This is a genomic window from Ectothiorhodospira mobilis, from assembly GCF_016584115.1.
GTDB lineage: Bacteria > Pseudomonadota > Gammaproteobacteria > Ectothiorhodospirales > Ectothiorhodospiraceae > Ectothiorhodospira > Ectothiorhodospira mobilis.
This window is the reverse complement of record NZ_NRSK01000006.1, coordinates 55,334-111,004: the sequence shown is the minus strand read 5'-3', so window position 1 is coordinate 111,004 and position 55,671 is coordinate 55,334. Positions and strand designations below refer to the sequence as shown.

Genomic DNA, 55,671 nt, shown 5'->3' with positions numbered 1-55,671 from the left:
CGGGAAGTGAAGCCGCTCTTGGGCAGACGGCGCTGAAGGGGCATCTGCCCGCCTTCGAAGCCCACCTTGGTGTAGCCACCGGAACGGGATTTCTGACCCTTGTGCCCCCGGCCACCGGTCTTGCCCAGACCGGAGCCGATGCCCCGGCCCACGCGGCGCGCGGTGGGACGGCTGCCCTCACCCGGGCTCAGTTCGTTGAGTCTCATCTCAAGCCTCCTCGACCTTCAGGAGATAGGAGACCCGGTTGATCATGCCCCGGTTCTCCGGCGTATCTTTGACCGTCACCGTCTGGTGGATCCGGCGGATGCCGAGACCGCGCAGACAGGCCGCATGCTTCTTCAGCCGGCCGTGCTTGCTGCGCACCAGGGTCACCTTCAGTTCGTTCTCGCCCGCCATGACTTACCCCGTGATCTCGTCCAGTTTCTTGCCGCGCTTGGCGGCGATCTGTTCCGGGTCATGCAGGGAGGTCAACCCGTTGAGGGTCGCCCGCACCACGTTGCCGGCATTACGCGATCCGACACACTTGGCCAGCACGTTACGCACACCGGCCACCTCAAAGACGGCGCGCATGGCACCGCCGGCGATGATGCCCGTACCTTCGGAGGCGGGCTGCATGAAGACCTTCGCGGCGCCGTGGCGTGCGGTGGTGGAATAGTAGAGCGTGCCGTCCTTCAGGGCGATCCTGCGCATGTTCTTGCGCGCCGCCTCCATGGCCTTCTGGATGGCCAGGGGCACCTCGCGGGCCTTGCCGTAGCCAAAGCCCACCTTGCCATTGCCGTCTCCCACCACCGTCAGGGCGGTGAAGCGGAACTGGCGACCGCCCTTGACCACTTTGGCCACACGGTTGACGGAGATCAGCTTTTCCTGCAGGCCGTCGTTATCGTTCGAGTTCACAGTTGCCATTGCATCACCCCCGTCAAAATTCCAGACCGCCTTCGCGAGCGGCCTCGGCCAGCGCCTTCACGCGGCCGTGATACCTGAATCCCGAACGGTCGAAGGCCACCTTCCGGATCCCCTTCTCGGCGGCCCGTTCGGCGATGAGACGGCCCACGGTGGTGGCCGCCTCCACATTCCCCGTGGACTTCAGGCCCTCCCGTACGGAGGCCTCCAGGGTGGAGGCGCAGGCCACCACCTCGGATCCCGAGGGGGCGATGATCTGGGCATACACATGCCGGGGCGTGCGATGCACGCACAGGCGGTGGCTCCCCAGCTCGCGGATCTTGTGGCGGGCACGGCTGGCGCGCCGGAGTCGTGCTGTCTTTTTGTCCATCGCGGTCACCTTGCCTTATTTCTTCTTGGCTTCCTTACGGATGATCTGTTCATCCGCATACCGCACACCCTTACCCTTGTAGGGTTCGGGGGGGCGGAAGCCCCTGATCTCCGCCGCCACCTGGCCGACCTTCTGCTTGTCGATCCCCTTGACGACGATCTCGGTCTGGCTCGGTGTCTCCACGGTGATGCCCTCGGGCACCGGATACTCCACGGGGTGGGACAGCCCCAGGGTGAGGTTGAGCTTGTTGCCCTGGGCCTGGGCACGGTAGCCCACGCCCACCAGCTCCAGCTTGCGCTCGAAGCCGCGGCTCACACCCACCACCATATTGTTCACCAGGGCGCGCAGCGTCCCGGTGATGGCGTAGTGCTTCTCGTTGCCGCCAGCGGGTTGGAAGCGGACAACGCCTTCTTCCTGTGCCACCTCGACAAGGGGGTGCTTGGGAAACTGCATGTTCCCCTTGGGCCCCTTCACGGAGATCATTTCATCGCTGATCGTCACATCGACACCGCTGGGCAGTGTGATGGGGTTTTTCGCTACTCGGGACATGGCTTCAATCCGATTAGGAGACGACGCAGAGCACTTCACCGCCCTGGCCCTGGGCTCGCGCCTGGCGATCGGTCATCACCCCGCGGGAGGTGGACACCACGGCAACCCCCAGGCCGCCGATCACCTGAGGCAGTTCATCCTTGCCCCGGTAGATGCGCAGGCCGGGCCGGCTCACCCGCTGGATCTTCTCGATCACGGGCTGGCCCTGGAAGTACTTCAGCTTCACCGTCATGACGGGTTTTTTGTCCTGCTCCTCGACCCTCACCTCGCTGACATAGCCCTCTTCCTTGAGGACCTGGGCGATGGCCACCTTCAGCTTGGAGGCGGGCAGGCTCACTTCGTTCTTGGCAGCGCGCTGGCCGTTGCGGATGCGGGTCAGCAGGTCTGCCACGGGATCGGTCATGCTCATATCAGGTCTTTCCCTCTTACCAGCTCGACTTGACCAGACCGGGCACATCGCCCCGCATGGCCGCTTCGCGCAACTTGTTGCGAGCCAGGCCGAATTTCCGGTAGTACCCGTGGGGACGACCCGTCAGCCGGCAACGGTTGCGCTGCCGCGCCGGGCTGGAATCCCGCGGCAGCTTCTGTAGCTGGACCACCGCCTCCATCCGCGCCTCGGGGGAAGTCTCCGGGTTACTGATGAGCGCCTTGAGCTCGGCGCGCTTGGCGGCATACCGCTTCACCAGGCGCTCGCGCTTCTTTTCACGCTCCATCATGGAAATCTTGGCCATGCTCTCGAACCTCTCAGTGCTTGAACGGGAATTGGAAGGCCTCCAGGAGCGCCCGCCCTTCCTCATCGGTCTTGGCCGTGGTGGTGATGGTGATGTCCATCCCACGCAGCGCGTCGATCTTGTCGTAGTCCACTTCCGGGAAGATGATCTGCTCGCGGATACCCATGTTGTAGTTACCACGGCCATCGAAGGCCTTGGCATTCAGGCCGCGAAAGTCACGCACCCGCGGCAGGGCCACGTTCACCAGGCGATCCAGGAATTCAAACATGCGCTCCCGGCGCAGGGTCACCTTGCAGCCGATGGGATAGCCGTCCCGGATCTTGAAGCCGGCGATGGACTTACGTGCACGGGTCACCACGGGCTTCTGGCCGGCGATGGTGGCCATGTCGGACACGGCGTGCTCGATCTTCTTCTTGTCAGCGACCGCCTCACCCAGCCCCATATTCAGCGTGATCTTGGTGATGCGGGGCACTTCCATCACGTTCTTGTAGCCGAAGCGCTCCATGAGCTGCTTGACGACGGTGTCTTCGTAGTGTGCTTTCAACCTGGCCATCGCATTTCACCTCAAGACGCGTCGACGACTTCGTTGTTGGACTTGTAGTAGCGCACCTTGCGACCGTCCTCCAACGTGCGGAAACCGACGCGATCCCCCTTGCCACTGGCCGGGTTGTACAGCATCACGTTGGACACGTGCAGGGGCATCTCCTTCTCGATGATGCCGCCCTCCACGCCGGTGTAGGGGTTGCCCTTCTGGTGTTTTTTCACCATGTTGACGTTCTGCACCACCACCCGCTCGGCATCCACCACCTTCAGCACGGTTCCGCGGCGGTCCTTGTCCTTACCGGCGATGACGACCACGTCATCACCCTGTCGTATTCTGCGCATGTCTCTACCTCAGCCTCTCGCGTTACAGCACTTCCGGCGCCAGGGAAATGATCTTCATGAACTTCTCGCCGCGCAGTTCGCGCGTAACGGGTCCGAAGATGCGCGTCCCGATGGGCTGCAGCTGATTGTTGAGCAGAACGGCCGCGTTACGATCGAACCGGATCACCGAGCCGTCGGGGCGCCGGACCCCCTTGGCGGTGCGCACGACCACGGCGTTGTAGACCTCGCCCTTCTTCACCTTGCCCCGGGGGATGGCGTCCTTGACGCTCACCTTGACGATATCCCCGATGGCCGCGTAGCGACGGTGCGATCCGCCAAGCACCTTGATGCACTGGACCTTGCGCGCCCCGCTGTTGTCCGCCGCATCCAAAACCGTCTGCATCTGAATCATGATCTGATCTCACTCGTGTCAGTGGTGGCCTGGCCGGATCTCATTCAGGCGCGCGCTCAAGGACCTTCAGCAGGCGGAAGGTCTTCGTGCGGGACATAGGGCGGCATTCCTTGATCAGGACCTTGTCGCCCTTACGGGACTCGTTGCCCTCGTCATGCACGTGCAGCTTGGTGGAGCGGCGCATGTACTTGCCATAGAGCGGATGGCGCACGCGACGCTCGATCAGCACCGTGCGCGTCTTTTCCATCTTGTCGCTGATGACATGGCCCGTCACCGCCCGCTGTTCTTTCACTTCTTGTTCGCTCATGACTTTACTCGCCCGCCCTTGAACGCTCGTTGAGCACGGTCTTGATACGCGCAATGTCCTTGCGGACCTTGCCGAACCGGTCGGGGCGCGGCATCTGGCCCGTGCCGTTCTGCATGCGCATCTTGAACTGTTCCCGGTAGAGCTCCAGCAGCTCCGCCTTCAGTTCCTCGGAATTCCGGTCGCGCAGTTCGCTCGCCTTCATCACATCACCTGCCGGGTCACAAATGCGGTCTTGATGGGCAGCTTGGCGGCCGCCAGGCGGAAGGCCTCACGGGCCACCTCCTCGCTCACGCCTTCCATCTCATAGAGGACGCGACCGGGCTGGATCTTGCACACCCAGTACTCCACGTTCCCCTTACCCTTACCCATGCGCACTTCCACGGGCTTCTTGGTCACAGGCACATCCGGAAACACCCGGATCCAGATCTTGCCCCCACGCTTGATATGCCGGTTCATGGCACGGCGTGCGGCCTCGATCTGGCGGGCGGTGACCCGTCCGCGATCCACGGACTGCAGGGCGAATTCACCGAAGCTCACCTTATTGCCGGACTGGGCCAGGCCACGGTTCCGCCCCTTGGACTGCTTTCGGAATTTGGTCTTCTTGGGCTGCAGCATCATTCAACTCCTCAATTCACCGCGGCCTTGCCGTCCTGCGGGGCATCGGTCTTGCGCTCGAAGTCGAACACCTCACCCTTGAACACCCACACCTTCACACCGATGATGCCGTAGGTGGTGCGGGCCTCGGCAAACCCGTAGTCGATATCGGCGCGCAGGGTGTGCAGGGGCACGCGGCCCTCGCGGTACCATTCGCTGCGCGCGATCTCGGCGCCGTTCAGGCGACCGGAGACATGCACCTTCACCCCCTGGGCGCCCAGGCGCATGGCATTGCCCACGGCCCGTTTCATGGCACGGCGGAACATGATGCGCCGCTCCAGCTGCTGGGCGATGTTCTCGGCCACCAGCTGGGCATCGGTCTCCGGCTTGCGGATCTCCTCGATGTTGATCTTCACGCTGGGGGCCGGAAGGCCGAGCCGGCCCGCCACCTCACGGCGCAGCGCCTCGATATCCTCACCCTTCTTGCCGATGACGATGCCGGGGCGCGCCGTGTGGATGGTGATGAAGGCCTGGCGTGCCGGACGCGCGATCTCGATGCGGCTCACCGAGGCCTGGGAGAGCTTGCGCTTCAGGAACCGGCGAAGTTCAAGATCACTGTGCAGGTTGTCGGCATAGCTGCCACCATCGGCATACCAGGTGGATGTCCAGTCTGCGGACACCCCCAGACGGAAGCCGACCGGATTGACTTTCTGACCCATCTCAGACCCCTGTGTTACTCGGCGCTGACGGCGACGGTAATGTGGCTTGTACGTTTGTTGATGCGGTTCGCGCGGCCCTTGGCCCGGGCCTCGATGCGCTTGAGCACCGGCCCCTGGTCCACACAGATGCGCGACACCCGCAGCTCGTCCACGTCGGCGCCGTCATTGTGCTCGGCGTTGGCGATGGCCGATTCCAGGACCTTCCGCACCATGTGCGCGGATTTCTTCGGGCTGAACGTCAACACCTGCAGGGCGCGCTCCACCGGGAGACCCCGCACCTGATCCGCCACCAGGCGGCATTTTTGTGGCGACACCCGTGCGAACCGCAGTTTTGCGACGGTTTCCATGATCGACCCCTTACCTTGCCTTCTTGTCGGCCACGTGGCCCTTGAAGGTCCGCGTCACCGCGAACTCGCCGAGCTTGTGGCCCACCATGTTTTCATTCACCAGCACGGGCACGTGCTGCCGCCCGTTGTGCACCGCGATGGTCAGACCCACCATCTGCGGGATCACCATGGACCGGCGCGACCAGGTCTTGATGGGACGCCGATCGTTGTTGGCGGCCGCCTGCTCGACCTTCTTGTACAGGTGATGATCGACAAAAGGACCTTTTTTAAGCGAACGCGGCACTGACCTATCCCCTCAAACAGTTACTTCGCTTTCCGACGGCGCACAATCATGCTGTCCGTCCGCTTGTTCTTGCGGGTCTTGTATCCCTTGGTGGGGATACCCCACGGCGTCACCGGATGCTGGCCGAAGTTGCGGCCCTCACCGCCCCCATGGGGATGATCCACCGGGTTCATGGCCGTGCCGCGTACCGTCGGCCGGACCCCCAGCCAACGCCGGGCCCCCGCCTTGCCGTACTTGCGCAGGCTGTGCTCGGAGTTACTCACCTCGCCCACCGTGGCGCGGCAGTCCGCGTGCACCTTGCGCATCTCACCGGAGCGCAGCCGCAGGGTGGCGTACTGCCCTTCCCGGGCCACCAGTTGCACCGAGGCGCCAGCGCTGCGGGCGATCTGCGCCCCCTTGCCTGCCTTCAGCTCCACGCAGTGGACCACGGTCCCCACCGGGATGTTGCGCAGCGGCAGGGCGTTGCCCGGACGGATCGGGGCATGCTGACCGGAAAGGATCTCGGCGCCCGCCTTCACCCCCTTGGGGGCGATGATGTAGCGGCGCTCACCGTCCCGGTAGAGCACCAGCGCCAGGTGGGCGCTGCGGTTCGGATCATACTCCAGACGCTCCACGCGCCCCGGGATGTCGTCCTTGTTGCGCTTGAAATCGACGATGCGGTAGCGCTGCTTGTGACCACCCCCCACGTGACGGGTGGTGATCCGACCCTGATTATTCCGACCCCCGGTGCGGTTCTTTTTGGCCAGCAGCGGACCGTAGGGCTCGCCCTTGTGCAGATCGGGGTTCACACCCCGGACCACAAAGCGGCGGCCCGCGGAAGTGGGTTTCGATTTGACGATCGCCATTTCGCGTTACCTTTCCGGTTACTCGTTGCCGGCCAGTTCGATGTCGTAACCCGGCTCGAGGGTCACGTAGGCCTTTCTCCAATGATTACGGCGACCCTGGAAACGCCCCATGCGCTTGCTTTTGCCTTTCTGATTCAGGACACGCACGGAGGCCACCTTCACCTCAAAGAGCTTCTCCACGGCGGCGCGCACCTCGTCCCGGGTCGCATCGGTGGCCACCTTGAACACGTGCTGGTTGGCCGCATCCCCGAGCAGGGTCGCCTTTTCGGAGACATGGGGCCCCTTGAGCACCTTCAGCAGTCTTTCCTCGTTCATGACAACCACCCTTCAATATGCTTCAGCGCAGGCACCGTCATCAGCACCCGCTCCGCGCCCACCAGCGCCACCGGATTGATCTCCGTGATCTCCAGGACATCCACACCGGGGAGATTGCGCGCCGAGAGGTAGAGATTGGCATCGGCCTCGGCGGTGACAATGGTCACCCGCTCCAGACCCAGCTCTGACAGCTTGGCCGTCAGCGCCTTGGTGCGCGGCTCGGCCACGCGGAATTCATCCACCAACACCAGGCGCTCCTGACGCACCAGCTCCGAGAGGATGCTGGCCATGGCGGCCCGGTACATCTTCTTGTTCAGCTTCTGCTGGTAGCTGCGCGTCGCGGAGGGGAAGACCTTGCCACCTCCACGCCACAAGGGGCTGCGGATGGTGCCGGCGCGGGCGCGCCCGGTACCCTTCTGCCGCCAGGGCTTGGCACCGCCGCCGCGCACCTCGCTACGCCCCTTCTGGGCGGAGGTGCCGGCGCGGCCTGCGGCCATGTGCGCCACCACCGCCTGGTGCACCAGCGCCTCGTTGAAGTCCCGGGCGAAGGTGCCCTCGGAGACCTCGACCTCCTGCTGCGTGTCTTGAACCTGGAGCTTCATGAGACTCAACCTTTCGCCTTGACTGAGGGGCGCACCACCACGTCACCCCCGGTGGAACCCGGGACCGCACCACGGATCAGGAGCAGGTTGCGCTCGGCGTCCACCCGAACCACCTCCAGGTTCTGGGTGGTGCAGCGCTCGTTGCCCATCTGGCCGGCCATCTTCTTGCCCTTGAGGACGCGCCCCGGGGTCTGGTTCTGACCGATGGAACCGGGGGCACGGTGGGCCAGGGAGTTGCCATGGGTGGCGTCCTGCGTGCTGAAGTTGTGGCGCTTGACCACACCCTGAAAGCCCTTACCCTTGCTGGTGCCGGTGACGTCCACCCGCTGACCGGCGGCAAACAGGCTCACATCCAGCTGCGCACCGGCCTCGATATCCGCGCCTTCCTCACCGTCCAGGCGGAACTCCCACATACCGCGCCCCGGCTCCACACCGGCCTTGGCCAGATGCCCGGCCATAGGCCGGCTGACGCGGCTCGCCTTGCGGGTACCGAAGGTCACCTGCAGACCACGGTAGCCGTCGCGCTCCGGAGTCTTCACCTGGGTGACCCGGTTCGGCTCCACTTCAATCACTGATACCGGCAGGGACACCCCGTCTTCTGTGAAGACACGGGTCATGCCCACCTTGCGACCGACCAGTCCGATTGCCATGACACTACCTCTGCTTCCACCCCGGACCCCGGAGCATCGAAGGATTATTCTCTCGTTCTGAAAATCACGGCCCGGTACAAGTCAACCCTGTACCGGGCCATGGAAAGCCCACAATTATGCCACAGGAAGACGGCTTAGTTAAGCTTTATTTGCACATCCACGCCCGCGGCCAGATCCAGCTTCATCAGGGCGTCCACGGTCTTGTCCGTGGGATCCATGATGTCCATGAGGCGCTTGTGGGTGCGGATCTCGTACTGATCCCGCGCGTCCTTGTTGACGTGGGGCGAGATGAGCACGGTGAACCGCTCCTGCTTCGTGGGCAGGGGGATGGGACCCTTCACCCGGGCCCCCGTGCGTTTGGCGGTCTCGACGATCTCCAGGGCGGAGCGGTCGATGAGCCGGTGATCGAACGCCTTCAGGCGGATACGGATTCTCTGGTTGGCAGGCATGGGCGCTTACTCGATGATCTTGGAGACGACGCCGGCACCGACGGTGCGGCCGCCTTCGCGGATGGCGAAGCGCAGACCGTCTTCCATCGCGATGGGGGCGATCAGGGACACCGTCATCTTCACGTTGTCACCCGGCATCACCATCTCCACCCCTTCCGGAAGATCCACCGATCCGGTCACGTCCGTCGTGCGGAAATAGAACTGCGGACGGTAGCCGTTGAAGAACGGGGTGTGGCGACCCCCTTCGTCCTTCGACAGCACATACACCTCCGCCTCGAACTTGGTGTGGGGCGTGATGGAACCGGGCTTGCACAGCACCTGCCCACGCTCCACCTCGTCCCGCTTCGTACCACGCAGCAGCACGCCCACGTTGTCCCCGGCCTGACCTTCGTCCAGCAGCTTGCGGAACATCTCCACACCGGTCACCGTGGTCTTCTTGGTGTCGGTGATGCCAACGATCTCCACTTCGTCGCCCACCTTGACGATGCCGCGCTCCACACGCCCGGTCACCACCGTGCCGCGACCGGAAATGGAGAACACGTCCTCCACCGGCATCAGGAAGGCCCCATCCACCGCACGCTCCGGCTCGGGGATGTAGCTGTCCAGGGCTTCCATCAGCTTCTCGATGGCCGGCACACCGATCTCGGAGGTGTCCCCCTCCAGGGCCTTCAGCGCGGAACCCGTGACAATGGGGGTGTCATCCCCGGGGAAGTCGTAGCTGGACAGCAGGTCACGAACCTCCATCTCCACCAGCTCCAGCAGCTCCGGATCGTCCACCATGTCCGCCTTGTTCAGGAACACCACAATGCTCGGCACACCCACCTGGCGCGCCAGCAGGATGTGCTCCCGCGTCTGCGGCATCGGGCCGTCCGCAGCGGACACCACCAGGATGGCTCCGTCCATCTGCGCCGCACCCGTGATCATGTTCTTCACATAGTCCGCGTGTCCGGGGCAGTCCACGTGGGCATAGTGACGATTGTCCGATTCGTATTCCACGTGCGCCGTGGCAATGGTGATCCCGCGGGCACGCTCTTCCGGGGCGTTGTCAATCTGGTCGTAACCCCGGGATTCCCCGCCGTACTTCTTCGCCTGGCACACCGTCAGCGCCGCCGTCAGCGTGGTCTTGCCATGGTCCACGTGACCAATCGTGCCTACGTTCACGTGCGGCTTCTTACGCTCGAATTTTTCCTTCGACACCTTGCTCTACCCCTTCAATCTCGTTCAATGCTTCTGGAGCCGGGAAAGCGGCCCCGATCAGGACGCCTTCTTGATGATCGCTTCCGCCACGCTGGACGGTGCCTCCGCGTACTTGCAGAACTCCATGGAGTACACGGCACGTCCCTGGGTGGCCGAGCGCAGGTCGGTGGAGTATCCGAACATCTCCGCCAGCGGCACCTCGGCCCGGACCACCTTGCCGGCGGGGGCATCATCCATGCCCTGCACCAGACCGCGGCGGCGGTTCAGATCGCCCATGACATCCCCCATGTACTCCTCGGGGGTCACCACCTCCACCTTCATGATGGGTTCCAGCAGGACCGCGCCCGCCTTAGGTGCCCCTTCCTTGAAGGCCATGGAGCCGGCGATCTTGAAGGCGGCCTCGGAGGAGTCCACATCGTGGTAGGAGCCGTCGAAGAGGGTGACCTTGAAATCCACCACGGGGAAGCCGGCGATGACCCCGTTCTGGGCCGCCTCCTGGATCCCCTTATCCACGGCCGGGACGTATTCCCGGGGCACCACACCACCGACGATGGCATTGACGAACTCATAGCCGGAACCCGGCTCCAGCGGCTCGATGCGCAGCCAGACGTGGCCGTACTGACCGCGGCCACCGGACTGGCGCACGAACTTGCCTTCCTGTTCCACCGTCTTGCGCACGGTCTCACGATAGGCCACCTGGGGCTGCCCCACATTGGCCTCCACCTTGAACTCGCGCTTGAGGCGGTCGACGATGATATCCAGGTGCAGCTCCCCCATGCCGGAGATGATGGTCTGCCCGGATTCTTCGTCAGTGCGCACCTGGAAGGAGGGGTCCTCCTGGGCCAGCTTGCCCAGGGCCACGCCCATCTTCTCCTGGTCGGTCTTGGTCTTGGGCTCCACCGCCACGGAGATCACCGGATCCGGGAACTCCATGCGCTCCAGGGTGATCACGTTGTTGGGATCACACAGGGTATCCCCGGTGGTCACGTCCTTCAGACCCACGGCGGCGGCGATGTCACCGGCGCGCACCTCCTTGATCTCCTCGCGGGAGTTGGAGTGCATCTGCACGATGCGGCCAACCCGCTCACGCTTACCCTTGACCGGATTGAACATCGTGTCACCGGACTTCACCACACCGGAATAGACCCGGAAGAAGGTGAGGGTACCCACGAACGGGTCCGTGGCGATCTTGAAGGCCAGGGCGGCGAAGGGCTCATCATCGGAGGAGTGCCGCAGGGCCTCCGTCTCGTTGGCGTCGTCCAGGTTGCCCTTGATGGCCAGCACATCCGTCGGCGACGGCATGTACTCCACCACGGCATCCAGCATGGCCTGCACACCCTTGTTCTTGAAGGCGGAACCACACAGGGCCGGGACGATCTCGTTGCTCAGGGTGCGCGCACGCAGCCCCTGCTTGATCTCCTCAGTGGTCAGCTCACCGCTGTCCAGGTACTTCTCCATGAGCTCTTCCGAGGACTCGGCGGCAGCCTCCACCAGATGCTCGCGCCACTGCTCGCAGTCGGCCTGCATCTCGGCGGGGATATCCTTCTCCTGGAAGCTCATGCCGAAGTTGTCCGCATCCCAGTAGATGGCCTTCATCTTGATAAGGTCCACCACCCCCTCGAACTGATCCTCGGCACCGATGGGCAGCTGCAACGGCACCGGATTGGCCGCCAGCCGGGTCTTGATCTGCTCCACCACGCGCAGGAAGTTGGCACCGGCCCGGTCCATCTTGTTGACGAAGGCCATGCGCGGCACCTGGTACTTGTTGGCCTGACGCCACACGGTCTCGGACTGGGGCTCCACGCCGCCCACGGCACAGAAGACGGCGCAGGCGCCGTCCAGGACCCTCAGGCTGCGCTCCACCTCGATGGTGAAGTCCACGTGCCCGGGGGTGTCGATGATATTGATGCGATGCTCGGGGAACTGTTTTTCCATCCCCGGCCAGAAGCAGGTGGTGGCGGCGGAGGTGATGGTGATGCCGCGCTCCTGCTCCTGCTCCATCCAGTCCATGGTCGCGGCGCCGTCGTGCACCTCACCGAGCTTGTGGGACACACCGGTGTAGAACAGGATCCGCTCCGTGGTGGTGGTCTTGCCGGCGTCGATGTGCGCCATGATCCCGATGTTACGGTAGCGCTCGATGGGTGTTTTGCGTGCCACTTTAAAGATACCTCAGAGAATCAATTGCCTTTGGGGCCCAATCACCAGCGGTAGTGGGAGAAGGCCTTGTTGGCTTCCGCCATGCGGTGGGTGTCTTCGCGCTTCTTCACAGCAGAGCCCTTGCTGTCGGCGGCATCCATGAGCTCACCCGCCAGCTTCAGGGCCATGGACTTCTCCCCCCGCTTGCGGGAGGCGTCCACCAGCCAGCGCATGGCCAGCGCGTTCTGACGCACGGAACGCACCTCCACCGGCACCTGGTAGGTGGCACCGCCCACACGGCGGGACTTCACCTCCACGCGGGGACGCACATTCTCCAGCGCCTGCTCGAGCACACCCAGACCGTCCCCCTTCTTGGCTTCGATCTGGTCGAGCGCACCGTAGATGACCCGCTCGGCCACAGACTTCTTGCCGTCGCGCATCACGGTGTTAATGAACTTGGCGAGCATCTCGCTCTTGTACTTGGGATCCGGCAGGATCGTACGCTTGGGAGCTTCGGATCTTCTCGACATGGTCTTATCTCAACAAGCCCTTAGGCCTTCTTGGGGCGCTTCGCGCCGTACTTGGAGCGCGCCTGCTTGCGGTTTTGCACACCCTGGGTGTCCAGGCTGCCGCGAACCGTATGATAGCGCACACCCGGAAGGTCCTTGACTCGACCGCCACGGATGAGCACCACCGAGTGTTCCTGAAGGTTGTGCCCTTCCCCACCGATGTAGCTGGAGACTTCGTAACCGTTGGTCAGGCGCACGCGCGCCACCTTACGCAGGGCCGAGTTCGGCTTCTTCGGCGTGGTGGTGTACACACGGGTGCAGACACCACGCTTCTGCGGGCAGGCTTCCAGTGCCGGCACGTTGCTCTTTTCGCTCGGGCGCTTGCGCGGCTTGCGCACTAACTGGTTGATTGTTGCCATGAAAGCTTTTCTCCTAGCCCAAAAACAACGACAGGCCGGACCCTACCGACCTGTCGAGGGTGCGTTATGTTAGGCAGAGCCGCGGGGCGTGTCAAGTCACGCCCCGCGGCCGCCCCCGGGGAGATCACGGTGGGCGGGCCTTTTCCGGCCCGCGCCGTGCTCAGTTATCGCCGTCGCCCGTGGGCTGCGGCGCCGAACCCTCATCCTGGGCCGGCGGCGGGGTGACGCCCTCCCCATCCCCCTGCGGCAGGGTGTCGGATTCGGGTTCGGCCTGGGCCGGCTCCGGCATCTCCAGGGTAAGGCCCTCGCCGTGACGCCGGCGGCGCCGTTCCTTGTGATAGGCCAGACCGGTGCCGGCGGGGATCAGCCGGCCGACGATGACGTTCTCCTTCAGCCCCCGCAGGTCGTCCCTTCCACCACGCACCGCGGACTCGGTGAGCACGCGGGTGGTCTCCTGGAAGGAGGCCGCGGAGATGAAGGATTCGGTCACCAGGGAGGCCTTGGTGATCCCCAGCAGGACCCGCTCGTAGAGGGGGGGCTGCTTCTCCGCGCCCAGGCGCTCGATCTCCTCCAGGACCCGGGAACGATCCACCTGCTCCCCGGTGAGGAAGCGGCTGTCCCCCGGATGCATGATGTCCACCTTGCGCAGCATCTGGCGGATGATCACCTCGATGTGCTTGTCGTTGATCTTCACGCCCTGCAGACGGTAGACGTCCTGGATCTCCTGCACCATGTATTCCGCCAGGGCGGTGATCCCCAGCAGGCGCAGGATGTCGTGGGGGTTGGGTTCGCCCTCGGCGATCACCTCCCCCTTCTCCACGTGTTCCCCCTCGAACACGCTCACCTGACGCCACTTGGGGATCAACTCCTCGTGGCTCTCGCCCGTCTTCTCCTCGGTGATGATCAGGCGCTGCTTGCCCTTGGTGTCCTTGCCGAAGCTCACCGTGCCGGAGCGCTCTGCCAGGATGGCGGACTCCTTGGGTTTTCTCGCCTCGAACAGATCGGCCACCCGCGGCAGACCCCCGGTGATGTCGCGGGTCTTGGAGGATTCCTGCGGGATGCGGGCGACCACGTCCCCCACCTCCACCGTGGAGCCGTCCTCCAGGTTCACGATGGAGTTGGCCGGCAGGACGTACTGGGCCGGGATATCGGTACCGGCCAGGCACAGGTCACGGCCCTGTCCATCCACCAGCTTCACCATGGGCCGCAGGTCCTTGCCGGCGGATCCCCGGGACTTGGGATCGATCACCACCGTGGAGCTCAGGCCGGTGACCTCGTCCACCTGTTTGGTGACCGTGACCCCCTCGATGAAGTCGTGCAGACGGATGGTCCCCGCCACCTCGGTGATGATGGGGTGGGTGTGGGGGTCCCAGGTGGCCACTTCCTGGCCGGCGTCCACACGCTCCCCGTCCTCCACCAGGATGACGGCGCCGTAGGGCAGCTTGTAGCGCTCGCGTTCGCGCCCGGCCTCGTCGATGACGCCGATCTCACCGGAGCGGGACACCGCCACCAGGTTGTCCTGCTTGTTCTTCACCGTCTTGATGTTATGCAGACGGATGGTGCCCTCGGCCTTGACGGTGATGTTGCTGGCGGCCGCGGTCCGGCTGGCGGCACCGCCGATGTGGAAGGTGCGCATGGTCAGCTGGGTGCCCGGCTCACCGATGGACTGGGCCGCGATGACCCCCACCGCCTCGCCGATGTTCACCTCGTGGCCACGGGCCAGGTCACGGCCATAGCACTTGGCGCAGATGCCGTGGCGGGTCTGACAGGTGATGGCGGAACGCACCACCACCTCGTCCACGCCGGCCGCCTCCATGGCGTCCACCTTGGCCTCGTCCAGCAACGTGCCCTTGGGCATGATGACATCGCCGTTGAGGGCCAGGACATCCTTGGCGGTGACCCGCCCGAGCACCCGCTCGCGCAGGGGTTCCACCACATCGCCCCCCTCGATGATGGGCTTCATGACGATGCCCTCTTCCGTGCCGCAGTCCTCTTCGGTGACCACCAGGTCCTGGGCCACATCCACCAGACGACGGGTCAGATAACCGGAGTTGGCGGTCTTGAGCGCCGTGTCCGCCAGCCCCTTGCGCGCGCCGTGGGTGGAGATGAAGTACTGCAGCACGTTCAGGCCCTCACGGAAGTTCGCCGTGATGGGGGTCTCGATGATGGAGCCGTCCGGCTTGGCCATGAGGCCGCGCATCCCCGCCAGCTGGCGCATCTGGGCGGCGGAACCACGGGCACCGGAGTCGGCCATCATGAAGATGGAATTGAACGAGGGCTGACGCACCGTATTGCCCTCGGCGTCCACCAGTTCATCCGTACCCAGCTTCTCCATCATGGCCTTGGAGATCTGGTCATTGGTATGGGACCAGATGTCCACCACCTTGTTGTAGCGTTCCCCCTTGGTCACCAGACCCGAGGCGTACTGGTCCTCGATGTCCTTCACCTGGGCCTCGGCGGAGGCCAGGATCCCCGTCTTCTCCCCGGGAATGACCATGTCGTTGATGCCGAAGGAGATGCCGCCCCGGGTGGAATAGCGGAAGCCGGTGTACATGAGCTGGTCGGCAAAGACCACCGTCTCCTTCAGGCCCACGCGGCGGTAGCAGGTGTTGATGAGGCTGGAGATGGCCTTCTTGTTCAGGTCCCGGTTGACCACCTCGAAGGGCAGACCGTCGGGCAGGATGCGCGACAGCAGGGACCGGCCCACGGTGGTGTCGTAGCGCTTGAAGGACTCCACACGCTCGCCGGACTCATCAAAGGTCACCTCGCGGATGCGTACCTGCACCCGGGCGTGAAGTTCGGCCACACCGTTCTCATAGGCCCGGTGCACCTCGTCCACGTCGGCGAAACGCATGCCCTCGCCCTTCACATTCACCCGCTCACGGGACATGTAGTACAGCCCCAGCACGATGTCCTGGGAGGGCACGATGATGGGGTCGCCGTTGGCCGGGGAGAGGACGTTGTTGGTGGACATCATCAGTGCCCGGGCCTCCAGCTGCGCCTCCAGGGACAGGGGCACGTGCACCGCCATCTGGTCGCCGTCGAAGTCCGCGTTGAACGCGGCGCAGACCAGGGGGTGGAGCTGGATGGCCTTACCCTCGATGAGCACCGGCTCGAAGGCCTGGATCCCCAGGCGGTGCAGCGTGGGGGCCCGGTTGAGCATCACCGGGTGCTCCCGGATGACCTCGTCCAGGATGTCCCAGACCTCGGGCCCTTCCCGTTCCACCAGCTTCTTGGCCGCCTTGATGGTGGTGGCCAGGCCACGGCGGTGCAGCTTGCCGAAGATGAAGGGCTTGAACAGCTCCAGGGCCATCTTCTTGGGCAGACCGCACTGATGCAGGCGCAGGGTGGGCCCCACCACAATCACGGAGCGGCCGGAGTAGTCCACGCGCTTGCCCAGCAGGTTCTGGCGGAAACGGCCCTGCTTGCCCTTGATCATGTCCGCCAGGGACTTGAGGGGGCGCTTGTTGGTGCCGGTGATGGCGCGGCCGCGGCGGCCGTTGTCCAGAAGGGCGTCCACGGACTCCTGCAGCATGCGCTTTTCGTTGCGCACGATGATGTCCGGGGCGTTGAGTTCCAGCAGCCGCTTGAGGCGGTTGTTGCGGTTGATCACCCGGCGGTAGAGATCGTTCAGGTCGGAGGTGGCGAAACGACCGCCGTCCAGCGGCACCAGGGGGCGCAGGTCCGGCGGCAGCACCGGCAGCACCTCCAGGATCATCCATTCGGGCTTGTTGCCCGAATCCAGGAAGGATTCGATGATCTTGAGGCGCTTGGCCAGGCGCTTCACCTTGGTGTCGGAGTTGGTCTCGCGCACCTCGGTGCGCAGCCGGCTGGCCTCGGCCTGCAGATCGATGGAGCGCAGCAGCTCATACACCGCCTCGGCGCCCATGCGGGCGTCGAACTCGTCCCCATGCTCCTCGATGGCCTCCAGGTACTGCTCGTCGCTCATGAGCTGGCCACGCTCGAGGGTGGTCATGCCCGGATCGATGACCACGAAGGCCTCGAAGTAGAGGATGCGCTCGATGTCCCGCAGGGTCATGTCCATGAGCAGACCGATGCGCGAGGGCAGGCTCTTGAGGAACCAGATATGGGCCACGGGGCTGGCCAGTTCGATGTGGCCCATGCGCTCACGGCGCACCTTGGTCTGGGTCACCTCCACACCGCACTTCTCGCACACCACGCCGCGGTGCTTGAGGCGCTTGTACTTGCCGCACAGGCATTCGTAGTCCTTGATGGGCCCGAAGATCTTGGCGCAGAAGAGCCCGTCCCGCTCCGGCTTGAAGGTGCGGTAGTTGATGGTCTCCGGCTTCTTCACCTCGCCATAGGACCAGGAACGGATCATCTCCGGCGAAGCCAGGGCGATGCGGATGGCGTCGAATTCCTCCACCTGGCCCTGCTGTCTGAAGAGATTGAGAAGGTCTTTCATCGATTCACCTCGATAGAGTTGGAGCACGCACGTCCCGGAGGGCGGCGGGGCGTCCATGGGCCCCGCCGCGGGGCCTCCCTCAGTCCTGCTCCAGTTCGATATTGATGGCCAGCGAACGGATTTCCTTCATGAGCACGTTGAAGGATTCGGGGATGTTCGCTTCCATCCGGTGATCGCCGTCGACGATGTTCTTGTACATCTTGTTCCTTCCCTGAACGTCGTCCGACTTGACGGTGAGCATCTCCTGCAGGGTGTAGGCGGCGCCATAGGCCTCCAGCGCCCAGACCTCCATCTCGCCGAAGCGCTGGCCGCCGAACTGGGCCTTGCCGCCCAGGGGCTGCTGCGTCACCAGGCTGTAGGGCCCCGTGGAACGGGCATGCATCTTGTCATCCACCAGGTGGTTGAGCTTGAGCATGTGCATGTAGCCCACGGTCACCGGCCGGTCGAAGGCATCGCCGGTGCGCCCGTCGTAGAGCGTCGCCTGACCGCTCTCGGGCAGATCCGCCAGCTTGAGCATGGCCTTGATCTCCGTCTCCTCGGCCCCGTCGAAGACCGGGGTGGCCATGGGCACGCCCCTGCGCAGGTTCTTCGCCAGTTCCAGCACCTCCTCGTCGCTGAGGCTGGAGAGGTCCTCGCGGCGGGTGCGCTCGTCGTGGTTGTACACCTGGTCCAGGAAGCGGCGCAGTTCGTCCACCTCCGCCCTGGCCTCGAGCATGCGCCCGATCTTCAGGCCCAGCCCCTTGGCGGCCCAGCCCAGGTGGGTCTCCAGCACCTGCCCCACGTTCATGCGCGAGGGCACGCCCAGGGGGTTGAGGACGATGTCCATGGGGGTGCCGTCCTCGGTAAAGGGCATGTCCTCCACCGGCACGATCATGGAGACCACCCCCTTGTTACCGTGGCGGCCGGCCATCTTGTCCCCCGGCTGCATGCGGCGCTTCACGGCCACGTAGACCTTGACCATCTTGAGCACCCCCGGGGCCAGGTCGTCCCCGGCGGTGAGCTTCTCCTTCTGCTCCCGGAAGCGCTTCTCGAAGTCGTCATGCTGGGCCTTGATCTGGGCGGCCATGAGTTCCAGCTGCTCGTTGACCTCCTCGGAGCGCATGCGGATCTCGAACCACTTCTCCCGGGGCAGTTCCCCCAGGTAGCTGCGGGTGACCTTGGCCCCGTCCTTCAGCCCCCCGGGACCGCCGGCGGCCAGCTTGCCCACCAGGAGCTTCTCCACGCGATCGTAGACATCGTCCTCGTAGATGCGCAGCTGATCCTTGAGGTCCTTGCGCACGGACTCCAGGGCCGCCTCCTCGATCTGCAGGGCGCGCTTGTCCTTCTCCACACCGTCGCGGGTGAATACGCGCACATCGATGACCGTGCCGTCGATGCCGGAGGGGACGCGCAGGCTGGTGTCCTTCACGTCCGAGGCCTTCTCACCGAAGATGGCGCGCAGCAGCTTCTCCTCGGGGGTGAGCTGGGTCTCGCCCTTGGGGGTCACCTTGCCCACCAGGATGTCGCCGGGCTTCACCTCGGCCCCCACGAAGACGATGCCGGACTCGTCCAGCTTGGACAGCAGCCCCTCGGAGACGTTGGGGATGTCGGCGCTGATCTCCTCGGGCCCCAGCTTGGTGTCCCGGGCCACACAGGTGAGCTCCTCGATGTGGATGGAGGTGAAGCGGTCCTCCTGCACCACCCGCTCGGAGATGAGGATGGAGTCCTCGAAGTTGTAGCCGTTCCAGGGCATGAAGGCCACGAGCATGTTCTGCCCCAGGGCCAGTTCCCCCATATCGGTGGAGGAACCATCCGCCAGCACATCGCCCCGGGCGATGACATCCCCCACCCGCACCAGGGGGCTCTGGTTGATGCAGGTGTTCTGGTTGGAACGGGTGTACTTGGTGAAGTTGTAGATGTCCACACCCGGTTCGCCGGCCTCGGTCTCGTCGTCGTTGACCCGCACCACCACGCGGGCGGCGTCCACCGAGTCCACCACCCCGCCGCGGCGGGCGACGATGGAGGAGCCGGAGTCGATGGCCACCGTGCGCTCGATGCCGGTGCCCACCACCGGGGTCTCCGCCCGCAGACAGGGCACGGCCTGGCGCTGCATGTTGGACCCCATGAGGGCGCGGTTGGCGTCGTCATGCTCCAGGAAGGGAATCAGCGCCGCCGCCACGGAGACGATCTGCTTGGGCGAGATGTCCATGAACTGGATCTTGTCCGGCGTGGACATGGTGAACTCGTTCTGGAAGCGGCAGGACACCAGCTCGTCCGTCAGGCGCCCGTCATCGTCCAGGGTGGCGTTCGCCTGGGCGATGACGTAGTTGCCCTCCTCGATGGCCGAGAGGTAACGGATCTCCTCGGTCACCTTCCCGTCCACCACCTGCCGGTAGGGGGTCTCCAAGAAGCCGTAGCGGTTGGTGCGGGCATACACCGCCAGGGAGTTGATCAGGCCGATGTTGGGGCCTTCCGGGGTCTCGATGGGACAGACGCGGCCGTAGTGGGTGGGGTGCACGTCGCGCACCTCGAAGCCGGCCCGCTCGCGGGTCAGACCGCCGGGCCCCAGGGCCGAGATGCGCCGCTTGTGGGTCACCTCGGACAGGGGGTTGTTCTGATCCATGAACTGGGACAGCTGGCTGGAGCCGAAGAACTCCTTCACCGCCGCCGCCACCGGCTTGGCGTTGATGAGCTCCTGGGGCATCAGGCCCTCGCTCTCGGCCACGCTCAGGCGCTCCTTCACGGCGCGCTCCACGCGCACCAGGCCGACGCGGAAGACGTTCTCCGCCATCTCCCCCACGCTGCGCACACGGCGGTTGCCCAGGTGGTCGATATCGTCCACCTGGCCGTTGCCGTTGCGGATATCGATCAGGGTGTGCAGCACATCCAGGATGTCCTGGTTGTCCAGCACGCCCGCACCGGTCTCCTCCTCCCGGCCCACGCGGCGGTTGAACTTCATCCGCCCCACGGGGGAGAGATCGTAACGATCCTCACTGAAGAACAGGTTACTGAACAGGGTCTCGGCGGCCTCCTTGGTGGGCGGCTCACCGGGACGCATCATGCGGTAGATCTCCACCTGCGCCTCCAGCTGCGAGCGCGTGGTGTCGATCTTCAGGGTATTGGAGATATAGGGCCCGTGGTCCAGTTCATTGGTATACAGCACCCGGAAGCCCTTCTGACCGCTCTGCCGGATCCGCTCCAGCAGATCGGGCGTGAGTTCGTCATTGGGGTTGGCGATCACCTCGCCGCTGTCCTCGTCCACCACGCCATGGGCCAGGATCTTGCCGATGACGGCATCATCCGGCACCTCCAGGGAGCTGAGTCCCGCCTGTTCCATCTGGCGCACGTGGCGCGCGGTAATGCGCCGGCCGGCCTCCACCAGCACGTCGCCCCCGATACGGATGTCGAAGGAAGCGGACTCGCCCCGCAGGCGCGCGGGCACCAGCTCCATCTCGAACCCCTCCGGACGCACCCGGATCTCGGTGGTCTCGAAGAAGGTGGCGAGGATCTCCTCGGTGTCCATCCCCAGGGCGCGCAGCAGGACCGTGGCCGGCAGCTTGCGGCGGCGGTCGATGCGCACGAAGATGGCATCCTTGGGATCGAACTCGAAATCCAGCCAGGACCCCCGGTAGGGGATCACGCGGGCATTGAACAGCAGCTTGCCGGAACTGTGGGTCTTGCCCTTGTCGTGATCAAAGAAGACCCCCGGGGAACGGTGCAGCTGGGAGACGATGACCCGTTCCGTGCCGTTGACCACGAAGGTGCCGTTCTCGGTCATGAGGGGCAGTTCGCCCATGTAGACCTCCTGCTCCTTGATGTCCTTGACGACACGGGAGCCCGCGGGGGCATCCTTGTCGTAGATCACCAGGCGCAGCAGCACCCGCAGGGGGGCCGAATAGTTCATGCCCCGCAGCTGGCACTCCTTGACGTCAAACACGGGGTCACCCAGACGATAGCTGACATACTGCAACTCCACCGTGCCGGAGTAGCTCACGATGGGAAACACCGACTTGAAGGCGGCGTGCAGACCCACGTCCTCACGCCCACCGTCCTGGGGGTCGCGCATCTGGAGGAACTGCCGGTAGGAATCAATCTGCGTGGCCAACAGATACGGAACATCGAGGATCTGGGGCCGTTTGCCGAAATCCTTGCGGATTCGCTTCTTCTCGGTGTAGCTATAAGCCATTGTGATTCCTCACACTAGAATCGACACGCCACTCACAGGAGACAGTGAGCCGGGACAAGCAGAAAGAGGCCGGCGGTGTGACCACCGCCAGCCCCTGGACTGAAAGGACGGGTCCTTCCTGGAACAACCAGTCCAATGCCTTACTTCAGTTCGACACTGGCACCCGCTTCTTCCAGTTCCTTCTTCATCTTCTCGGCGTCGTCCTTGCTGGCCCCTTCCTTGATGGTGGCCGGCGTGCCTTCCACCATGTCCTTGGCCTCCTTCAGGCCCAGACCGGTGAGACCGCGCACGACCTTGATCACGCCCACCTTGTTGGAGCCAAAGCTGGTCATCACCACGTCGAACTCGTCCTTGGCCTCCTCGGCGGCCTCACCGGCACCACCGCCGGCAGCGGCCGGGGCGGCGGCCACGGCGGCCGCGGCGGAGACGCCGAACTTCTCTTCCATCGCGGAGATCAGGTCCACGATCTCCAGGACGGTCATGTTGGAAATGGTTTCCAGGATCTCTTCTTTCGAAACTGCCATTGATCTAACTCCTCAGAGGGTGAAACACCCGATTCGGTTCAATGAATGGGTCAGGCGGCGGCCTGCTTCTGATCGCGGATGGCGGCCACGGTACGGACCAGTTTGCCGGGCACCTCGTTGACGGTGCGCGCGAACTTGTCCATCGGGGCCTTCATCGTTGCCATGAGCATGCTGATGGCCTCATCGCGGCTCGGGATGCTGGCCACGCGGTCGAGTTCCGCGGGACCGAGCAACTGCCCGCTCAGGGACACCATCTTGCACTCAAGCTGCTTGTGGCTCTTGGAGAAGTCCTTCACCAGACGCGCGGCGGCACCGGGATCTTCCTGGGAGAAGGCCAGGACCAGCGGCCCCACCATCCCCTCCTGCATGCACTCGAAGTCCGTCCCCTGTACCGCACGGCGGGCCAGGGAGTTCTTCACCACACGCAGATAGACCCCCGTTTCCCGCGCCTTCTGGCGCAGTTCGGTCATCTCCGCCACGCTCAGACCACGATATTCGGCGGCGACCGCCGAATGCGCTTGAGCGGCCACCGCGGCGACCTCAGAGACAATCGCCTTCTTGTCTTCGAGATTCAGTGCCACGGATTACCTACCTCCTGTCTGACGACGGGGCTTGCGCCTCCGCCGCTGAGTGATAAAGTCGGGAGGATTTCTCCCGACCCACTTCACGGCGTACCCTCAGCAGGAAGAACCTGAATCGGGAGACACCGTCTGCGCAGGCGGCCGGGGCCATTAAGCGGCGTCCGGGACGCCGCGCCTGCGGTCTTGGACGGCTGCCGGACACGCCGGCAGTCCCACCCAAATACCAATCACTTGCAATCATCCGCCCACCCCAGCAGGGGACGGCACACACCCCGCGTACGCAGCCACTGCGGCGCGGGGCTTGGATTCAGAGCCTGCGGCCTCAGAGGGAAAGGGAGCCCTGATCCACCGCAACCCCCGGACCCATGGTGGTTGAAAGGGTCACCTTCTTCATGTAGACGCCCTTGGCGGCCGAGGGCTTGGCCTTCATCAGGTCACCCAACAGGGCCGCCAGGTTCTCCTCCAGGGCCTGGGGCTCAAAGCTCACCTTGCCGATGCTGCAGTGGATGATCCCCCCCTTGTCGGTACGGTAACGCACCTGACCGGCCTTGGCGTTCTTCACCGCCGTGGCCACATCGGTGGTCACGGTACCCACCTTGGGGTTGGGCATCAGCCCGCGGGGACCCAGGATCTGCCCCAGCTGGCCCACCACGCGCATGGCGTCGGGACTGGCAATGACCACGTCGAAATCCAGGTTGCCGGCCTTCACCTGCTCGGCCAGATCGTCCATGCCCACGATGTCGGCGCCGGCCTCCTGGGCGGCGTCGGCATTGGCCCCCTGGGTGAACACGGCCACGCGCACGGACTTTCCGGTGCCATGGGGCAGCACGGTGGAACCGCGCACCACCTGGTCGGACTTGCGGGGATCCACCCCCAGGTTCACGCTCACATCCACCGACTCGGAGAACTTGGCCGAGGCGGTTTCCTTGAGCAGGCCGATGGCCTCATTCAGGGGATAGAACTTTCCGGGCTCCAGCTTCTCGCGGATGGCCCGCATGCGCTTGCTCAGCTTCGCCATCTTACAGACCCTCCACGTCCAGGCCCATGCTGCGGGCACTGCCGGCGACGGTGCGCACCGCCGCATCCATGTCCGCCGCGGTGAGATCCGGCCACTTGGTGCGGGCGATCTCCTCCACCTGCTCGCGGGTCACCTTGCCCACCTTGGCGGTGTTGGGCGTGGCGGAACCGCTCTTGATGCCGGCCGCTTTCTTCAGCAGCACGGCCGCCGGCGGGGTCTTGGTGATGAAGGTGAAGCTGCGGTCGGAATAGACGGTGATCACCACGGGAATCGGCAGACCCGGCTCCATATCCTGGGTCTGGGCGTTGAACGCCTTGCAGAATTCCATGATGTTCACACCGCGCTGACCCAGCGCGGGGCCCACCGGCGGACTGGGATTGGCCTTGCCGGCCGGGACCTGAAGCTTGATATAAGCCTCGATCTTCTTTGCCATGGTACAACTCCTGGGTTCGGGTGCGGACGCCTTGCGGCTCCCCGTGGGAAAGACCCGGGGCCCCCGGTCGGGACCCCGGTTTCATGCCGTGATGGATCTCAGGTCTTTTCCACCTGATGGAATTCCAGCTCCACGGGCGTGGAGCGACCGAAGATCTGAACCGCCACCAGCAGACGGTTCTTGTCGTAATTGACCTCTTCCACCACACCATTGAAGTCGTTGAAGGGCCCCTCGATGACCCGCACCACTTCGCCGGGCTCGAAGAGCACCTTGGGACGGGGCTTCTCCGCCCCTTCCTGCATGCGGTTGAGGATGGCCTCGGCCTCCTTCTCGGAGAGGGGGGTGGGCCGGTCCTGGTTGGCGCCGATGAAGCCGAGCACCCTGGGCACATCCTTCACCAGATGCCAGGTATCCTCGTCCATCTCCATCTGCACCAGCACGTATCCGGGGAAGAACTTGCGCTCACTCTTGCGCTTCTGCCCATCCCGCATCTCCACCACCTCTTCGGTGGGGACCAGGATCTCGCCGAACCGGTCTTCCATGCCCATGCGATGAATGCGCTCCCTGAGGGAGCGCTTCACCTGGTTCTCGAAACCGGAATAGGCATGCACGACGTACCAACGCAGGGCCATCTTGACTTCCCAATTCAGCGAATGAATTCGCGGATCGACCACCCCAGGAGCATGTCGATCAGCCACAGGAGGATCGCCACCAGGAGGGTGACGGCCAGGACCACCAGGGTGGTCTGGACCGTCTCGGCCCGGCTCGGCCAGACCATCTTGCGGACCTCGGTGCGGGACTCCCGGAGATAGCCGGCCAGGGCGCGCCCCTTGGCCGTGGTCATGCCGATGGCCACCGCCACGCCGGACACGGCCACAAGGCCGATGGCCCGCAGCAGAGCGGACTGATCGGAGAACCAATAGAATGCGACGATGCCCGCTACCAGCAACCCGACCGCCAAGCCCAGCTTGGCGGTATCGAGGCCGGAACGTTCAACTTCCGTTTTGCCTGCCATGGGATAGGAATCGACCCGGTTGCTTGCGCAACAGACTGCGAGAGATGGCAGGCCAGGAGGGACTCGAACCCCCAACCTGCGGTTTTGGAGACCGCTGCTCTGCCAATTGAGCTACTGGCCTGTAAACTTCAGGTACAGGAGGGAAAGATACAGGATACTCCGGATGGATGCCAGAGGCGGGATCCGGAGAACCACTCGATCCGTCTGCACCGGCCGCGCACCCTGAGGTGCGCGGCCCGTGGTACCGTCTTACTCGATGATCTTGGAGACGACGCCGGCACCGACGGTGCGGCCGCCTTCGCGGATGGCGAAGCGCAGACCGTCTTCCATCGCGATGGGGGCGATCAGGGACACCGTCATCTTCACGTTGTCACCCGGCATCACCATCTCCACCCCTTCCGGAAGATCCACCGATCCGGTCACGTCCGTCGTGCGGAAATAGAACTGCGGACGGTAGCCGTTGAAGAACGGGGTGTGGCGACCCCCTTCGTCCTTCGACAGCACATACACCTCCGCCTCGAACTTGGTGTGGGGCGTGATGGAACCGGGCTTGCACAGCACCTGCCCACGCTCCACCTCGTCCCGCTTCGTACCACGCAGCAGCACGCCCACGTTGTCCCCGGCCTGACCTTCGTCCAGCAGCTTGCGGAACATCTCCACACCGGTCACCGTGGTCTTCTTGGTGTCGGTGATGCCAACGATCTCCACTTCGTCGCCCACCTTGACGATGCCGCGCTCCACACGCCCGGTCACCACCGTGCCGCGACCGGAAATGGAGAACACGTCCTCCACCGGCATCAGGAAGGCCCCATCCACCGCACGCTCCGGCTCGGGGATGTAGCTGTCCAGGGCTTCCATCAGCTTCTCGATGGCCGGCACACCGATCTCGGAGGTGTCCCCCTCCAGGGCCTTCAGCGCGGAACCCGTGACAATGGGGGTGTCATCCCCGGGGAAGTCGTAGCTGGACAGCAGGTCACGAACCTCCATCTCCACCAGCTCCAGCAGCTCCGGATCGTCCACCATGTCCGCCTTGTTCAGGAACACCACAATGCTCGGCACACCCACCTGGCGCGCCAGCAGGATGTGCTCCCGCGTCTGCGGCATCGGGCCGTCCGCAGCGGACACCACCAGGATGGCTCCGTCCATCTGCGCCGCACCCGTGATCATGTTCTTCACATAGTCCGCGTGTCCGGGGCAGTCCACGTGGGCATAGTGACGATTGTCCGATTCGTATTCCACGTGCGCCGTGGCAATGGTGATCCCGCGGGCACGCTCTTCCGGGGCGTTGTCAATCTGGTCGTAACCCCGGGATTCCCCGCCGTACTTCTTCGCCTGGCACACCGTCAGCGCCGCCGTCAGCGTGGTCTTGCCATGGTCCACGTGACCAATCGTGCCTACGTTCACGTGCGGCTTCTTACGCTCGAATTTTTCCTTCGACATGGTCTAAAGCACCCCGGTTGAAGTTCTTGCTATCCCGCGCGGAACGGTGCGGGACCTGACTGCTGACTGGAATATGGAGCCCATGACCGGACTTGAACCGGTGACCTCTTCCTTACCAAGGAAGTGCTCTACCGACTGAGCTACATGGGCAAAAACCGTGTACCGCCTTCCCTGCGGCATCAACTCAACTTGTTGGAGCGGGTGATGGGAATCGAACCCACATCATCAGCTTGGAAGGCTGAGGTTCTACCATTGAACTACACCCGCGAAACCCGCCGTGATATCAGGGCGGCCCGAGCGCTTCGCGGCGGCGCCCCGCGCCTGCCGCACCCTCACCCGTCTTGCACTGTATCCGCCGCATGCGGCGGACCCGAAAATCTGGTGGAGGGGGAAGGATTCGAACCTTCGAAGGCTGAGCCAGCAGATTTACAGTCTGCCCCCTTTGACCGCTCGGGAACCCCTCCAGATGCGAAAGGCCAGCATTATTCTCTCGTGCGGAGCGCATGTCAACACCCCTGTGGGGGTGGCGCTGAATGAAATGAAGGCGACACGCCCGTTTGCTAGTATCCACCTGTCACCGGGGCCGCCGGCCGCCTTTCCGCCGGTCCCGAAGGATCACGGCCGCACCCCAGGCCCCATCACCAGAGGAATACCATCCCATGAAGGTCACCATCTACGGCTCCGGCTATGTCGGCCTGGTCACGGGCGCCTGCCTGGCGGAGGTGGGCAACCACGTACTCTGCGTGGACGTGGACCCGGACAAGATCGACCGGCTCAACCGGGGCGAGGTCCCCATCTACGAGCCGGGCCTGGAGGCCATGGTCACCGAGAACACCCAGGCGGGCCGGCTGGCCTTCACCCTGGACCCCGCGGAAGGGGTGCGCCACGGCCTGTTCCAGTTCATTGCCGTGGGCACCCCCCCGGACGAGGACGGCTCGGCGGATCTGCGCCACGTGCTGGCCGTGGCCCGCACCGTGGCCGAACACATGGATGAATACCGCATTGTCGTGAACAAATCCACCGTACCGGTGGGCACGGCGGACCGGGTGAAGGAGGCCATCCGCGAGATCCAGCAGGAACGCGGGGCACAGGTGGACTTCGACGTGGTGTCCAACCCCGAGTTCCTCAAGGAGGGTGCGGCCCTGAAGGACTTCATGAAGCCCGACCGCGTCATCGTGGGTACCGACAACCCGCGCACGGGGGAACTCATGCGCGCCCTCTACGCCCCCTTCACCCGCAACCATGACCGTATGCTGCTCATGGACATCCGCTCCGCGGAACTCACCAAGTACGCCGCCAACGCCATGCTGGCCACCAAGATCAGCTTCATGAACGAACTGGCCAACCTGGCGGAACGCCTGGGGGCGGATATCGAGGACGTACGCCAGGGGATCGGCTCGGACCCGCGCATCGGCTACCACTTCATCTATCCCGGCTGCGGCTATGGCGGCTCCTGTTTCCCCAAGGACGTCAAGGCCCTGGAGCGCACGGCCCGGCAGGCCGGGTTCGAGGCGCGCCTGCTCACCGCCGTGGAGGAGGTGAACGAGCGCCAGAAAGAGCGCTTGTTCCAGAAGCTCCACAGCCACTTCGGCGGCGACCTCAAGGGCCGCACCATCGCCCTCTGGGGTCTGGCCTTCAAGCCCAATACCGACGATATGCGCGAGGCCTCCAGCCGCCGCCTCATGGAGACCCTGTGGGCCGCCGGGGCCCGGGTGCGCGCCCACGACCCCGTGGCCATGGAGGAGTGCACCCGCATCTACGGCCATCGCGATGACCTGATCCTGTGCGACGACCATGAACAGGCCCTGGAGGGGGCGGACGCCCTGGTCATTGTCACCGAGTGGAACGTCTTCCGCAGCCCGGACTTCGAGCGCATCCGCAGGTCCCTGAAACAGCCGGTGATCATCGACGGCCGCAATCTGTACGAGCCGCGCCACATGGAGGACATGGGCTTCGCCTACTACGCCATCGGCAGGGGGCGCAGGGATTGATCCCCCGCCCCGGGGAGGACTGATGCCCACAAAAGGCATCCTGGTCACCGGCGGCGCCGGCTACATCGGCGCCCACGTGGCCCTCATGCTGGCCGAGGCCGGCGAACGCGTGGTGGTCCTGGACGACCTTTCCACCGGCTTCGCCGCAGCGGTCCGCCAGGGCGAACTGATCATCGGGGACGTGGCCGACACCCGCCTGGTGCGCGGCCTGATCCAGGCCCACGACGTGGACACGGTGATGCACTTCGCGGCCCGCACGGTGGTACCGGAATCCGTTTCCGACCCCCTGCGCTACTACCACAACAACACCTGCGGCACCCGCGCCCTGCTGCAGTGCTGCGCCGAGGCCGGGGTGAAGCACCTGGTCTTCTCCTCCACCGCCGCCGTCTACGGCATCCCGGAGGATGGCCTTGCCCGGGAGGATGGCCCCACGGCCCCCATCAACCCCTACGGCCGCTCCAAGCTCATGAGTGAGTGGATGCTCCGGGATCTGTCCGCCGCCACCCCCCTGCGCCACGTGGCCCTGCGCTACTTCAACGTGGCCGGTTCCGACCCCGGGGGACGCATCGGTCAGTCGACGCATCAGGCCACCCTGCTGGTGAAGGTGGCCTGCGAGGCCGCGGTGGGCCGGCGCGACCACGTGGCGGTCTTCGGCAGCGACTACCCCACCCCCGACGGCACCGGCGTGCGCGACTATATCCACGTCACCGATCTGGCCGCCGCCCACCTGGACGCCCTCACCTACCTGCGTCGCGGCGGCCCTTCGGACACCTTCAACGTGGGCTACGGTCACGGCACCAGCGTGCGCCAGGTGCTGGATACGGTGCAGCGACTGAGCGGCCGCCGCCTGGATATCCGGGAACGCCCCCGCCGCCCCGGGGACCCGCCGAGTCTGGTGGCCACCGCCGACCGCATCCGCCGCGTGCTCGGCTGGACCCCGCGCCACGACGACCTGGAGACCATCGTGCACACGGCCCTGGCCTGGGAACGGGATCCCGCTTACTGATCCCCCCTCCCCCTGGACAAGGGCGGCACGCCGCGGTGTCCGGCACCAGATTATGATGCACATCCACCACGCTGGCCCGGCGGAAATGGCGCATCGGCGGCAGCTCGTGCATCCAAGTGCGGCAGTAGCGCTGGTCATAGGCATCCCGATGGGACGAGGTCCAGCGCCGCATCATCAGGGCCAGCTCCGCCTTCTCCAGATCCCCATAGCGGACGCTGCATCCCGCCACCCGTTCCACCAGGTCCGCCATGACCCGAAACCCGTGGCCCCGAGCAGACTGTAGTTGAACGCATTCTCCAGCAGCCCCCTGAACACCTCCATACGGGGCAGCGCCGTGACCTCCAGCCCGGCACCGGGCCGATAACGCGGGAAGACCACCAGCGGGGCTGGCACCGGCTCCAGCACGCGTTGCACACTCGCGGTGCTGGGACGCATGTGGGCCACGGCCCCCTTGGCGGTGTCCTGCACGGGGTCCGTGATAAAGGCCCCGGGGGTACGGCTGCGCAGCAGATCGATGGAACGGTTCTTGAGACTGATGGGCCGGGCCAACCCGTGGAGGTCCCCTGTTTGGGGATCGATCAACACCAATTCATCGGACAGCAGGGGCGAGCCCCGGGCGCATGAACGGCCCGCCCTCGGCGTCAAACCCGTCGACACAACGGCATCCGCATATCCCTATTGTGGTCCAAATCCCGCGGGACATCGCAGGCGGCACCCTTCCATATTTCCCATTGTGAACCCGTTCTCACCCCGATGAGGGGGATTGCAAAAAATCCCGACACTCATTCCACCCCGCGCACGAACCCGGCATCCGGGGGCGGGATCCGCCCCGGATCGTGGCCCCGGGACCCCATCGGGACGGCTTCCAGGAGCGTACGTTCCCTGGCCGCCGCCACCCCCAGAAGCAGGATCAGATAGAAAAGCAGGGCCAGACGGGGGGACCAGAACACCGTCCCGAATATTCCCACCCCCAGGACCCCGGTCAGGGAGGCCAGCAGCACGGCATCGGTGAAATGCCCCCCTAAAGCCCCCCGGGCCAGGTAGCCCAGCCCCGCCACCAGGACCCCGCAAAAGGCCACCAGGCCCAGCCATCCCCGGTCGAACAGGATCTCCAGAAACTGGTTCTCCACACGCCAGGGCCAGAGGTGATCGGTGGTGAAATACCAGTGACGCAGCCCCTGGGAGAATTCGCCATTGCGCAGCCATTCCCGCCCATCACTGGAGACCAGGCTCACATCTTCCACGCGGATCGGATCCGATGCCGCGGGGGCGGCCAGGGTCAAGACCCAGCCCTGCGCTTCCCGCGGTCCGGGCCGATGCTCGAAACGCCATGTCCGCTCCTCTCCCTGTGAGGCGCCGGCTGGCCACTCCAGCCGGGCGTGATGACACCCGAAACTGCCCCGGATCTTCTTGCGGCACACGTGGATGCCAAGTTCCACCCCGGCGTCGGCGCGGGCCTGGAGGGTGAGGGTATAGCCCCCCGCGGGGAGGTGCCCCAGACGCTGATTCATATACAGCGAATCCCCACCGCCCAGGAGAAGGGCCCCATCCTCCAGGGCGAAATTCCCGGGAAGGCGTGCGGCGGGATTACCCGCGGCATAGATCCCCGGGAAGGCCCCCGGACCGGACCCGAACAGCCCCGGCATCACACCCGGCGGGCGCAGATCCAGGGCCAGGCGCCAGTGTTCCATGCGCCGCTCAAAGTCCGCCTCCACCCGATCCATCCGTTCACCCACATGCCCCCCCGCGACCCAGGGCAGGGCCACCCCGCCCACCAGCAGGGGCACCACCAGCATCAGGGGCAGAAGTCCCCGCTGTCGCGAGGCCGCGGCGGCGGCGATCATCCCGGTCAAGACCACACCCGCCGCCACGGCCAGGCCCAGGTATCCTCCCCGGGAGTAGGTCACGGCCAGGGCATAGATCCCTACAACAAGCAGGACGGCGGCGGCCGCGACCGCTGGTGCCGTTCGCCGTCGCCAGACCCAAAGCAACGCCCAGGGCATGGCCATCACCAGGAAGGTCTCGATGCTGGGGCCGCCCACATGCATGTCGGTGAAATTTCCAGTAATCCGATAGCCGCTTTCGAAATCCAGCAGCCCCGGATAGGCCCAGCGTTCATAAAGCACCGTCACCAGTCCCATGGCCAGGGACAGGACCATCCCCGGGAGGAGACGATGGCTCAACAGCCAGCCCGGCGAGCGCACCAGCCCACGTGTCAGGATGAACAGGAGCAGCGCCCAGAACAGTCCCTTGACCACGCGCAGTCCATGATAGGGATGGGTGTACCGGGCCCAGGTATCGACAGTCACGGGGGGCGGCGGCGTCAGGGCCAGCAGCAGGCTCACCGCCGTGGAAAGGGCCAGGGCCCCAAAGGCCCAGGCCAGGACCGGGGGCAGCCAGCGGGCACCGTCCACGGGCCGCCAGCGCAGGCAGAGCACGGCGGCGGTGGCCAGCAGGAACAGATCCAGTTCATCCAGATACCGCCATCCCGTCCACAATGAGAGATCCAGAAGGGGGACCAGGGGCGGGATCAGCAGCCAGGCCAGATCCGGTCGGTACCAGAGCAGCACCCCATAGACCACGATGCCCATCGCCAGCCACACGGGAGCGACAGGCCAGAGCAGTGCCAGAGCCAGGGCCAGCACGGCCAGCAACACCCCGGGGATCATCCATGGGGACGGACCCATGTCTCCCGTGGACTTGCATCCGGGAACCGCCTCCCTCCGCCCGGGAGGCATCCCCCGTCCGTCCCTGCTGGACCGTCGTTCCGGACCCGGCCCATTCCTCGATACATCCCCGTTGCGGTGGCCGAAGCGGGGAATGGTACCGGTGGCATCGGGGACGAAACCGGGAAAGGCCAGGGCAGCGCCCCGGGATGGGGCCATCGCTGCGGGCACCGACCCGGTGGCCCCCTCCACCCCAGCCCGCAGCCAGGCACAGATCACCCAGGCCAGTCCGGCGGCAATGGCGGCAATGAAAGGCCCGGCCGGATCGGGGCGCAGCCCATCCAGAACGAGCTTGCCCGTCTCCATCAGCAGTGCCAGTCCGAAGGCCCAGGAGACCGCCAGAGCCGCTCCGGCACGGGGAATCCGGCCATTGCCCCAATACCAGAGCCAGGCGCCAGCGCCCAGGGGGGCATAGAGGGACAGATGCAGGAACACGCTGGAGATGGCCGCCGCCTCGGACACATGATAGTGGTAGTAACCGGGCAGCAGGCGCAGGTCCGACAGCTTCTCCGCCACCGCCGGCTCCGGTGAAAAGCCCTGCCCCCCCAGAGTCAGCAGGACCAGGAGAAACAGGTAGGGGAGGACAGCCAGGCCCAGCAATGGCCTGATCCAGGGGCGCACCCTCTCAGGATGCAGCAGCCCGCGGCCCTGAAAGAGGGCCATTCCGGCCACCACCCCCACCGCCCGGAAAAGGACCGAGGCCCCCTCGGCCACCCCGTTCACGGTGAGGAACTGACCCCATTCCAGCAGCAGGCCCAATCCCAGACCGGAGAGGATCGCCCCGGCCAGGAGACCCATCCCCGTCCATCGCTTCCCCACCCCCATGGCCAGGAGCGCCCCAAGCGGCAGGGTGAGCAACACCTCCAGCAGGCGCAGCAGCACCCAGCGCAGATCGTCCACCCCGCCGCCGGCCCGCCAGATCCCCCAACCGTCCCCGGAGAATTTGGCCGCCACCTCCGCCCAGGAGAGCATGAAATCCAGGGGCAGCAGGGCCAGGAGCAGGTACAGACCGGCATACAGCGCCAGCCCCGCCCGCAGTGCCTCCATGCCGCCCCGCTGGAGCCGCAGCAACAGGCGCCCTCCCCGCCGTCCCGCCAGCCCGTGCCAGGCCAGCACCCCCAGCAGCGCCCCCAGGGCGTTGCCACTCATATCCAGCAATGAGGATTCCCGTTCCGGGATCCAGAAATGCAGAAACTCCACCGTGACCGTGGTGACCGTTCCCAGGGCGATCACCGAAAAAGCCACCGCCCAGGCGGCCACCCGGCCATGCACCCCCGCCTGCAGCCAGCCGCTCCAGAAGAACCCCAGGGGCAGAAACATGAGGACATTGGCCACCCACTGCTGGCGGTCTGCCGCCTGCATGCGCCCCGGGCTCAAGGCCGTGAAATGCCGCCAACCCTCCGCCAGGCCATGATCCTCGAACTCGAAGGGCAGCAGGGTGACATAGAGCACGGCCGCCAGGGACAACCAGGCGGCCAGCGCCCACCGGGACGTCTGCGACCGGGGCATCAGGGGGTCAGATCCACCTGCCGCATGAGGTCACGCACGTGGTTCCCCGGGATGGCGTAGCTGATCCCGCTGGGCCGGTCCAGGGCCCGTTCCCGGCCCTCCTTGACGAAGACCATGTTCAGCACGCCGACGACCCGGGGCTCACCGGGCCGGAAGAGCGGGCCACCGCTGTTGCCGGGATAGGCGGTGAGATCCAGCTGAAAGACATCGAAAGGGTCCCGCAGCCGGCGGATCACCGCCGGATCCAGGTTCTGCGTGGAGTGCATGGGCAGGGCGATGGGGGTGATGGCGGAGACGATCCCCACATGGGTGGCCGGCACCAGACCCAGGACCGCGCCGATGGGGAAACCCGTGAGGGCGACCTCATCCCCCGGCCGCAGCCTGCCGGAGTCCCCGATGCGCAGGGCGGGCAGCGGCCTGCCCTCGATACGCAGCAGGGCCAGGTCCCGGCGTTCATCCAGGGCCACCCGACGGGCCGGGCGCATCTCCACCCCCTTGCCCCCCCGCCCCGGCACGAACACCGCCAGATGCTCCCGGTTCTCCGTATCCAGGATTGGCGGGATGACGTGATGGTTGGTGACCACATGACGCCCGTCCCCCACCACAAACCCCGTCCCGCGCAGATCGGCCCGGGGGCTGCGGGTGGACTGCCAGGTCCCCACCCCGAGCACCGAAGGCGTGACCTCCTCCACCGTGTCCGCCAGTCCCCCGGCCCCCACAGTCCCCGGCCACGCCATCCACAGGAGGCACAGGCAAGCGGCCAGCAACCCTCCGCGATACCCCATCATCAAGCGATGCCACATCATCCCTCTCCCTACGCTTGGCGGAGACAGACGCACCGCGCCCGTCCTGGAAAGGAATCTAGCATCAACCCGCCGACGGCGGGCAATCGGATCCCGATTCTGCGCCCACGCTGCTAAGATCGGAACCGGCATCCGCGACATTCGGCAGCCACCCGCAGCCTATCCCGGGGTCCTGACATGCATGCCAGCCATCTCCTGCACCACCTGCCGCTCCACCAGGCGGAACACGCCCCAGAGGCCACCGCTGTCCGCCACGGCGAGCGGCACCTGGACTATGCCGGCCTTGCCACCGCCATCCAAGGCTTTGCCGCCGCACTGCAGGCCCTGGACCTGGAACGGGGGGAACGGGTGGCGGTGTACCTGGAGAAGCGCCTGGAGACGGTAACCGCCCTCTTTGGCACCAGCGCCGCCGGCGGAGCCTTCGTGCCCATCAACCCCGTGCTCAAGGCACAGCAGGTGGGCTACATCCTGCGCCACTGCAACGTGCGCGTGCTGGTCACCTCCGCATCCCGGCTCACGGCCCTGAGGGACACCCTGGAACACTGCCACGACCTGCGCCACATCCTCCTTGTGGACGCATCGACCCTCCAGGACACCCGGGGGGGAACGGCGTCCACCGGACCCGCCGCCTGCCACACCTGGTCCGAGCTCCCCACGGAGGCCCCCGGCCCGCCGCCCCGGGTGATCGACACGGATATGGCGGCCATCCTCTATACCTCGGGCAGCACCGGCGGCCCCAAGGGGGTGGTGCTCTCCCACCGCAATCTGGTCATGGGGGCCCGGAGCGTGGCCCAATACCTGGAGAACCGTCCCGACGACACCCTGCTGGCCGCCCTGCCCCTGTCCTTCGACGCCGGCTTCTCCCAGCTCACCACCGCCTTCGCCAGCGGGGCCCGGGTGATCCTGCTCAACCACCTCCTGCCCCGGGACGTGCTCAAGGCCCTGGAACGGGAACGGGTCACCGGCCTGACCGCGGTCCCGCCCCTGTGGATCCAGCTGGCCGCGCTGGAATGGCCCCAGGGCATCCGCGACCACCTGCGCTACATCGCCAACACCGGCGGGCGCATGCCCCGGGAGACCCTGCAGCGCCTGCGCCGGATCCTGCCCCGCACCCGGCCCTACCTCATGTACGGCCTCACCGAGGCCTTCCGCGCCACCTACCTGCCCCCGGAGGAGGTGGACCGGCGCCCGGACTCCATCGGCAAGGCCATCCCCAACGCCGAGGTGCTGGTGCTGCGGGAGGACGGCAGCCCCTGCGCCCCCAACGAACCCGGCGAACTGGTGCAGCGCGGGGCCCTGGTGGCCCAGGGCTACTGGAACGACCCGGAGCGCACCGCGCGCCACTTCCGTCCCCTGCCCGCCACGACCCCCGGGCGTCCCGGGGGCCTGGTGCTGCCGGAGATGGCCGTGTTCTCCGGGGACACCGTGCGCCGCGATGAGGAGGGGTACCTCTACTTCATCGGCCGCCGCGACGAGATGATCAAGACCTCCGGCTACCGGGTCAGCCCCACGGAGGTGGAGGAGATCCTCTACGCCACGCAAAAGGTGGGGGAATGCGTGGCCTTCGGCGTGCCCCACCCCACCCTGGGACAGGCCATCCTCGTGGTGGTCACCCCCTCCGACGGGGAAGAGATGGACCGCGAGGCCCTGATGACGGAATGCCGCAGCCGCATGCCCGCCTATATGGTCCCTGCCGAGATCCACGTACACACAGGCCCCCTGCCGCGCAATCCCAACGGCAAACTGGACCGCAAGACCCTGGCCGCGAGGTACAGCCGTGAATGACACCACCGCCCCTGGCCACGCCCCCGCCGAAGGCTTCGCCGTGCAGGATGGGGAACTGCTCATCGGCGGCCTGCCCCTCACCCGCCTGGCGGCGCGGGTGGGGCAGACCCCCTTCTACGCCTACGACCGGGCCCTCCTCACCCGCCGGGTGAAACGGCTGCGGGCCCACCTGCCCGAGGGGGTGCGGCTGCACTACGCCATCAAGGCCAACCCCATGCCCGCCCTGGTGGCCCACCTGGCCGGCCAGGTGGACGGCCTCGACGTGGCCTCCGCCGGCGAGCTGAAAACCGCCCTGGACGCCGGCGCCGATCCCGCCGAGATCAGTTTTGCCGGCCCCGGCAAACGGGCGGAGGAACTGCACCAGGCCGTGGCCGCCGGCATCCTGGTGAACCTGGAATCCTTCCGCGAGATACCGCTTTTGGCTCAGGCTTCCCGGAACCTGGGACTCCCCGCCCGGGTGGCGGTGCGGGTCAATCCCGACTTCGAGCTCAAGAGTTCCGGCATGAAGATGGGGGGCGGTCCCAAGCCCTTCGGCGTGGACGCCGAGCAGGTCCCGGAACTGCTGCGGGCCCTCGGCAAGGCCGGCCTGTCCTTCGAGGGTTTCCACCTCTTCGCCGGCTCACAGAACCTGCGGGCCGAGGCCATCATCGAGGCCCAGCACCAGTGCTTTGACCTGGCCCTGCGCCTGGCGGAACACGCCCCGGCCCCGGTGCGCAGCCTGAATCTGGGCGGGGGCTTCGGCATCCCCTACTTCCCCGGGGAAAGCCCCCTGGATCCGGCACCCATCGGCGGGCATCTGGCGGAGCTCGTGGCGCGCGCGGCCCGGGACCTCCCCGAGGCCCGGCTGATCCTGGAACTGGGACGCTACCTGGTGGGGGAGGCGGGGATCTATGTCTGCCGCGTCCTGGACCGCAAGACCTCCCGGGGGCATCCCTTCCTGGTGACCGACGGCGGTCTGCACCACCACCTGGCCGCCTCCGGCAATTTCGGCCAGATCATCCGCAAGAACTACCCGGTGGTCATCGGCAACCGCATGGACGTGGCCGAGCGGGAGACCGTCTCGGTGGTGGGGCCCCTGTGCACCCCCCTGGACCTGCTGGCCGACCGCCTGCCGCTGCCCCCCGCCGCCCCCGGCGATCTGGTGGTGATCCACCAGTCCGGCGCCTACGGCCACAGCGCCAGCCCCGAGCGGTTCCTGGGCCATCCCCCCGCCCTGGAGGTGCTGGTATGAAATACCCGGGTATTGCACTCGGTTGAAAGGCGCTCCAGTATAAGCGGTCCCTGATACATCCGACCCAAGGACCGCCTCATGCCGGACGACACCAAGCGCCGTTCCAATCCCGTTCCCAGTTCCCGTCTCGGCCGTCTGTGGCACCTGGGCATGGCCTCCGGCTCCCTGGCCGCCGGCATCGGCGTCAAGGGGCTCACCCAACTCTCCCGGCATGGACCCGCCCCGGGGCGCATCCCCCTCTCAGGCCCCCACGCCCGGCGCTTCACCCAGCGCCTGGCACGCATGCGCGGCGCCGTCATGAAGATGGGCCAGCTCATGTCCATGGACGGCAGCGACATCTTCGGTCCCGAGGTGACGGAGATCCTGGGGGCGCTGCGCCAGAGCGCCGAGCCCATGCCCCTGGGCCAGCTCAGTGCCGTGCTCAACCGGGAATACGGCCGGGGCTGGGAACAGCGCTTCGAGCACATGGACCTCACCCCCATCGCCGCCGCCTCCATCGGCCAGGTGCACCGGGCCCGCACCCGGGACGGGCGGGAACTGGCCCTGAAGATCCAGTTCCCCGGCGTGAAAGAGAGCATCGACAGCGACATCCGTAATCTCTCCTTCCTGGTGAAGAACTTCCGCATGATGCCCAGCGGCGTGGACCCGGCCCCCCTGTTCGAGGAGGCCCGCCGCCAGCTGCACCGGGAGACGGACTACGCCGCCGAAGCGGATGCCATGGAGACCTACGCCGACCGCCTCGGGGAGGACCCGGACCTGATCGTCCCCCGGCCGCACCGGGACCTGTGCACACCGCGGATCCTGGCCATGGATTTCCTCTCCGGCGAGCCGGTGGACCGGGTGGTGGAGACCCGGCACAGCCAGGCGGACCGGGACCGGGTGGCCGGACTGCTGGCCCGGCTCACCTTCCGCGAGCTGTTCGACTTCGGCCTGGTGCAGACCGACCCCAATTTCAGCAACTACCTCTACGACGCCGACACCCGCCGCATCGCCCTGCTGGACTACGGCGCCGCCCATACCATCCATGCACACTGGGTGGAGACCTACCGCCGCCTGGCCCGGGCCACCCGGGACGGGGACCGGGAGGCCATGCACCGGGCCTGCATCGATCTGGGATACCTCACCGAGACCTCCCCCGCGGTGGAGGTGAGGGAGATGCTGGAGCTGCTGCATCTCTCCGGGGAGCCGGTGCGCACCCCCGGCCCGTACGACTTCGGCCAGTCGGACCTGTTCGAACGGGTCTTCCACCGCGGCCGGGAGCTGTTCCTGGACCAGCGCTTCAACAACATGCCCGAACCGGCCACCCTCTTCCTGCACCGCAAATTCATGGGCACCTTCATGCTCTGCCGCAAGCTGCAGGCCCGGGTGGATATCCACGGCATGCTGGCGCCCTACTTGTAAACCCTAAGGGGGCCATCGGCGGCGGCCGCAGGTGGAAGAACTCCATCGGAGAACCCGGAGAATCCAATATCCTCTCCCCCTGAATTCAACCAATAACCGTATTGGAAGGACATGACCCGGTGCCCGACAAGCCCTGCCGTTCAGGGCGGGGAGGATGTCAATCTGCATTTCTACATGAGTACCCGTCCTGTAGCACCCGTATTCCATGGTCCCCGCTGATCCCTCATCGTCACCGGCACGATCTCAAGCCATGGAGGGGAAGTGCCGGTATGAACAGAGACATCCGACAGCACAAGCGTGCTTTCTGGAAGGATGGGGATCGCTATCCATCTGGCGGTGGCGCTGGTGGATTTCCGCAAGGCCTTCGATAGTTTGAGTACCGAGATCGTTTCCGCCGCCGGCACCTGGAGCGGGTGGTCGTCCATCCCGCAGCTATTGGCTCGACAATAGCTGCGGGGCTGGAGGGCGGCCGAGGTGAGCTGGTTGAGGCAACCGATCAACACGGCATGACCAGCTCCAGGGATGCTGTGTCCTGTTTTTTCCCGGAGGTAGTCCTTTGTTTTCGAATCCGGAGCGAGCACGCGTGCCCACCGCCGGTTATCTGTTGGGTTTGGCGATGGTGTTTGGCACATGGAACGCCTTCGGCGACATACCCCGTTGGCCGGCGGCCGCATTCGCCTGGGGGGCGGGCCTGCTGTTGTGGCCTACGGCCGGGACTCTGGCGCGTCGCCAGGGCTTGATGCTGGCCGGAGGAGGCATGCTCGGACTCATCATCGCCTGGGCCCAAGGGGCAACACTCGACTGGGGACGAATATTCGGGGCCAACGTGCCCCTGTTGATTATGTTAGCGGGCGTGAGCTTTCTGCGACTGGCGATCCCCATGGACGCCGGTGAATCGGCACGACAAAACGCCACCGGTCCGCGGGCGCTACGGGGGACGGTGCTGAGTACCCATCTCTTCGGGGCGGTGATCAATCTTTCCGCGGTCTTCATTACCGGCGACCACATGCAGCGCAATGGCCGTTTGACGCGGCGTCAGGCGACGGTGATTACGCGAAGCTTTTCCAGCGCCTCCTTCTGGTCGCCTTTCTTCGCTGCCATGGCCACAGTATTGATCTATGCCCCGGGATCATCGCCGACCCGGCTGATGGCCATTGGCCTGCCTTTGGCGGTGATTGCGCTGCTGGTGACTCTGCTCGATCGAGACACCCATGACGATGCGGGCTTTGTGGGCTATCCCATCCGTCTGGGTACGCTCTGGCTACCAGGGCTGCTGGCACTGGCCGTGCTGAGTCTGCACCAGTGGCATCCGGAGTGGTCGGTGCTGGCGATGATCGCCGTTCTCGGGCCGGCGGCAGCGGTGATCCGGCTGTCGGGGCAGCCGCAGCGCCTGGTGCCGGTGATGCACCACCACGTCGGACACAAGCTCCCGCGGATGGTCAACGAGCTCTGGCTGTTTCTTTCCGCCGGCGTTCTGGCAGGCGGATTGAGCAGCGTGCTGACGGTGCTGGGCAACGACTGGTTACCCTTCACCAGCTTCGGCGGCGTCGAGGCCGCCATCACGCTCGCCTTGCTGATTCTGGCCTCCGTGATCGGGGTCCATCCCGCTGCCAGTATCGCCGTGCTGGGTACCGTTCTGATGCCAGTCACCGACGACCCCAACTTGCTCGGTGCGACCTTCCTAGCCGCCTGGGCCATCGGGATCAATGCCAGTCCCTTGTCCGGACTGAATCTCGCCGTTGCGGGCCACTACGATCTCCGGTCGCGGAATCTGCTGTTCTGGAATGCGGGCTATACCGTGATCATGTACCTCGCAGCCTGTGCCGTTCTGGGGCTCTACGCCGTATTGCAAGCCATGTGAATCGTTCCGGGCACGTAATCTCAAGTCGGTCGATTGATCATCCCGGCATTTTCCCAATGATCCATGCAGACCGACGGAAGCGACTGTGAAAGTCCCGGTGATCCGATCCGGGGGGGGGGAGGGGGACATGCCCTGGCATGAAAGCCGGCTTGATCGAAAAAGGGGAACGGCATTCTCGTGGCGCCCGGCAATACCGACACAGCCCGCGAGTTGGTACGGCTTCGGCTCATGTGTCGTTGGACAAGGCTGTAGGTTGCATTCCGGGGCGGTTCGTGTATCATGCATGCCCTTTCGTGGGGTATCCCCTACCCCAGCGCCCCGTGGGTCGTTAGCTCAGCTGGTAGAGCAGTGGACTTTTAATCCATTGGTCGTAGGTTCGAATCCTACACGACCCACCAATTAAATCATGCAGTTACCCGAACCCTCTCCCCTGGTTCATCTGCTTTGTCATCCCCGCGGAACCGCTGGGGCACCCAAGCGGCTCCGGTCAGGACCTGCCGACCCCGCCCCGTGGGGCTTGTGGTATCCCGGGACCTGAACAACCCCGATCTTTTCGCCGGCAGAGACCCAGCGCTGGTTGGCCATCGGCCCGTCTTCCCGATCGAATCCCCCCGGGCGGGGGTGAACCAACCCACCCCCGCCCGGGAAGGGCCTAGAGGGCCTCCAGCCGGCGCAGGCGGCGGGGCAGCAGGCGCATGTCCACCAGGGCGGTCACCAGGGCCTTGGGGAAGCTGGCCTCGTCCTCGTGGAGCATGCGGTAGTACTGGATCTTCATGGTGAGGGCGGCCCCGAAGACGATGCTGGCGAAGGTGAAGAAGCCGCCCAGGGCCAGGGCCGAGATACCGGTCACCCCCTGGCCGATGGTGCAGCCCATGCCCAGCACACCCCCCACGGCCATGAGCACGGCACCCAGCAGGTGATGTACGAAGTCGCGCCCGGAGGCGAACCATTCCAGACGGAACCCCCGGGACACCAGGGCCCAGAACAAGGCCCCCAGGATCACCCCCGTAAGGGCCATCACCCCCAGGTAGAGCACCGCCGTGTCGAAGCCGCTGACCGCGTAGCGCAGGGACTGGGACATGGGGTTGATGAAGGTGAAGGACTGGGGCGACCATGGGGCCGCCTCGGCGGGTCGGCCCCCGGGCCCGTCCGCCAGGAAGGCCCAGTCCTGCACGTAGGCCGAAGGACGTACCTGGCCGCCGAAGCCATCGTCGATGGTGACGATGCTGGTGACCACCCAGGCCCCCACCACCGCCAGGCCCACCACCAGCCCCCCCAGGACGTGGTCCCGGTTGCGCCGGAAGTCGCGGTGGCGCAGCAGCAGCACCATCAGCCCCACCGCCAGCAGGAGGCCGATCACGGTGCGAGCCCAGGCGCCGTAAGCGGAACCGGCCAGCAGGGAGCCCAGGTCCTGGGGACGCCCCAGATCGATGGCCAGCGGCGAGGTCCAGGGGTGGAAGAACAGGGAATAGAGGGTGTGGGCGGTACCGGGGAAGGGGTTGATCATGAAATAGGCCACCACCGCGATGACCAGCAGCACCACCAGGGACTTGAGGTTGCCCCCACCGATGCGCACCAGGGTCTTGTTTCCGCAGCCGCTGGCCAGGGTCATGCCGATGCCGAACAGAAAGCCCCCCAGCACGTGCTCCACCCAGGCGAAACTGGCGGCCCGGTAGGGCGGGAAGGCGCCGTCGGCCTGGATCAGGCCCAGGGGTTCCAAGAGCGCCACCCCCAGCATGGCCACGGCGATGGCCAGGAGCCAGGCGCGCATGCGGCCCAGATCCCCCATGTTCACCCAGTCGGATACGGCCCCCATGGTGCAGAACTGGGTCTTTTGGACCACCGCCCCCAGGATGAAGGCCAGGAAGAAGACGCCGGCCAGCATGGCGGCCGCGGCCGTGCCGAAGCTCTCGAAGGTCATCGCCCCTCCTTCAGGTGTTGCGGCGCGCGGGCGCGCCGGTGGATGCCGGATGCCTCGGGCCCCATTCTGCCCCAGGGGCCGGGGCGCCCCCATTCAGTCTTTTCGATACCCGGATCAAGGGGGTTTGTCCATCCCCTGCAGGCGTCCCCTCAGCGATAGCGGGTGGGATCGGGCAGGCCCGCCTCGGCGAACCCCCGGGCCCGCAGGCGGCAGGCGTCACACACCCCGCAGGCGCGCCCCTGATCGTCGGCCTGGTAGCAGGACACGGTGCGGGCGAAGTCCACCCCCGCCGCCGTGCCCCGGCGGATGATCTCCGCCTTGGAGAGCTGCATCAGCGGGGTACGGATATGGAAGCGATCCCCCTCCACCCCGGCCTTGGTGGCCAGATTGGCCATGGTCTCGAAGGCCTCGATGAAGGCGGGTCGGCAGTCGGGATAGCCGGAGTAGTCCACGGCGTTGACGCCGATGAACAGATCCCGGGCCTGGAGCACCTCCGCCCAGGCCAGGGCGATGGAGAGGAACACCGTATTGCGGGCGGGCACATAGGTCACCGGGATCCCCTCCCCCGGGGTCTCGGGCACCTGGATGGCCTCGTCGGTGAGGGCCGAACCGCCGAACAGGGCCAGGTTCAGATCCACCACCCGGTGATCCACCGCCCCCAGGGCCCCGGCCAGATCGGCGGCGGCCCGCAACTCGGCCTGGTGGCGCTGACCGTAGCGAAAGCTCAGGCAATGGCACTCGAATCCCTCGGCCCGGGCCAAGGCCAGGACGGTGGCGGAATCCATGCCCCCGGAGAGGAGGACGACGGCTCTATTCATGGGACTGACCTTCAGAATTGGACGGGCGGAATTGAAACGGGAGACCGGGGGCGCGGGGCTCAGCGTCCCCGGGCATCCCCCCAGAGCAGCTTGTGCAACTGCCACTGGAAGCGCACCGGCAGGCGGTCGGCCACGATCCACTCCGCCAACTCCACGGGGGAGAGGCGGTCCGCCACGGGGGACAGGAGCACCTCCACCCGCTCGGGCAGTGCGTGGCGTTCCATCACCCACCGGGCCCAGTCGTAGTCGGCCCGGTCCATCAGGACGAACTTCACCTGGTCCCGGGGGCCCAGGTGGTCCAGATTGGACCAGAGGTTGCGGTGCGACTCGCCGGAGCCCGGGGTCTTGAGATCCAGTACCTTCACCACCCGGGGGTCCACGCCGGAGACATCCAGGGCGCCCCCGGTCTCCAGGGAGACCTCATGACCGGCGTCGCACAGGGCGGACAGCAGGGGCAGACAGGCGGGTTGGGCCAGGGGCTCCCCCCCGGTGACGCACACCGGTCCGACCCCCGCCGCGGCCACCTGCTCCAGCACCCCCTCCAGAGAGCGGACCGTCCCTCCGGAGAAGGCATGGGCGGTGTCGCAGTAGCGGCAGCGCAGCGGACAGCCGGTGAGGCGGACAAAGACCGTGGGCCGCCCCATCTCCCGGGCCTCCCCCTGCAGGGAGGTGAAGATCTCCGTCACCCGCAGGCCGGATCCGCGGGCGGGGGGCGGCGATGGGGGGACCCCGGCCCCGCTGATCTCACTCACCCCGCTCGCCGAGCATCTGCAGGCGCTGCTCTGCCAGCCGCGCCACGGTGGTGTCCGGATAGTCCGTGCGCACCGCCTCCAGCACCTCCCGGGCCGCCGACCAGCGTTCCAGTTCGTAGAGGGTATATCCCTGCTTGAGGCGGGCATCCGGCACCTTGTTGCTCTCGGGATAGGTCCCGGGCACTGCCGCGAAGGCCTCCAGGGCGCGCTCGAAGTCGCCGGTCACGTAGTACCCCTCCCCCAGCCAGTACTGGGCGTTGGCCGCCAGGGGGCTGTCGGGATGGGTCTTCAGGAAGGTGGAGAAGGCCTCGATGGCCTTACGGTACGCCCCCGCCCGCAGCCGGTCGAAGGCCGCCTGATAGGCCGCCTGATCCTCCCCATCCCCCTGCGCCGGGGGTGCATCACCCTCTCCCGGACCCTCTCCCGGCCGCGGCAGGGGCTGGATGGCCTGGGGGGCGTTGCCTCCCTCCCCGTGCGCAGAGGCCCCCGCCTGCTCCAGGGCCTGCAGACGGCCGTCCACATCCAGGTACAGGTCCCGCTGCCGCGTCTTCAGCCGCTCCAGTTCGTGGCGCAGGGCCTCGTTGTCCCCCCGCAGTTCCCGCACCTGGGCCTCCAGGGCCTGCAGGCGGTTGAACAGTCCCATGAGGTCGGCATTGTCCAGGATGCGTTCCAGCCGCTCCACCCGGGCCTCCAGCGTCCCGGCCCCCCCGGCAGACTGCTGGGCCTGGGCCGGCAGGGTGAGCAGGGCCGCCAGCAGCGGCGACAGCAGGAGGGGAGGCAGCCGGTGGGGATCGAAAATCATCCCTGATCCCCCTCATAGACGATCTCCACGCGCCGGTTCCGCTCCCAGGCCGCCTCGTTGCTGGCCGGGTCCGCGGGCATCTCCTCGCCATAGCTCACCACCTGGATCTGATCCGCGGAGGCCCCCTGCAGCTCCAGCATGCGCTGCACCGCCCGGGCGCGGCGCTCCCCCAGGGCCAGGTTGTACTCCCGGGTACCCCGTTCGTCGGTGTGGCCCTCCAGGCGCACCGCCCGGTCGGGATTGCGCGCCAGATAGTCCCCGTGGGCGGCGATGAGGTCCAGGTATTGGGCGTCCACGGTGTCCTTGTCGAAACCGAAGTGGATCACCCGCCGGGAGAGGGGGCTGTCGGGATCCTCCAGGGGATCCAGGGCGATCCCCTCCCCGTCCTCCAGGCCGCGGACCTCCACCCCGGCATCGCCGGCGCCGCGGGCATCGCCCGCCACGCCCCCAGAGCTCTCCGCGGGGGAGCGGTCACCGCCTGCCCCGGGGCTGCGCTCCACCGTGGCGCAGGCCGCCAGGGTCGCCGTCAGCAGAAGGGGGATCAGGATCTTGAGGGCCTTGGGGTCGATGCTAGAGACGGGCATGGATGATGTCCTCGGAATGACTGGGTTGAGAAGATTCGACCGCCAACCTGACGGTTCAGTCCAGAAACGGCGACCAGGCCGGTTCGCGCACCTCGCCCTCCTGCAGCACCAGGCGCTGGTGCACCCGGCCGTCGGCGCTCACCGCCGCCAGCACGCCCCGGCCGTCGCGGGCGGTGGCGGCATAGAGGAGCATGCTGCCGTTGGGCGCGAAGCTGGGGGATTCATCCATGGGGCCGTCGGTGAGGGGCCGTAAACCACCCCCCCCGCGAAGGTCCAGCAGGGCGATGCGAAAGCGCCCGTCCTCACCGTGCACCATGGCGATGCGATCCCCATCGGGGGCGACGGCGGCATCGCCATTGTAGCGTCCCTGGAAGGTGAGGCGCTGCGGCCGTCCCCCCCGCAGATCCACCCGATAGAGCTGCGGCCGGCCGGCACGATCGGAGGTGAAGATCAGAGAGTGGCCGTCGGGCAGCCACTGGGGTTCGGTGTCGATGGCCCTGTTCCGGGTCACCCGGCGCAGGGAACCATCCCGCAGGTCGTGGACATGGATCTCCGGGTCTCCCTCCCGGGACAGGGTGAGGGCCAGCCGCTGGCCGTCCGGGGACCAGGCCGGGGCCCCGTTGATCCCCGCATAGGACGCCAGGCGGGTGCGCTCGCCGCTGGCCAGGTCCTGGATGTAGACCTCGGAGCGGCGGTTCTCGAAGGAGACATAGGCCAGACGCTGGCCATCCGGGGCCCAGGACGGGGACAGGATGGGCCGCCGGGAACGGAACACGGTACGGGGATCGTGACCGTCGGCATCGGCCACCTGCAGGGCGTAGCGGGTATCCTCCCCGTCCCGGAGGACGCGGACATAGGCCACCCGGGTGTCGAAGGCCCCCCGCTCGCCGGTGAGGCGTTCGTAGACGATATCGCTGATGCGGTGGGCGGCGCGGCGCAGGCGCTCCCCCGGCACCGTGAGGCGGTAGCCCTCCATCTCCCGCCCGGAGACCACGTCGATGAGCTGGAACCGGACCTGGAAGCGGCCGTCCTGCAGGCGATCCAGCCGGCCCACCACCAGATAATCGCTCACGCCGCCACGCCAGCGCTCCATCTCCACCTGGTCCAGGGCATGGGGACGGGCGGGGAGATCCTCAGGCTCCACGGGGGCGAAGCGGCCGCTGCGCCCCAGGTCGGCGGTCACGATGGCCGCCAGGTCCTGCGGCGGCTGCGCCTCGCCGGACCAGGCGAAGGGCACCACGGCCACCGGCGTGGCCCCCTCCACCCCCTGGGTGACACGGATCTCCAGGGCCGCCTGGACGAGGCCGGGCAGCCACAGCAGCATCAGGATCAGTAGGATTCTTCTTACCATCATGGGTCGCTCCCGCATCCCGAGCTCGGTGTCAGTCTGGCCCCGGCGTGCATCAGGACGGGGCGAATGTGAAGCGGATCTCCCGCTGGAACAGGTCCGGATCCGGTGGCTCGGGCAATGGCTCGGCCAGGCGCACGGCCCGTTCCACGGAATCACAGAACAGGGGTGTACCGTTGCACTGCTCCACCCGGACCTCGCGGATGTAACCACCGGGGGTCTGGCGCACGAACACCACGGCACTCTGGCCGGCCTGTTCCCCCGAGGGCAGGCGCCAGTTGCGCTCCACGGCGTATTGGATCCGGGCCACGTATTCCGCCTCCAGGCGGGCCTGTTCCCGGCGCCGTTGCTCTTGCATCAGCATCTCCCGGCGACGCTCCGCCTCCAGCTGGCGCTGGCGTTCCAGCTCCGCCTGGCGCTGGCGTTCCAGCTCCGCCTGGCGCTGGCGTTCCGCCTCCTCCCGGCGCTGGCGCTCCAGCTCCGCCTGACGCTGGCGCTCCGCCTCCTCCCGCCGCTGGCGTTCCAGCTCCGCCTGGCGCTGGCGCTCCGCCTCCTCCCGGCGCTGGCGTTCCAGTTCCGCCTGACGCTGGCGCTCCGCCTCCTCCCGGCGCTGGCGTTCCAGCTCCGCCTGGCGCTGGCGCTCCGCCTCCTCCCGGCGCTGGCGTTCCAGTTCCGCCTGACGCTGGCGCTCCGCCTCCATCCGGGCCTGGCGGGCCTGGTCGAAGGCCTCTCCGGAGACGGCCATGGCCTCGATCACCTCCACCTGCGGCGAAGGCCCCGGTTCCGGCGCGGGCGGGACCCACTCCAGCCGCAAACCCAGGGCCGCCAGCAGGAGCAGATGCGCCGCAAGCACGGCGAGAAACACCCCCCGATGGCGGGCGATCAGTCCGGGCATGGCATCATCCGCTGCCTTCGGCCTTGTCCGGCGGATCGGTGATCAGCCCCACCCGGGGGGCCCCGGCCGCCTGCAGGGTGACCATGGCATCCACCACCTCGCCGTAGTGCACGAAGCGGTCCCCGCGCACGAAGACCGGCGTTTCGGGATCCCCGGCGAGGAGGGCCTGCACCGCCTCCCGCAGCGCCCCGGGCCGCAGCGGGGTGTCCGCTGCCGGCCCCTGGTTGAGGGTCACGGCGCCGTCCCGGGACACCGTCACCACGATGGGTTCCTCCGCCTGCAGGGCCTCGTCCAGGGGCTCGGCCCGGGCCCGGGGCAGGTCCACCTCCACCCCCTGGTGCAGCAGCGGGGCAGTGACCATGAAGATGATGAGCAGCACCAGCATCACGTCGATGAAGGGCACGACGTTGATCTGGGCCATGCCACGCCGCCCGGGCCGGCGCCGCCCTGGGGCCTGCGCGGGCATCAGTCCGCCGCCTCCCGTTCACGCGGGGTGGACTGCCGTTGCAACAGGCCGGAAAGTTCGTCGGCGAAGTTGTCATACCGCCCCAGGAGCCGGTCCACCCGGGCCGAAAAGGCGTTATAGGCGATCACCGCGGGGATGGCGGCGAACAGCCCCAGGGCGGTGGCGATCAGGGCCTCGGCGATCCCCGGGGCCACCATGGCCAGGGTGGCCTGGCGCTCTCCGGAAAGCCCCATGAAGGCATTCATGATGCCCCATACGGTGCCGAACAGGCCGATATAGGGGCTGGTGGAGGCGATGGTGGCCAGGGCCGGCAGATAGCTCTCCAGTCGCTCCCCCTCCCGGGCGACGGCCACGCGCATGGCCCGCTCGGCCCCGCCCGTCACCAGGGGACGGTCCGCCGGGTCCCGGGCCTGACGGCGGTGCTGCAAAAAGGCCTTGAACCCCATGGTGAAGACATGTTCCAGGCCGCTCACGTCCTCCCGGCGGCGCAGGGTGTCGTAGAGATGGCTGAGTTCCACCCCGGACCAGAACCGGTCCTCGAAGGCCTCCGCCGCCCGCCGCGCCTCCGCCAGGACCCGGGCCTTGATGAGGATGATCATCCAGGAGAAGACCGAGGCCAGCAGCAGCAGCAGCATGACCGCCTGCACCAGCCAGCTGGCGTCCAGGATGAGACGATAGAGGGACAGGTCCACACTCACTTCGGACATTCTCCGCTGTTCATGGCCCGGGCCACCGCCTGCGGGATGGCGCGGGGTACAAAACGCTCTGCATCCAGACAGGCAATCCTGACCACGCCACGGCACAGCAGTTCCCGCTCCCCCGCCGGGGTCTCCCGCTGCAGGGCGTGACGGATCACGAGACTGGCCCGCTTCATCTCCACCAGCTCGGCGCTCACCATCACCCGGTCATCCAGCATGGCGGAACGCAGGTAGTCCACCTCCACGCGGCGCACGACGAAGAGGATGCCCTCCTCGTCCCGCAGGCGCTGCTGCTCGTGGCCCAGGGTGCGCAGCCACTCGGTACGGGCCCGCTCCATGTACTTGAGATAATTGGCATAGAACACCACGCCGCCGGCGTCGGTGTCCTCCCAGTAGATGCGCACGGGCCACTGGAACGGGCTGGGGATGGTGCCGGAATCGGGGGATCGGGTCACGGGAATCGGTTGCAGTTCGGGGAATGGGTTTCAATCCTGCGGGGGCGGTTCGGGGGCGTCGAACAGGTCCCCCGGCCGGGCCGCCCGCTCCGCCAGGGCGTCGGGCACCCGCAGGCCAAAGTGGCGGTAGGCACGGCTGGTGGCCATGCGGCCCCGGGGGGTGCGCATGAGGAAGCCCTGCTGGATCAGGTAGGGTTCCAGGACATCCTCGATGGTGCCCCGCTCCTCGCCGATGGCGGCCGCCAGACTGTCCACGCCCACGGGGCCCCCGTCGAACTTGTCGATCACGGCCAGCAGCAGGCGCCGGTCCTGGGCATCAAAGCCGTGGGCGTCCACGTCCAGCATGTCCAGGGCCCGGTCCGCCACCTCATCGGTGATGACCCCATCCGCCCGGATCTGGGCGTAGTCCCGCACCCGGCGCAGGAGCCGGTTGGCGATGCGCGGCGTGCCGCGGGCGCGGCGGGCGATCTGGCGCGCCCCGGAGGGATCCACGGTCACCCCCAGGATACCGGCCGCGCGGGTGACGATGCGCGCCAGGTCGTCGGTACCGTAGTACTCCAGGCGCTGGACAATGCCGAAGCGGTCCCGCAGCGGCGAGGTGAGCAGGCCGGCACGGGTGGTGGCCCCCACCAGGGTGAAGGGGGGCAGGTCGATCTTGATGGAGCGGGCCGCCGGCCCCTCGCCGATGACGATGTCCAGCTGGAAGTCCTCCAGGGCCGGATACAGCACCTCCTCCACCACCGGCGAGAGGCGGTGGATCTCGTCCACGAAGAGGACGTCCCGCGGCTCCAGGTTGGTGAGCAGGGCCGCCAGGTCCCCCGGCCGCTCCAGCACCGGCCCCGAGGTCTGGCGCAGATTCACCCCCAGCTCCTGGGCGATGATATGGGACAGGGTGGTCTTGCCCAACCCCGGCGGCCCGAAGATGAGGACATGATCCAGGGCCTCGTCCCGCCCCCGCGCGGCGGAGATGAAGATCTCCATCTGCTCCCGGACGGCGGGCTGGCCGTCGTAATCCGCCAGGCGCCGGGGCCGGATGGATCGCTCCAGGGCCTCGTCTTCGGCCGCGAGGGCATCGGGGCTGATGATACGGTCCGTCATGGATGACCAGGATGGGGATCGAGGGGTGATTGTATTGAATCGCGCCGCATCGCGCATTGCCTGTGCCGGACGATCATCCACCGATCCACAACTGCCCCAGCAGCCCCAGCAGGAACCCGGACACCGCCCCCAGGGGCGGCGCCCAGTGGCGCTGCAGCGGGACCTGCGGGGCGATGTCCTGGAACACCAGGTAGAGGATGCCGCCGCTGGCGGCGAGCATGATGCCCCCCAGCACGGCCGGCCAGTGCACCAGCCAGGTGAGCCCGCCCAGGGCCGCCAGGGGCCCCAGAAGCATGATCCCGGCGAAGGCCGCCAGGATACGCCGGGGGGAACGCCGGCCGCCGGCCCGCAGTTCGCGGTAGGCGTTGAAGCCCTCGGGCAGATTCTGCAGGGCCATGAGCAGGGCCAGCAGCAGGGCCGTCTTCGCGCCGCTGCCCAGCAGGGCCCCCAGGGCCGCCGCCTCCGGCAGGAAATCCAGCAGCATGGCCATGAGCTGGCTGCGCTCCCCGCTGCGGGCCGCGAGCCAGCGGTCCAGGGCCATGAAGAAAAGACTGCCCCCGGCCATGGCCAGGGCCACGCCGGCCATCCCCAGATGACGGCTGCCCTCAGGCACCAGCACCAGGGCCACGGCGGCCACCAGCACGCCGGCGCCAAAGGCCAGGACGGCGTGGCGCAGTTCCTCCTCCAGCCAGCCGGGACGCAGCCGCTCCACCGCCGCCAGCAGTCCCCCCAGGGGGATGGTCAGCCCGGCCAGCCCCCCCAGCACCAGGGCCTCCAGCAGGGTGGGCAGGGGCGCCTCAGCCCCCATGGCCTCTCCCGCCCCGCGGGCCGGGCATCGTCCTCACCCGCCGCTGCGCAGGGTCAGACGCAGGGCCAGGCGGATCAGCTCCTCACTGCCCTCGGCCTCCCCTTCCACCTTGCTCACCAGGCGGCTGGCCTCCTGGGGCTTGTAGCCCAGGGCCACCAGGGCGGCCACCGCCTCCTCCGCCGGGTCCGGAGACGCCGGGGGCGGGGTCCCCGCGGGCAGAGCGGCGGCCTGGCCATCCTGGGCCAGCCCCACACGGTCGCGCATCTCGATCACCAGGCGCTCGGCGGTCTTGCGGCCGATGCCCGGCAGGCGCGTGAGGGTGGCGGTGTCGCCGTCCACGACACAGCGGTGGAAGGCCTCGGCACTCATGCCGGAGAGGATGGCCAGGGCCATCTTCGCCCCCACCCCGCTGACGCGGATGAGGCTGCGGAACAGGGCCCGCTCCCGGGGACTGGCGAAGGCGTAGAGGATATGGGCGTCCTCGCGCACATGCAGATGGGTGTGCAGCACCGCCTCCCCGCCCACCTCCGGCAGTTCGCAGAAGGTGGACAGGGGGGCCTCCAGTTCGTAGCCCACACCGTTCACCTCCAGCAGCAGCTGGGGCGGCTGCTTCACCGCCACGATGCCCCGCAGGCGCCCGATCATCGCCCCCTCCCGGCCAGGGCCGCCGGCAGGCGGGCCAGGGTGGCCTGGGTGTGGGCGTGGCACAGGGCCACCGCCAGGGCATCGGCGGCATCGCTGGCGGGGCGCCGGGACAGGGCGAGGATCATGGTCACCATGTGCTGCATCTGTTCCTTGGTGGCGGCACCGGTGCCCACCACCGCCTGCTTGATGACCCGGGGGCCGTATTCCGCCACCGCCAGCCCCTCCTGCACCCCGGCACAGATGGCCGCGCCCCGGGCCTGGCCCAGCTTCAGGGCGGAGTCGGGGTTACGGGAGACGAAGACCTGTTCGATGGCCATGACCTCGGGCCGGTGCTCGTGGATGAGGTCCTGCACGCGGCGGAAGATGCAACCCAGGCGTTCGGGCAGACCCTCCCCCTGCACCCGCAGGCAGCCGCTGTCCACCCAGAGGCTGCGCCGGCCGTCGCTGTCCACCACGCCAAACCCGGTGACGCGGGAGCCGGGATCGATGCCGAGGATGCGCATCAGCGCCGTCCCGCCTGCCGGGATGACTCCCTCATCCGGCGGCGTCCTGCATGACCTCGTCCGGGAAGTCGGCGTTGGTGTAGAGGTTCTGCACGTCGTCCAGGTCATCCAGCATGTTCAGCAGCTTGAGCACCTGGTGGGCGCTGTCCGGGTCCAGGGGGCTGGCGCTGGCGGCGCGCATGGTCACCTCGCCGCGCTCGGGCTTCAGGTCCGCGTCGATCATGGCCTGGCGCACGTCATCGTACTGATCGGGTTCGGTCAGGACCTCCACGGAGCCGTCGTCGTTGACCACCACGTCCTCGGCCCCGGCCTCCAGGGCCGCCTCCATGATGCGCTCTTCGTCCGCTCCCGGGGGGTAACTGAGCACCCCGGTCTTGTTGAAGAGATAGGCCACGGAACCGTCGGTGCCCAGATTGCCGCCGCACTTGCTGAAGGCATGGCGCACCTCCGAGACGGTGCGGTTACGGTTGTCGGTCATGCAGTCCACCATGATGGCGGCCCCGCCGGGGCCGTAGCCCTCGTAGCGGATCTCCTCGTAGTTCACCCCCTCCAGTTCCCCGGCGCCGCGCTTGATGGCCCGTTCCACCGTGTCCTTGGTCATGTTGGCGTCCAGGGCCTTGTCCACCGCCAGGCGCAGCCGCGGATTGGCGTTGAGGTCGGAGCCCCCCATCCGGGCGGCCACGGTGATCTCCTTGATCAGCTTGGTGAACAGCTTGCCGCGTTTGGCGTCCTGGGCATTCTTGCGGTGCTGGATGTTTGCCCACTTACTGTGTCCGGCCATGTGCTCTCTCGTTCAAAGGTGTCTGGGATGTCTCTTCATGGGCCCTCAGGAACGCGGGGAGGAACGGAGATCAAACGCCCCGGACCGCAGGAAGGCGGCCACGGCCCGGGCCACGGGTTGCGAGAACAGCAGGCCGAAGTGGCTGTAGGGCACGGTCAGATGGGCCTGCAGCCCGCTGATGCGCGTCTCCTCCACGGCGATGGTGCCATCCCCGCGGGCCCTGCGCCCCTTGCCCAGGAACCGGCCCACCCCCATGCCGCGGGAGCCGGCGATCATGCCCAGTTCCCGGATCCCCTTCCAGCGGGGGACGTCCCCCAAAAGCCCCCCCTGGATACTGCGCCCCAGGACCCAGCGGGTCAGCGGCGTGCTGGCCAGGGCCGCGGCCACCCGGCTGCCGGACACGGGGGTGCCCAGCATGACGATCCGCCCCGGCTTCTGCACGGGGTGGTGGTGAAAGAGGTGCAACACCACGATCCCCCCCAGGCTGTGGGCCACCAGGTGGATCACATCCGCATCCAGGGACTGCAGAAAGGCGTCCAGCCTGGCGGCATTGGCCCGGGGGCTGGCCAGGATACTGGAGTAGCGGAAACGGTGCACGGCAAAGCCCTCCCCGCGCAGGCGGCGGCACAGCAGGCCCATCTCCAGCCCCGTCATCCACAGGCCGTGCAGACAGACCACCGCCTCACGCATGGCGGACCACCGCCTCGGGTACGAACCGGAGGATGGCCTCGGCATCGCTCCAGGAGGTGGCCCGGGCGGCGGCCTCCCCGCGGGGCAGCCAGATGCAGGCATCATGTTCCAGGGGGCTCAGGGTCACCTCTGCCGCCTCCTCCGTCTCCAGGGTGAACTGGTGTTCCAGATTCTCGCATACCCCCGGGGCATAGCGCGCCTTCCAGGGGCCCGCGATGGGAAACCGCACCTGCCGGTGCCGGTCCACCAGGGCGGCGGGATCCAGACCGGTCTCCTCCCGCACCTCCCGGCGCGCCGCCTCCCCGGGGGATTCCCCCCACTCCAGGCTGCCGGTGACCGACTGCCAGAAGCCGGCGGGCCGGCAACGGCGCAGGAGCAGCACCCGCCCGCCGGGGTCGTGCACCACCACCAGCACCGACTCGGGACGCTTAAAGTCCATGGATCAATACTTTACAGGGGAACGCCCTACAGGAAAAGGCACCTTCAGAAGGTGTGGCTGGTGCCGGCATACACCTTGCTCTCACGGGCGTCGATGCCATAGGCATAGTCCAGCCGCAGGTTGGTGCGCACGAACCACTTGAGATTGATGCGCAGCCCCACCCCCACCCCGGCATGCAGGTCGGACAGATCCACATGGCGGCGGGGCCAGACCCCGCCCACGTCCACGAAGCCCACGGCACGCAGTTCCGGATTGCCCAGGACCGGGCGCAGGTATTCGGTGTTGAGCAGCGCGAGTACGTCCCCCTTGCGGTAGTCCCGGGGATAGCCCCGCAACTGATCGCTGCCCCCCAGGGAATGGGGCTCGCCGCCAAAGGCGCTGCCGCTGGCCAGCGCCAGGCGAAAACGGTAATTGAGGTTCGATGGCAGGGGTCCCTCCTCCAGAGGACGGTAGGCCCGGTAATCCAGGGACAGGGACTGATGCCCCCGGGAGGAGCCCAGCGCGGGGCTGCCCAAGGACAGTCCCGCGCCATAGGCCACCCCCTCGCGGCGCACCCCCAGGTCCGTCACATCCGTATAGCGCAGACTGCCGGACCAGGTGATGTCCCGGGCCCCGTCGGGGATCGGGCCGGGGACCTGGAGGCGCTCATACCGGCGCTGCTCCCAGGCCACCCCCAGACCGGCGCGCCAGCCGGAACTGGGACCCCGGCGATCCAGCCAGCGGGAGACGGATACCCCCAGGCGCCGGATCGTCTCATCGTAGGGCACATGCTCCGACTCATCCGCCCCGGACTCGTTCAGGTGCTCGTCCTTGACCTCCAGAGCCACCCCCCAGGCGGACCCCGGCAGACGCGGC

General features: G+C 66.8%; 61 protein-coding genes and 5 tRNA genes (2 of these 66 only partly in view). 7 read left to right on the top strand and 59 right to left on the bottom strand.

Annotation, left to right across the window (positions count from 1 at the left end):
* The 38 genes from rplO to CKO33_RS04210 form a co-directional block, all read right to left on the bottom strand.
* A protein-coding gene (gene rplO, locus CKO33_RS04395; RefSeq protein WP_200179660.1) for a 50S ribosomal protein L15 crosses the window boundary here: on the bottom strand, positions 1–206 show its beginning. 226 nt of this gene lie to the left of the window's left edge; the window shows 206 of its 432 coding nt (coding positions 1–206); its start codon is at positions 204–206; its stop codon lies off the left edge, out of view.
* Position 207: 1 nt separating this feature from the next.
* Positions 208–396, bottom strand: a complete 189-nt coding sequence (rpmD, locus tag CKO33_RS04390; RefSeq protein ID WP_090485147.1) for a 50S ribosomal protein L30 — start codon at positions 394–396, stop codon at positions 208–210.
* 3 nt (positions 397–399) lie between these two features.
* Positions 400–903, bottom strand: coding sequence for a 30S ribosomal protein S5 (gene rpsE, locus CKO33_RS04385; RefSeq protein WP_200179657.1), 504 nt, complete (start codon positions 901–903; stop codon positions 400–402).
* A 13-nt stretch (positions 904–916) separates the two neighbouring features.
* A complete protein-coding gene (gene rplR / locus CKO33_RS04380; RefSeq protein ID WP_200179655.1) occupies positions 917–1,270 on the bottom strand; it encodes a 50S ribosomal protein L18 in 354 nt (117 codons plus the stop codon).
* 15 nt (positions 1,271–1,285) lie between these two features.
* Positions 1,286–1,819 (bottom strand): 50S ribosomal protein L6, encoded by a 534-nt coding sequence (gene rplF, locus CKO33_RS04375; protein WP_200179653.1) that lies wholly within the window; start codon positions 1,817–1,819, stop codon positions 1,286–1,288.
* Positions 1,820–1,832: 13 nt separating this feature from the next.
* Positions 1,833–2,228: a 30S ribosomal protein S8 gene (rpsH, locus tag CKO33_RS04370; protein ID WP_200179652.1), complete on the bottom strand. Its 396-nt coding sequence runs from the start codon at positions 2,226–2,228 to the stop codon at positions 1,833–1,835.
* A 16-nt stretch (positions 2,229–2,244) separates the two neighbouring features.
* Positions 2,245–2,550 (bottom strand): 30S ribosomal protein S14, encoded by a 306-nt coding sequence (rpsN, locus tag CKO33_RS04365; protein ID WP_200179650.1) that lies wholly within the window; start codon positions 2,548–2,550, stop codon positions 2,245–2,247.
* A 13-nt stretch (positions 2,551–2,563) separates the two neighbouring features.
* Positions 2,564–3,103, bottom strand: a complete 540-nt coding sequence (gene rplE / locus CKO33_RS04360) for a 50S ribosomal protein L5 (RefSeq protein ID WP_200179643.1) — start codon at positions 3,101–3,103, stop codon at positions 2,564–2,566.
* Between the two features lie 11 nt (positions 3,104–3,114).
* On the bottom strand, positions 3,115–3,435 hold the full coding sequence (gene rplX, locus CKO33_RS04355; RefSeq protein WP_200179641.1) for a 50S ribosomal protein L24: 321 nt from the start codon (positions 3,433–3,435) through the stop codon (positions 3,115–3,117).
* 22 nt (positions 3,436–3,457) lie between these two features.
* Positions 3,458–3,826, bottom strand: coding sequence for a 50S ribosomal protein L14 (gene rplN, locus CKO33_RS04350; RefSeq protein WP_090485132.1), 369 nt, complete (start codon positions 3,824–3,826; stop codon positions 3,458–3,460).
* Positions 3,827–3,866: 40 nt separating this feature from the next.
* Positions 3,867–4,133, bottom strand: a complete 267-nt coding sequence (rpsQ, locus tag CKO33_RS04345) for a 30S ribosomal protein S17 (RefSeq protein ID WP_090485130.1) — start codon at positions 4,131–4,133, stop codon at positions 3,867–3,869.
* Positions 4,134–4,137: 4 nt separating this feature from the next.
* Positions 4,138–4,335, bottom strand: a complete 198-nt coding sequence (rpmC, locus tag CKO33_RS04340; protein ID WP_090485128.1) for a 50S ribosomal protein L29 — start codon at positions 4,333–4,335, stop codon at positions 4,138–4,140.
* A complete protein-coding gene (gene rplP / locus CKO33_RS04335; RefSeq protein ID WP_200179699.1) occupies positions 4,335–4,748 on the bottom strand; it encodes a 50S ribosomal protein L16 in 414 nt (137 codons plus the stop codon). Before rplP ends, rpmC begins: the two co-directional genes overlap by 1 nt.
* A gap of 11 nt (positions 4,749–4,759) precedes the next feature.
* On the bottom strand, positions 4,760–5,446 hold the full coding sequence (rpsC, locus tag CKO33_RS04330) for a 30S ribosomal protein S3 (protein WP_200179639.1): 687 nt from the start codon (positions 5,444–5,446) through the stop codon (positions 4,760–4,762).
* A gap of 14 nt (positions 5,447–5,460) precedes the next feature.
* Positions 5,461–5,793, bottom strand: coding sequence for a 50S ribosomal protein L22 (gene rplV, locus CKO33_RS04325; protein ID WP_200179637.1), 333 nt, complete (start codon positions 5,791–5,793; stop codon positions 5,461–5,463).
* Between the two features lie 10 nt (positions 5,794–5,803).
* Entirely contained in the window at positions 5,804–6,076 is a 273-nt protein-coding gene (gene rpsS / locus CKO33_RS04320) for a 30S ribosomal protein S19 (RefSeq protein WP_090485120.1), read from the bottom strand.
* Positions 6,077–6,096: 20 nt separating this feature from the next.
* Entirely contained in the window at positions 6,097–6,921 is an 825-nt protein-coding gene (gene rplB / locus CKO33_RS04315; RefSeq protein ID WP_200179630.1) for a 50S ribosomal protein L2, read from the bottom strand.
* 18 nt (positions 6,922–6,939) lie between these two features.
* Positions 6,940–7,236 carry a 50S ribosomal protein L23 gene (gene rplW, locus CKO33_RS04310; RefSeq protein WP_200179629.1) on the bottom strand — a complete coding sequence of 99 codons (297 nt, stop codon included), beginning with the start codon at positions 7,234–7,236 and terminating at the stop codon, positions 6,940–6,942.
* Positions 7,233–7,838, bottom strand: coding sequence for a 50S ribosomal protein L4 (gene rplD, locus CKO33_RS04305; protein WP_200179627.1), 606 nt, complete (start codon positions 7,836–7,838; stop codon positions 7,233–7,235). Before rplD ends, rplW begins: the two co-directional genes overlap by 4 nt.
* A gap of 5 nt (positions 7,839–7,843) precedes the next feature.
* Positions 7,844–8,488: a 50S ribosomal protein L3 gene (gene rplC / locus CKO33_RS04300; protein WP_200179625.1), complete on the bottom strand. Its 645-nt coding sequence runs from the start codon at positions 8,486–8,488 to the stop codon at positions 7,844–7,846.
* A 134-nt stretch (positions 8,489–8,622) separates the two neighbouring features.
* Entirely contained in the window at positions 8,623–8,937 is a 315-nt protein-coding gene (gene rpsJ, locus CKO33_RS04295; protein WP_090485110.1) for a 30S ribosomal protein S10, read from the bottom strand.
* Between the two features lie 6 nt (positions 8,938–8,943).
* The gene (gene tuf, locus CKO33_RS04290; protein ID WP_200179600.1) at positions 8,944–10,134 is read right to left on the bottom strand and encodes an elongation factor Tu; all 1,191 of its coding nucleotides are present in this window, start codon (positions 10,132–10,134) and stop codon (positions 8,944–8,946) included.
* Positions 10,135–10,191: 57 nt separating this feature from the next.
* Positions 10,192–12,291, bottom strand: a complete 2,100-nt coding sequence (fusA, locus tag CKO33_RS04285; protein WP_200179623.1) for an elongation factor G — start codon at positions 12,289–12,291, stop codon at positions 10,192–10,194.
* 41 nt (positions 12,292–12,332) lie between these two features.
* The gene (gene rpsG / locus CKO33_RS04280) at positions 12,333–12,800 is read right to left on the bottom strand and encodes a 30S ribosomal protein S7 (RefSeq protein WP_200179621.1); all 468 of its coding nucleotides are present in this window, start codon (positions 12,798–12,800) and stop codon (positions 12,333–12,335) included.
* Positions 12,801–12,820: 20 nt separating this feature from the next.
* On the bottom strand, positions 12,821–13,198 hold the full coding sequence (rpsL, locus tag CKO33_RS04275; RefSeq protein ID WP_200179614.1) for a 30S ribosomal protein S12: 378 nt from the start codon (positions 13,196–13,198) through the stop codon (positions 12,821–12,823).
* Positions 13,199–13,358: 160 nt separating this feature from the next.
* The gene (gene rpoC / locus CKO33_RS04270) at positions 13,359–17,624 is read right to left on the bottom strand and encodes a DNA-directed RNA polymerase subunit beta' (protein ID WP_200179613.1); all 4,266 of its coding nucleotides are present in this window, start codon (positions 17,622–17,624) and stop codon (positions 13,359–13,361) included.
* Positions 17,625–17,703: 79 nt separating this feature from the next.
* On the bottom strand, positions 17,704–21,789 hold the full coding sequence (gene rpoB, locus CKO33_RS04265) for a DNA-directed RNA polymerase subunit beta (protein ID WP_200179611.1): 4,086 nt from the start codon (positions 21,787–21,789) through the stop codon (positions 17,704–17,706).
* 140 nt (positions 21,790–21,929) lie between these two features.
* Positions 21,930–22,313 carry a 50S ribosomal protein L7/L12 gene (gene rplL / locus CKO33_RS04260; protein WP_200179609.1) on the bottom strand — a complete coding sequence of 128 codons (384 nt, stop codon included), beginning with the start codon at positions 22,311–22,313 and terminating at the stop codon, positions 21,930–21,932.
* A 50-nt stretch (positions 22,314–22,363) separates the two neighbouring features.
* Positions 22,364–22,888, bottom strand: a complete 525-nt coding sequence (rplJ, locus tag CKO33_RS04255; protein WP_200179698.1) for a 50S ribosomal protein L10 — start codon at positions 22,886–22,888, stop codon at positions 22,364–22,366.
* A gap of 328 nt (positions 22,889–23,216) precedes the next feature.
* On the bottom strand, positions 23,217–23,912 hold the full coding sequence (gene rplA, locus CKO33_RS04250; protein ID WP_200179607.1) for a 50S ribosomal protein L1: 696 nt from the start codon (positions 23,910–23,912) through the stop codon (positions 23,217–23,219).
* Between the two features lies 1 nt (position 23,913).
* Complete coding sequence (rplK, locus tag CKO33_RS04245) at positions 23,914–24,345, bottom strand: 50S ribosomal protein L11 (RefSeq protein ID WP_200179605.1); 432 nt, start codon at positions 24,343–24,345, stop codon at positions 23,914–23,916.
* A 98-nt stretch (positions 24,346–24,443) separates the two neighbouring features.
* Complete coding sequence (nusG, locus tag CKO33_RS04240; RefSeq protein WP_200179603.1) at positions 24,444–24,977, bottom strand: transcription termination/antitermination protein NusG; 534 nt, start codon at positions 24,975–24,977, stop codon at positions 24,444–24,446.
* Between the two features lie 14 nt (positions 24,978–24,991).
* Positions 24,992–25,360 carry a preprotein translocase subunit SecE gene (secE, locus tag CKO33_RS04235; RefSeq protein WP_200179601.1) on the bottom strand — a complete coding sequence of 123 codons (369 nt, stop codon included), beginning with the start codon at positions 25,358–25,360 and terminating at the stop codon, positions 24,992–24,994.
* Between the two features lie 45 nt (positions 25,361–25,405).
* A tRNA-Trp gene (locus tag CKO33_RS04230) sits at positions 25,406–25,481 on the bottom strand.
* Between the two features lie 128 nt (positions 25,482–25,609).
* On the bottom strand, positions 25,610–26,800 hold the full coding sequence (gene tuf / locus CKO33_RS04225; RefSeq protein WP_200179600.1) for an elongation factor Tu: 1,191 nt from the start codon (positions 26,798–26,800) through the stop codon (positions 25,610–25,612).
* A 74-nt stretch (positions 26,801–26,874) separates the two neighbouring features.
* Positions 26,875–26,950 (bottom strand) — tRNA-Thr (locus tag CKO33_RS04220).
* Between the two features lie 43 nt (positions 26,951–26,993).
* Positions 26,994–27,067: transfer RNA gene (locus tag CKO33_RS04215), tRNA-Gly, on the bottom strand.
* 112 nt (positions 27,068–27,179) lie between these two features.
* A tRNA-Tyr gene (locus CKO33_RS04210) sits at positions 27,180–27,264 on the bottom strand.
* A gap of 195 nt (positions 27,265–27,459) precedes the next feature.
* Here CKO33_RS04210 and CKO33_RS04205 point away from each other — a divergent pair.
* Positions 27,460–28,791, top strand: coding sequence for a UDP-glucose dehydrogenase family protein (locus tag CKO33_RS04205; RefSeq protein ID WP_200179597.1), 1,332 nt, complete (start codon positions 27,460–27,462; stop codon positions 28,789–28,791).
* A 22-nt stretch (positions 28,792–28,813) separates the two neighbouring features.
* Positions 28,814–29,797: a UDP-glucose 4-epimerase GalE gene (galE, locus tag CKO33_RS04200; RefSeq protein WP_200179596.1), complete on the top strand. Its 984-nt coding sequence runs from the start codon at positions 28,814–28,816 to the stop codon at positions 29,795–29,797.
* 174 nt (positions 29,798–29,971) lie between these two features.
* Here the strand turns inward: galE and CKO33_RS04195 are convergent, their stop codons facing one another.
* The 3 genes from CKO33_RS04195 to CKO33_RS04185 all read right to left on the bottom strand — a co-directional run bounded on the left by CKO33_RS04195 (position 29,972) and on the right by CKO33_RS04185 (position 34,838).
* Complete coding sequence (locus CKO33_RS04195; RefSeq protein WP_200179594.1) at positions 29,972–30,346, bottom strand: hypothetical protein; 375 nt, start codon at positions 30,344–30,346, stop codon at positions 29,972–29,974.
* A 233-nt stretch (positions 30,347–30,579) separates the two neighbouring features.
* A complete protein-coding gene (locus CKO33_RS04190) occupies positions 30,580–34,032 on the bottom strand; it encodes a VanZ family protein (protein WP_200179593.1) in 3,453 nt (1,150 codons plus the stop codon).
* Entirely contained in the window at positions 34,032–34,838 is an 807-nt protein-coding gene (locus CKO33_RS04185; RefSeq protein ID WP_242472461.1) for a S1C family serine protease, read from the bottom strand. The genes CKO33_RS04190 and CKO33_RS04185 overlap by 1 nt, the downstream gene beginning before the upstream one ends.
* 174 nt (positions 34,839–35,012) lie before the next feature.
* Here CKO33_RS04185 and CKO33_RS04180 point away from each other — a divergent pair, with 174 nt between their 5' ends.
* The 5 genes from CKO33_RS04180 to CKO33_RS04160 all read left to right on the top strand — a co-directional run bounded on the left by CKO33_RS04180 (position 35,013) and on the right by CKO33_RS04160 (position 41,511).
* Positions 35,013–36,620, top strand: coding sequence for an acyl-CoA ligase (AMP-forming), exosortase A system-associated (locus CKO33_RS04180; protein WP_200179589.1), 1,608 nt, complete (start codon positions 35,013–35,015; stop codon positions 36,618–36,620).
* Positions 36,613–37,851, top strand: coding sequence for a pyridoxal-dependent decarboxylase, exosortase A system-associated (locus CKO33_RS04175; protein WP_200179587.1), 1,239 nt, complete (start codon positions 36,613–36,615; stop codon positions 37,849–37,851). Before CKO33_RS04180 ends, CKO33_RS04175 begins: the two co-directional genes overlap by 8 nt.
* A gap of 78 nt (positions 37,852–37,929) precedes the next feature.
* Entirely contained in the window at positions 37,930–39,252 is a 1,323-nt protein-coding gene (locus CKO33_RS04170; protein WP_200179585.1) for an ABC1 kinase family protein, read from the top strand.
* 583 nt (positions 39,253–39,835) lie between these two features.
* The gene (locus CKO33_RS04165; protein WP_200179583.1) at positions 39,836–41,113 is read left to right on the top strand and encodes a hypothetical protein; all 1,278 of its coding nucleotides are present in this window, start codon (positions 39,836–39,838) and stop codon (positions 41,111–41,113) included.
* A gap of 322 nt (positions 41,114–41,435) precedes the next feature.
* A tRNA-Lys gene (locus CKO33_RS04160) sits at positions 41,436–41,511 on the top strand.
* A gap of 254 nt (positions 41,512–41,765) precedes the next feature.
* On the opposite strand, the gene CKO33_RS04155 is transcribed toward CKO33_RS04160, so the two are convergent.
* From CKO33_RS04155 to CKO33_RS04070, 18 genes are all read right to left on the bottom strand, one after another.
* Positions 41,766–43,034 carry a YeeE/YedE family protein gene (locus tag CKO33_RS04155; RefSeq protein WP_200179581.1) on the bottom strand — a complete coding sequence of 423 codons (1,269 nt, stop codon included), beginning with the start codon at positions 43,032–43,034 and terminating at the stop codon, positions 41,766–41,768.
* A 149-nt stretch (positions 43,035–43,183) separates the two neighbouring features.
* On the bottom strand, positions 43,184–43,852 hold the full coding sequence (gene queC / locus CKO33_RS04150) for a 7-cyano-7-deazaguanine synthase QueC (protein ID WP_200179579.1): 669 nt from the start codon (positions 43,850–43,852) through the stop codon (positions 43,184–43,186).
* A 59-nt stretch (positions 43,853–43,911) separates the two neighbouring features.
* Positions 43,912–44,595 carry a 7-carboxy-7-deazaguanine synthase QueE gene (queE, locus tag CKO33_RS04145; protein ID WP_200179696.1) on the bottom strand — a complete coding sequence of 228 codons (684 nt, stop codon included), beginning with the start codon at positions 44,593–44,595 and terminating at the stop codon, positions 43,912–43,914.
* A 1-nt stretch (position 44,596) separates the two neighbouring features.
* The gene (gene ybgF / locus CKO33_RS04140; protein WP_200179572.1) at positions 44,597–45,406 is read right to left on the bottom strand and encodes a tol-pal system protein YbgF; all 810 of its coding nucleotides are present in this window, start codon (positions 45,404–45,406) and stop codon (positions 44,597–44,599) included.
* Positions 45,403–45,990 (bottom strand): peptidoglycan-associated lipoprotein Pal, encoded by a 588-nt coding sequence (gene pal, locus CKO33_RS04135; RefSeq protein ID WP_200179570.1) that lies wholly within the window; start codon positions 45,988–45,990, stop codon positions 45,403–45,405. The genes ybgF and pal overlap by 4 nt, the downstream gene beginning before the upstream one ends.
* A gap of 55 nt (positions 45,991–46,045) precedes the next feature.
* Entirely contained in the window at positions 46,046–47,344 is a 1,299-nt protein-coding gene (tolB, locus tag CKO33_RS04130; protein WP_439099418.1) for a Tol-Pal system beta propeller repeat protein TolB, read from the bottom strand.
* 49 nt (positions 47,345–47,393) lie between these two features.
* Positions 47,394–48,233, bottom strand: a complete 840-nt coding sequence (tolA, locus tag CKO33_RS04125) for a cell envelope integrity protein TolA (protein ID WP_200179567.1) — start codon at positions 48,231–48,233, stop codon at positions 47,394–47,396.
* Between the two features lie 4 nt (positions 48,234–48,237).
* Positions 48,238–48,699: a protein TolR gene (gene tolR, locus CKO33_RS04120; protein ID WP_200179566.1), complete on the bottom strand. Its 462-nt coding sequence runs from the start codon at positions 48,697–48,699 to the stop codon at positions 48,238–48,240.
* Positions 48,699–49,397 (bottom strand): protein TolQ, encoded by a 699-nt coding sequence (gene tolQ / locus CKO33_RS04115; RefSeq protein ID WP_200179694.1) that lies wholly within the window; start codon positions 49,395–49,397, stop codon positions 48,699–48,701. The genes tolR and tolQ overlap by 1 nt, the downstream gene beginning before the upstream one ends.
* A complete protein-coding gene (gene ybgC / locus CKO33_RS04110) occupies positions 49,394–49,825 on the bottom strand; it encodes a tol-pal system-associated acyl-CoA thioesterase (RefSeq protein ID WP_200179692.1) in 432 nt (143 codons plus the stop codon). Before ybgC ends, tolQ begins: the two co-directional genes overlap by 4 nt.
* Before the next feature lie 57 nt (positions 49,826–49,882).
* Positions 49,883–50,950 (bottom strand): Holliday junction branch migration DNA helicase RuvB, encoded by a 1,068-nt coding sequence (ruvB, locus tag CKO33_RS04105; protein WP_200179565.1) that lies wholly within the window; start codon positions 50,948–50,950, stop codon positions 49,883–49,885.
* 73 nt (positions 50,951–51,023) lie between these two features.
* Positions 51,024–51,758 (bottom strand): ZIP family metal transporter, encoded by a 735-nt coding sequence (locus tag CKO33_RS04100; RefSeq protein WP_200179564.1) that lies wholly within the window; start codon positions 51,756–51,758, stop codon positions 51,024–51,026.
* A 33-nt stretch (positions 51,759–51,791) separates the two neighbouring features.
* Positions 51,792–52,403, bottom strand: a complete 612-nt coding sequence (gene ruvA / locus CKO33_RS04095; RefSeq protein WP_200179563.1) for a Holliday junction branch migration protein RuvA — start codon at positions 52,401–52,403, stop codon at positions 51,792–51,794.
* On the bottom strand, positions 52,400–52,906 hold the full coding sequence (ruvC, locus tag CKO33_RS04090; RefSeq protein ID WP_200179562.1) for a crossover junction endodeoxyribonuclease RuvC: 507 nt from the start codon (positions 52,904–52,906) through the stop codon (positions 52,400–52,402). The genes ruvA and ruvC overlap by 4 nt, the downstream gene beginning before the upstream one ends.
* A 31-nt stretch (positions 52,907–52,937) precedes the next feature.
* A complete protein-coding gene (locus tag CKO33_RS04085) occupies positions 52,938–53,687 on the bottom strand; it encodes a YebC/PmpR family DNA-binding transcriptional regulator (RefSeq protein WP_200179561.1) in 750 nt (249 codons plus the stop codon).
* A 45-nt stretch (positions 53,688–53,732) separates the two neighbouring features.
* A complete protein-coding gene (locus tag CKO33_RS04080; RefSeq protein ID WP_200179559.1) occupies positions 53,733–54,377 on the bottom strand; it encodes an esterase/lipase family protein in 645 nt (214 codons plus the stop codon).
* The gene (gene nudB, locus CKO33_RS04075; RefSeq protein ID WP_200179557.1) at positions 54,370–54,816 is read right to left on the bottom strand and encodes a dihydroneopterin triphosphate diphosphatase; all 447 of its coding nucleotides are present in this window, start codon (positions 54,814–54,816) and stop codon (positions 54,370–54,372) included. Before nudB ends, CKO33_RS04080 begins: the two co-directional genes overlap by 8 nt.
* A gap of 44 nt (positions 54,817–54,860) precedes the next feature.
* Positions 54,861–55,671, bottom strand: partial view of a BamA/OMP85 family outer membrane protein gene (locus CKO33_RS04070; protein WP_200179555.1) — the 3' portion only. It continues 494 nt past the right edge of the window; 811 of the gene's 1,305 nt are visible here — the last part of the coding sequence; its start codon lies off the right edge, out of view; it ends in the stop codon at positions 54,861–54,863.

Bases quoted from the DNA above. Each gene is read 5' to 3' on its own strand.
- rplW (WP_200179629.1), bottom strand. From the start codon at position 7,236: ATGAACGAGGAAAGACTGCTGAAGGTGCTCAAGGGGCCCCATGTCTCC.
- rpsH (WP_200179652.1), bottom strand. From the start codon at position 2,228: ATGAGCATGACCGATCCCGTGGCAGACCTGCTGACCCGCATCCGCAAC.
- ybgF (WP_200179572.1), bottom strand. From the start codon at position 45,406: ATGATTTTCGATCCCCACCGGCTGCCTCCCCTCCTGCTGTCGCCGCTG.
- rpsC (WP_200179639.1), bottom strand. From the start codon at position 5,446: ATGGGTCAGAAAGTCAATCCGGTCGGCTTCCGTCTGGGGGTGTCCGCA.
- CKO33_RS04185 (WP_242472461.1), bottom strand. From the start codon at position 34,838: ATGATGTGGCATCGCTTGATGATGGGGTATCGCGGAGGGTTGCTGGCC.
- tolB (WP_439099418.1), bottom strand. From the start codon at position 47,344: ATGATGGTAAGAAGAATCCTACTGATCCTGATGCTGCTGTGGCTGCCC.
- rplC (WP_200179625.1), bottom strand. From the start codon at position 8,488: ATGGCAATCGGACTGGTCGGTCGCAAGGTGGGCATGACCCGTGTCTTC.
- tolA (WP_200179567.1), bottom strand. From the start codon at position 48,233: ATGCCCGGACTGATCGCCCGCCATCGGGGGGTGTTTCTCGCCGTGCTT.
- nudB (WP_200179557.1), bottom strand. From the start codon at position 54,816: ATGGACTTTAAGCGTCCCGAGTCGGTGCTGGTGGTGGTGCACGACCCC.
- rplV (WP_200179637.1), bottom strand. From the start codon at position 5,793: ATGGAAACCGTCGCAAAACTGCGGTTCGCACGGGTGTCGCCACAAAAA.
- rplB (WP_200179630.1), bottom strand. From the start codon at position 6,921: ATGGCGATCGTCAAATCGAAACCCACTTCCGCGGGCCGCCGCTTTGTG.
- rplP (WP_200179699.1), bottom strand. From the start codon at position 4,748: ATGCTGCAGCCCAAGAAGACCAAATTCCGAAAGCAGTCCAAGGGGCGG.
- secE (WP_200179601.1), bottom strand. From the start codon at position 25,360: ATGGCAGGCAAAACGGAAGTTGAACGTTCCGGCCTCGATACCGCCAAG.
- CKO33_RS04205 (WP_200179597.1), top strand. From the start codon at position 27,460: ATGAAGGTCACCATCTACGGCTCCGGCTATGTCGGCCTGGTCACGGGC.
- rplD (WP_200179627.1), bottom strand. From the start codon at position 7,838: ATGAAGCTCCAGGTTCAAGACACGCAGCAGGAGGTCGAGGTCTCCGAG.
- rpmC (WP_090485128.1), bottom strand. From the start codon at position 4,335: ATGAAGGCGAGCGAACTGCGCGACCGGAATTCCGAGGAACTGAAGGCG.
- tolR (WP_200179566.1), bottom strand. From the start codon at position 48,699: ATGCCCGCGCAGGCCCCAGGGCGGCGCCGGCCCGGGCGGCGTGGCATG.
- CKO33_RS04155 (WP_200179581.1), bottom strand. From the start codon at position 43,034: ATGACCTTCGAGAGCTTCGGCACGGCCGCGGCCGCCATGCTGGCCGGC.
- rpsQ (WP_090485130.1), bottom strand. From the start codon at position 4,133: ATGAGCGAACAAGAAGTGAAAGAACAGCGGGCGGTGACGGGCCATGTC.
- CKO33_RS04100 (WP_200179564.1), bottom strand. From the start codon at position 51,758: ATGGGGGCTGAGGCGCCCCTGCCCACCCTGCTGGAGGCCCTGGTGCTG.
- ruvA (WP_200179563.1), bottom strand. From the start codon at position 52,403: ATGATCGGGCGCCTGCGGGGCATCGTGGCGGTGAAGCAGCCGCCCCAG.
- rplF (WP_200179653.1), bottom strand. From the start codon at position 1,819: ATGTCCCGAGTAGCGAAAAACCCCATCACACTGCCCAGCGGTGTCGAT.
- rplN (WP_090485132.1), bottom strand. From the start codon at position 3,826: ATGATTCAGATGCAGACGGTTTTGGATGCGGCGGACAACAGCGGGGCG.
- rpsN (WP_200179650.1), bottom strand. From the start codon at position 2,550: ATGGCCAAGATTTCCATGATGGAGCGTGAAAAGAAGCGCGAGCGCCTG.
- tuf (WP_200179600.1), bottom strand. From the start codon at position 26,800: ATGTCGAAGGAAAAATTCGAGCGTAAGAAGCCGCACGTGAACGTAGGC.
- rpsJ (WP_090485110.1), bottom strand. From the start codon at position 8,937: ATGCCTGCCAACCAGAGAATCCGTATCCGCCTGAAGGCGTTCGATCAC.
- rplL (WP_200179609.1), bottom strand. From the start codon at position 22,313: ATGGCAGTTTCGAAAGAAGAGATCCTGGAAACCATTTCCAACATGACC.
- CKO33_RS04190 (WP_200179593.1), bottom strand. From the start codon at position 34,032: ATGCCCCGGTCGCAGACGTCCCGGTGGGCGCTGGCCGCCTGGTTGTCC.
- rpsE (WP_200179657.1), bottom strand. From the start codon at position 903: ATGGCAACTGTGAACTCGAACGATAACGACGGCCTGCAGGAAAAGCTG.
- rplE (WP_200179643.1), bottom strand. From the start codon at position 3,103: ATGGCCAGGTTGAAAGCACACTACGAAGACACCGTCGTCAAGCAGCTC.
- rpsG (WP_200179621.1), bottom strand. From the start codon at position 12,800: ATGTCGAGAAGATCCGAAGCTCCCAAGCGTACGATCCTGCCGGATCCC.
- rpmD (WP_090485147.1), bottom strand. From the start codon at position 396: ATGGCGGGCGAGAACGAACTGAAGGTGACCCTGGTGCGCAGCAAGCAC.
- rplR (WP_200179655.1), bottom strand. From the start codon at position 1,270: ATGGACAAAAAGACAGCACGACTCCGGCGCGCCAGCCGTGCCCGCCAC.
- ruvC (WP_200179562.1), bottom strand. From the start codon at position 52,906: ATGCGCATCCTCGGCATCGATCCCGGCTCCCGCGTCACCGGGTTTGGC.
- ruvB (WP_200179565.1), bottom strand. From the start codon at position 50,950: ATGACGGACCGTATCATCAGCCCCGATGCCCTCGCGGCCGAAGACGAG.
- rplX (WP_200179641.1), bottom strand. From the start codon at position 3,435: ATGCGCAGAATACGACAGGGTGATGACGTGGTCGTCATCGCCGGTAAG.
- rpoC (WP_200179613.1), bottom strand. From the start codon at position 17,624: ATGAAAGACCTTCTCAATCTCTTCAGACAGCAGGGCCAGGTGGAGGAA.
- nusG (WP_200179603.1), bottom strand. From the start codon at position 24,977: ATGGCCCTGCGTTGGTACGTCGTGCATGCCTATTCCGGTTTCGAGAAC.
- rpsL (WP_200179614.1), bottom strand. From the start codon at position 13,198: ATGGCAACAATCAACCAGTTAGTGCGCAAGCCGCGCAAGCGCCCGAGC.
- CKO33_RS04180 (WP_200179589.1), top strand. From the start codon at position 35,013: ATGCATGCCAGCCATCTCCTGCACCACCTGCCGCTCCACCAGGCGGAA.
- CKO33_RS04080 (WP_200179559.1), bottom strand. From the start codon at position 54,377: ATGCGTGAGGCGGTGGTCTGTCTGCACGGCCTGTGGATGACGGGGCTG.
- pal (WP_200179570.1), bottom strand. From the start codon at position 45,990: ATGCCCGTCTCTAGCATCGACCCCAAGGCCCTCAAGATCCTGATCCCC.
- galE (WP_200179596.1), top strand. From the start codon at position 28,814: ATGCCCACAAAAGGCATCCTGGTCACCGGCGGCGCCGGCTACATCGGC.
- rpoB (WP_200179611.1), bottom strand. From the start codon at position 21,789: ATGGCTTATAGCTACACCGAGAAGAAGCGAATCCGCAAGGATTTCGGC.
- rplK (WP_200179605.1), bottom strand. From the start codon at position 24,345: ATGGCAAAGAAGATCGAGGCTTATATCAAGCTTCAGGTCCCGGCCGGC.
- CKO33_RS04170 (WP_200179585.1), top strand. From the start codon at position 37,930: ATGCCGGACGACACCAAGCGCCGTTCCAATCCCGTTCCCAGTTCCCGT.
- CKO33_RS04085 (WP_200179561.1), bottom strand. From the start codon at position 53,687: ATGGCCGGACACAGTAAGTGGGCAAACATCCAGCACCGCAAGAATGCC.
- rplA (WP_200179607.1), bottom strand. From the start codon at position 23,912: ATGGCGAAGCTGAGCAAGCGCATGCGGGCCATCCGCGAGAAGCTGGAG.
- queC (WP_200179579.1), bottom strand. From the start codon at position 43,852: ATGAATAGAGCCGTCGTCCTCCTCTCCGGGGGCATGGATTCCGCCACC.